This is a genomic window from Aliiglaciecola lipolytica (assembly GCF_018860635.1).
Lineage (GTDB): Bacteria > Pseudomonadota > Gammaproteobacteria > Enterobacterales > Alteromonadaceae > Aliiglaciecola > Aliiglaciecola lipolytica_A.
The window spans coordinates 57,672-115,342 of the sequence record NZ_JAHKPT010000007.1 but is presented as its reverse complement, the minus strand read 5'-3'; the positions used below and the strand labels follow the sequence as shown (position 1 = coordinate 115,342).

The following is a 57,671-nucleotide window of genomic DNA, read 5'->3' as shown; positions in this document are numbered from 1 at the left end:
CCCACCTACAGGAGGGGAATTTGTAGCATGGCCTTTAGGCCATGAGCACCGAACAACAACCGCGGGGCTAAAGCCACCGCCTACACGAATCACCGAATAAAATGCATCACCGCTTTTTTGTAGCATGGCCTTTAGGCCATGGATGCTGATGCTAGCGTTGTAAGGAATAAATCTCCCACCTACAGGGTGCAATTAATCTGTAGCATGGCCTTTAGGCCATGGATGATGTTGCTAGCATTGTAGGGGATAAATCCCCCACCTACAGGGTTTGATTAATCTGTAGCATGGCCCTTAGGCCATGAATGCTGTTGCTAGCGTTGCAGGGGATAAATCCCCCACCTACAGGGTGCAATTAATCTGTAGCATGGCCTTTAGGCCATGAAAAATATCAAAAAAGCGCAGGATAAACCTCCCCGCTAGATTTGCGGAGGATTTTGTGGATTGTTTTGTTCAACAACTACAGCTGTGACAGTTGATTCTTGCTCAAATTCGGTTTTCCAGCGCTGCTGCGAAACATGACTTTTTATCAGCTCGATACATTCATTTACCACGGCTAATACCTCATCATCTAACGCTTCATCTTCACTTGAAAATCGACCAATCCCATGCTTTACAAAATCGTCGATTTTTTCTGGGGTCATGTCTTTGAGCAGATTAACGATTGATTGGGTGACAATGTCTGTCACCGCGGACTCTAAGGTGCGCTCAATGGTTGAACCTAACACTGGAACCAGTTTTAAGGTTGAAATATGCGGATTGCCTCTAACTGCTTTACCTACACTTTTGTTCACATGTTGTCTTACGGACTGGCCATGTTCGTTATGTTCAATAGACTCACCAATATGACTCAATACTGATGCTGTCCATCTGGATATCACCGGCAGTCGAGATGCGATTACATTTTGAGTAATATCTTCTACTAGGGGAGAACCTGCAGCGATATCTTTTTGCGCATCCGATAATACTTTGACAACAATGCGATCAGACAGCTCTTCTACAAAAACTTCATAATAAAATGCGATAAAGCGAAACAAAGCTGTGCGCCTAAGGTCAATAATTTCATATTTATGCAGGCGATGAAGAATTGAAAATATCCGTAAAAAACGGAATATTCGAGCAGCACCAAGTGGGATACAGCCAACCAAATCGTAAAAGTGAATAAATGGGAAAAAATACCATCTCAAGTAGGTCTTTTTTACCACTGCAACTATCCAGCGTAAGCAAAATTCACTAAGGAATACCGCGACAAAGGCTAAATCTATCAACAGGAAGTTATTGTGCACAGGGGCATAGCCAGTGACTAAGGATTCCGATACATAAGCTAATGATTGTTTGACGATTTCGGTGCTGTATAAGGAGTCAAAAATAATCCAGATAAGATTAATGAATAATAATCCTAGCATAAATAAATCGAGCAAAAGCCAAGGACCCTCATGGCTTTTGCTTAGATTTTTGCGATTAAACCCCAGCATCGATCATTCCTTTACCTTAGTTAACTTTGACTTGTTAGGTACGAGTAACGTCAACATAGACTTTTATCTTCTGTCCAGGCTGCAAATATTTACGCAGTTTATCTTGATTCCAACGTTTTAAATCCACCAGATTCACTTTAAATTTATTCGCAATTCGAGCTAATGAATCACCTTTTTTAACGGTGTAGGTTAACGTGCGCATTACCGCATCTTTACGTTGAGATTCAGACGCTTGTTTAACCCAAATAACCAAGTTTTTACCTGGCATTAAGGGATCGGTGGGAGCCATACCGTTCCATTTGGCCAAACTACGCATGTCGACCTTATATTCGCGGCTTAAATCCCAAAAGGTATCACCACTTTTTACTTTGTGATTTAAAGAGTAACTTCCGCGAGGTTTAGATTGAGTAGTTGCCAGCCGCTGCTCTTGTGAAAGGGAATATGAATCCAGAGATTTTAGTGAAACCGGCACCAAAATATAATCTCCGACCCGGATCAGGTTGCCTTGCATATCATTCACACCTTGGATCACGCCAACGGTGGTATGATATTGTTTGGCTAATTTTAATAAACTGTCACCACTTTTGATTTTATGCCGAACCCAGTTAAGACGTTCATTTTCTTCTATTTTATTTAGCGCAATCTCAAAATTGTCAACGCTTTCAACAGGCAATAATAATCTGTGAGGGCCATCAGGATCCGTTGCCCAACGATTGAAGCCAGCATTCAGGGAATGAAGTTCTTTGAGGGTTAATCCCGCAAGGTCTGCCGCTAACGCAAGATCGATTTGTGACTCCACGTCTACCACTTCAACAAAAGGTTTATTTGGAATGGCTGTCCACGCAATATTGTCATCATCTGCATCTTTTAAAATGCTGCTAAGAGCTAATAATTTAGGCACATATGCTCGGGTTTCGCGAGGTAAATCTAACGACCAGAAGTCAGTAGGTTTTCCGGCTTTTTTATTCCGTCTAATCGCACTTCTGACTCTACCTTCACCTGAATTGTATGCTGCCAACGCATGTAGCCAGTCGCCATCAAACATATTATTTAAGTAGGTCAGATAGGCAATTGCGCCCTCAGTTGATGCAACTACATCGCGTCTTCCGTCATACCACCAAGTTTGTTTCATGCCAAAACGTTTTCCAGTACCTGGAATAAACTGCCACATGCCTGCAGCTCGTCCGTGGGAATAGGCAAAAGGATCAAATGCGCTTTCTACTATGGGCAAAAAAGCTAACTCAAGGGGAAGTTGGTTCTTTTCAATTTGCTCAACAATGTAGTGCATGAAAGGCTTGGCTCGAGTTGCGACTCGCTGCATATATTCAGGGTGCTTCAGATACCAATTTTTTTGTGCCTTTAAACGATCATTATCTGGGATCGGGAAAGTTAACTGTTGTTTAATTCTAAGCCAAAGGTTTTCAGGGCTCTGAGTTGACTCGTTGATATCAGCAATTTCATCATCAGGTAATTCAACGTAATTGTCTGGCTCAACTGTAATTTCTACTATTTCTGTAGGGTGAGTAACAGGAATAGTGCCCTGAGATGCGGAGGTGCAATCAAAAAGCTCATCAGCTAAAGCGTGTTTCTGTTCACAGCTGTTATTGATTTGTTCGGCAATCAGTTGTTCTTGATGAGTTTCGCTTTGGGCATGGGAGTCCGCCATATATGTTTGGCAACCCGTTAATACCATTAGCAACGAAAAAGAGGTGATTTTCATTGCGGTGTTGAAAAAACCTGTTTGACCCTTATCATTGGCTCCACTAAAAATTGTCTTTCCACTGCCTGATTGCAGCGAAAACGTCTGTTTCGTTGGATAACTTCTTGCCAACAAATTGTTCTGCATTATGTTTTATTTCATCCTGTTGCGCACGTAAAAACGGATTTATCGCTTTTTGTTGTTCGATATTTGAAGGCAGAGTAGGTAGCCCCTGACTTCTTTGATGTTTTGCCCAATCTGAATAGGCGTGTAGAGCTTGGTTTTCAGGTTCTACATTTAGCGCAAAATTCACATTAGCTAAAGTATATTCGTGGGTACAATAGACCTTAGTTTGTGCTGGGAGTTTCATTAATTTCTCTAAAGATTCATGCATTTGTTGTGGAGTGCCTTCGAAAAGTCTGCCGCAACCCGCTGAAAATAAGGTATCTCCACAAAACAGCATATTTTGACCATAAAACGCGATATGGTCCAAGGTGTGCCCTGGTACCTCTAAAACCGCCAATTCAAGATCCAAGGAATCGAGCACTACTGAATCGCCTTCCTTCAATCTTTTGGTCAAGCCTTGAATATTACCATAGTCTGGTCCCAACACGGGAATCTCTGGTGCGTGTTTTAAAAGGGCCAAAATGCCACCGGTATGATCATTGTGATGGTGGGTCACCAATATCCCTTTTAGGGTTAAATTTGTCGATTGAATATAATCTAAAACTGGTGATGCATCTCCAGGATCAACCACCCAGCAATTCACGCCATTGTGTACACACCAAATATAATTATCTGTGAACGCCGGGATAGGAAATACCGATAGGATTGACTGAGTTTGTTTTGTTTGAGACATAATTACCTTGCTTGTGTCACTTCGCTAGTGTTGTACTATATGTAGTTGTTGGTAGCTGCGCAATTGTTTGGACAATATGAAGCCTGCTTTAATCTCTAAAAAACCGATTTATCCCACTTCCTGGCAAGCTTTGCCTGTTGGGGAGCCCATGAAAGAACATGTGGAAACCAGCTTAGAAGCATGTAGCAGGCGTTTTTTTGGCTATCATTTAGTTAAGGTGGGCTGTTTGAGCAGCCAAATCGATTTATCAGAATGTGCAATCAAACATATTGTTAATGTGGTGAATCGAAAATGCGTAGAGCAACATCAACCTATAAAAGGTAACCAAGTTATCGCAGATAGCCATGAGCTGCCTTTTAGCGAAAACAGCGTCGACGCTTTTTTGCTAGCCCATGAACTGGACTTTTCCAGAGATCCCCATCAAATTTTAAGAGAAATTGATCGAACATTAATTCCCAATGGCCACGTGGTGATAGTGGGCTTCAATCCATTTAGTTTGGCTGGAATTTTGCGTTATCTTCCGTTTAAATCAAATAAGATTTTACGGGAAGCTCGCTTTTTTAGCAGTATGCGAATAAATGACTGGCTGCATTTGCTTGGTTTTGAAACCATTGAGCAACATCAGCTGGTATTTTCGAGTTTGATGTTTAAGCGTAAATCACGGCTTTTTTCAGGAATAGAATCGTTCTGTCGTAAATATTTGCCAATATTTTCGAGTATTTACGTGATAGTCGCCAAAAAGCGTGTGATTCCACTTTCCTTAATTAAACCAAAATGGAAACCCTCACCAAAGTTCTCAACGGTAGGTGCTAGCGTTCGCACCTCAATGCAAAAAAATAGTCGTTAACTGCAATAGGTGAAGTACTGTTGTTAAGTCTGTTTTAGGCAAATAAAAAGGCGTTCATAATATGAACGCCTAATAGTGGATCAGTTATAAGGTTAGTGAAGCTATTATTTAACTTTCATACCAGGTTGTGCTCCTTCATGGGGTTCCATGATCCACAGATCTTTTCCACCCGGTCCAGCCGCTAAAACCATTCCCTCTGACAAACCAAAACGCATTTTGCGGGGGGCTAAATTTGCCACCATTACGGTTAACTTACCTTCAAGGTCTTCTGGTTGATAGGCTGATTTAATGCCGGCAAACACCTGTTTAGTTTCTCCGCCTAGATCCAATTGCAGACGCAGTAATTTATCTGCACCTTCAACGTGTTCAGCTTTGGCTATTTTAGCTATACGTAGGTCGACTTTTGCAAAGTCATCAAAGCTAATCGTTTCACCAATTGGATCTTTGCTAAGTGGGCCATCGGTGGCCGATTCCGCCGCGGGAGCTGCGACCTTCTTAGGCTCAAGGTTTTCTTTTGAGTCTTCTATAATCGCGTTAACCTTGTCCATATCAACACGTTGCATCAAGGCTTTAAACTTGTTTATTTTATGTTTACCCAAGTCACGTTGCGCACTGTCCCAATCAAGTTCATCGTTTAGGAAGGCTTCAGCTTGCTCAGCCAGTTTTGGTAATACAGGTTTAAGATAAACAACCAATATACGGAACAAGTTGATTCCCAATGAACAAACATCGTGAGTATATTGCTCTTTACCTTCTTCTTTGATGGTCACCCAAGGAGCTTGCGCATCAATGAATTGATTGGCTTTATCTGCCAAAGCCATGATTTCACGGATAGCTCTGTTGTATTGGCGCTTTTCATACATGTTGGCAATGTCATCAGAGGCTTGTTTAAATTGTGCAAGCAATTCAGGCTCAATGACGTTATCCGATAATGTAGCGTCAAAACGTTTGGTGATGAATCCGGCGCAACGACTGGCAATATTCACTACTTTACCGACTAAGTCAGAATTTACTTTCTGCGCAAAATCTTCCAAATTTAAATCGATATCAGTGACGCCGTCACTTAATTTAGAGGCGTAGTAATAACGTAAATACTCTGGATTCAAATGATCTAAATAGGTGCGTCCTTTAATAAAGGTACCCGTGGATTTAGACATTTTTGCGCCATTTACCGTGACAAAACCGTGGACGTTAACACCCGTTGGTTTGCGTAGACCTGCACCTTCAAGCATGGCGGGCCAGAACAAACAATGGAAATATGTAATGTCTTTGCCGATGAAATGATATAGCTCAGCATCTGAGTCTGCATTCCAGAAACTATCAAAATCAATATCATGTTGATTACAATAATTTTTGAAGCTCGCCATGTAACCTACTGGAGCATCAACCCAAACATAGAAAAACTTGTTCGGTGCGCCAGGTATCTCAAAACCGAAATAAGGCGCGTCTCGACTGATATCCCACTGTTGCAATCCTTCGTCAAACCACTCTTTGAGTTTATTGGCGATTTCTTCTTGCAGCGCACCACTGACGAGCCACTCTTTGAGCATATCTTCAAATTTTGGCAAATCGAAAAAATAATGTTCTGAATCTTTCAAGATAGGAGTTGCACCGGATACTACAGAGCGCGGATTGATAACTTCCGTGGGGCTGTAGGTCGCACTGCATACGTCGCAGCTATCGCCATTTTGATTTTCGGCTTTACACGAAGGGCAAGTACCTTTGATGAAACGATCTGGCAAGAACATTTTCTTTTCCGGATCATACAATTGGCTGATAGTACGTTTGCTGATGTAGCCGGCAGAATTCAAGCGATTATAGATTTCTTCACATAATTCTTTGTTTTCTTCAGAGTGGGTCACATAGTAATTATCGTATTCGATATGAAAATCAAGCAGATCTTGGTGATGTTCTGCTCGAGTTTGCGCGACCATTTGTTCAGGGGTAATCCCTAACTCCTGAGCTTTTAACATTACCGGCGTACCGTGTGCATCATCCGCACAAACACTGTAGCATTGGTTGCCTCGCATTCGTTGATAACGTGTCCATATATCAGTTTGAATGTGTTCCAGTAAATGGCCTAGATGGATAGAACCATTGGCATAAGGTAAGGCACTGGTGACGAGTATTTTACGTGGCTGATTTGGCATGTTTGATTACGAGTCTTGATTAGTTGAAAAAAGGACGCAAATGGTAACGAAAATGCAGCGTTATTGCATTAGTAAAACAGCATAAAATCACATAAATTGCATCAAAAGGAGTCACCTTTGTCGAATACCCTGTTTAATCAACCCCAGATAACGCAAATTTGTCAGCTTATTGGCCAAATGTTGAGCTTGTCTGAATCGCAAATAACGGATTGTTTGTCTCAGCAAGGACAAAAATTGCAATTTTGTTTCCCATTTGCCTGTGAACAGGATTTTTCACTCATTATCGGCGCTATCGACGAACTTGGGTTAGATTCCAATCACGTGCGATTAAGCTGCGATATTGCGGCCAAAAAAACCAAAGTCAAACGCCTACAAAAGATTAAAAATATTATTGCAGTGGCCTCTGGTAAAGGTGGCGTTGGTAAGTCTACAACGGCAGTGAACCTGGCCTTTGCGTTACAAGCGCAAGGTGCAACGGTTGGCATATTAGATGCCGATATTTATGGTCCATCTGTGCCGATTATGTTGGGTAATCCTGAGCAAAGACCGCAAAGCGAAGATAATAAACATATGATCCCAATCAACTGTAACGGGGTGGTGGCCAATTCGATTGGTTATCTAGTGCCCAGTGATGATGCGACTGTTTGGCGTGGTCCTATGGCAAGTAAAGCGTTACAGCAAATCCTTAACGAAACCCTATGGCCTGAACTGGATTATTTGATTGTTGATATGCCTCCAGGCACCGGCGATATTCAGTTGACTATGGCGCAAATGGTGCCTTTAACTGCTGCAATAGTGGTTACGACACCACAGGACATAGCCTTGGCTGACGCCAAAAAAGGTATCGCGATGTTTAACAAAGTGAGTATTCCTGTTTTAGGTATTATTGAGAATATGAGCTATTACCAATGCCGTAAATGCGGCAATAAAGAGTTTGTGTTCGCCAGTGGTGGCGGGCAAAAATTAGCTGAACAGCAAAGCTTGGAATTACTTGGTCAGTTACCATTAGATATTCAAATCCGAGAGCATGCTGACAACGGTTTACCGTTAATACTTGAACAACCTAATGGTGATTTGGCACAGGCGTATTTGCATGCCGCTAAAAAAATGTCACAACAATTAGCCTACAGCCAAATTTTAAAAAGTGATGATTCAATCCCAATTGTTGAAAAACATTGAACAACCGCACCTAGGCGATCATAATGTGCGCGAATTGAGCTTTAAATTAAAAGCCGCGGATCAAGCGGTACACTTACAGAGAAAATTTCATGCGGTTATGTGATAAAGATATTTTTCAATACATAAAAGAAGGCAAAATTTCGATTTCTCCTGAACCTGATTATTCTGAAATCAGTGGTGTAACCGTGGATATCCGATTAGGTAATAAATTTCGGGTTTTTGAAGATCACACAGCACCTTTTATTGATCTCAGTGGTCCTAAAGCTGAAGTTCAAGAAGCCATGAACACAGTTATGAGCGATGAAATTATTGTCCCTGATGATAAGTCCTTTTTCCTGCACCCGGGTGAATTGGCATTAGCGGTGACGTATGAATCTGTGACGCTACCGGCCAATATTGTTGGCTGGTTAGATGGACGTTCTTCCCTTGCACGCTTGGGATTGATGGTTCACGTTACCGCACATCGCATAGATCCGGGCTGGTCAGGCAATATCGTATTGGAGTTTTTCAATAGCGGTAAACTACCATTGGCGTTAAAACCAAAAATGAAAATTGGTGCCATCAGTTTTGAAGTGTTGTCTGATTTTGCAGAAAAACCCTACAGCAGTAGAGCTGATGCGAAATATCGTAATCAAGATGGAGCTATTGCTAGTCGCATTAGTGCAGACGACAAGTCTTAGAGGTTGGGGTTACTAAACTCAGTAGAGTGGATTTTCAGTCGTCGTTCTGAGTTGGCTAGGCGTTAACCCCGTCCAACGTTTGACTGAACGCCGGAAATTAGGAATATCACTAAACTGCATCAAGTGAGCCGTTTCTTCGTTACTGAGTTGTTGAACTTGGAGTAGGTAGATTGCTTCTTGTTTGCCTACTTCATCATGAATTTGCTGAAAGGTGTAACCATGCTGTTTGAGCTTGCGTTTAAACGTTGCAGGACTCATACAAAATTTCTCGGCTGCTTTTTGTAAGCCACAATCAGAATGTTTTGATATTGTGGTACGCACCGCTTCTATAAATCCTTTGCTTGGCATCGAAACCATCTTGCACTGACGCAAAGCATGGCGTTTTAAGCTATCGCTGCGATTTATACACAAGCTCGCCAGCCATTTTTTATCGAAGCTAATACTCATCGCGGGTTGAGAAAAGTTCAGTCTATGGCCTAAATGAACCTCGTACTCTTGAATATATTTAGGCCGTGGAAATGGAAAGTTAAACTGAAATGGGATGCGCTGACCGAGAATTAATTTAACGGCTGAAACCAGTGCCGTGCAATACAGCTCTGCGATAAATTGAAAGCGCTCTCCACATCCAATCGCATCGGTAATCAATACGTAGTGACGTTGCTGCGAAGCATAGTGTTTAGTGTCTAAAAAAGGGCAAATCTGACTTCTAAGTACGGCCAACACAGTGAATGCATCAGCTAAATTACGACTGTGCATCAATGCATTGGAAATCGCCCCATAATTGCCCGGAAACATACGTTTGCCTAATAAAAAACCACAATCGTGTCCTGGAGTTAATGATTGCGCATTGCCCATAAGTTGCAGCAATTGTAGCGCACTGAGCTTTCTATCTGACACTAAATCTTGATTAAATATGCCTGTGCCACGCAACAGCTTGTGTTTATTAACGTCTCTGGAACGACTGAAGTCCAAAATGCTAGCTGCCAATTGGTGGGCAGGTATAACTTTATCATCAACATAAAAAAAGCGGTTTTCATCCATGTGCCTGTCCACCCTGATTCAGCCCGCTTTGTTTCGGTGTACTCCTTTGATCTTGCTTGAACCTTTCCAACCGTTGGTTAAGGCGCCGCAGTAGGCTTTCTGTCACGTCGCCTAAAATTGCCGACTCTGCAACAAAACTGAGTTGGTGGTAAACTGACTCCCCTGACTGACATGGCTTAAACGCGATACTCGCTATGGCTTTTTTGATTTGGCCGGCTATTTTTTCTGCACTCTGCAAATTAGTGTTAGGCAACAATAATATAAATCGGTCACCTGCATAGCGACAGGCTAGGTCAGTAGCACGCAAGTTCATTAAGATTAAATCTGCTAGCTCACGCAGAAGTTGATCACCTTGAATATGGCCAAATTGGCGATTAAATACATCGAAGTTGTCGATATCTAGCATCACAACTGAAAACTCAGGATTGTGATTGTTTTGCAATTGTGAGTCGATTTGCGTGCGCATATAGTCTGCGCTATACAGCGCTGTAATGAAATCCACTTGGTGATGTTGACGTAACGCTGATTCGCGTTTTTGCAATTGTTTATTGAGGACTAACTGTTCTTTATGCCATTGGAATAACGCGTAACTCATAATAAACATGCCAATTCCAGCTGGAACCGATTCCACCATACTTAATATGCTTGCGGCATTGTGATAGGACATAAACTCGTCTATTAAGTCCAAGTTGGCAGAAAATAGAAAACAGCTCAGTCCTAATACCAATGCCGAAGTGACTCTACCTGGCGGGCGACTGACTAACAGGAAAAAAATCCATAACAAGGAAAGCAGCGCGACACTGCCTTCGCCAATAATATCTAGCCATGAAATATCGGCAATGGGTTTGGCTTGCCCTAAACCAATGCTCAAGGTTAACGAAAGTGTCAATGATGCACATGTGACAGAGAACAATCGTTGATGGCGGGCTAGTAAAGAAAAGTTCATGGTAATACTCGGTTGATGCTGTTGGTTTTTATGCTGACATAGTTTTAAACCAGCATAGGGGTCATATTGGCTCAGTAAAATGACAAATTAATGAAGGTGGTTAGCTTTGTTTTAAGTTAATTTCAAAACAGACCGTTTAAAACCTGAGGTCGCTGGGAGGTCAAATAAGCTCATGGAGCTTAAAAGTGCTAGGTAAATTGGTGGTTTTAGCAAGCAACCGCAGAAACTATTTGGTTGCCTGTCATAAAAATGTCATTGCTGCTCATTAGGTTGTCGCGCCAACACATTTAAACCTTAGTTTGCAACCAGAGAACTTACAATGAAAATGATAAAAACCACTTTAGCCTTGGCGTGCTTCGTGGCACTTTCCTGTCAATCTGCTTTAGCTGATGAAGGCGGAATTCAAGGTTTACTCACTGACAAAAGCCAGACTAGCTATATTCAAGGGGCTGAAGTCAATATCAAAGAATTGGGACAAAGCACCGTTTCCAAGCGAGACGGAAGTTTTCGTTTCGCAAATTTGCCTGAAGGTAACTACACCTTAGTTGTGAAATACCTAGGTACTCCAACAATTGAAGTGCCAGTGATTATCAGTGGTGGAAAAATTCTTCAGCAAGATATTAGCTTGGCTGCGCCAGCTAAAGAGTTAGAAAACGTGATTGTCTATGGACAGCGAGCAGGGCAGGCAAGCGCGATCAATTTGCAGCGCGTCGCTGACAGCATTAAGTCGATTGTATCGGCAGATGCGATTGGCCAATTCCCAGACCAGAACGCCGCTGAAGCATTGCAACGTTTACCAGGTTTATCCATTGAACGTGATCAAGGGGAGGGACGTTTTGTCGGTATTCGAGGTATTGATCCCAATCTTAATAATGTGACCATCAATGGTGTCAATGTGCCTTCTCCTGAAGGTGGTGTGCGCTCTGTTGCGTTGGATGTGATCCCCTCTGAGCTTATTCAAGGATTAGAGGTGTCAAAATCAGTTACCTCTGATATGGATGCAGACGCTATCGGTGGGTCAATTGAAGTGAAAAGCTTAAGCGCTTTTGACCGCCAAGGCACGAGCGCCAGTATTAATGTACAGGCCAGTCAAAACCAGTTGCGAGACGAAACAAGTCCAAAAATATCAGGCAGTGTGACCAATGTATTTGATGACGTATTTGGTGTTGCTGCGGCACTGTCATATGCAAAGCGTGATTTTGGCTCTGACAACATTGAATCCAACGGTGATGATGAGATAGAACAACGTTACTACAGCATTTCAAGGGAGCGCATCGGTGCTGCTGTCAACTTGGATTTCCGTCCTGATTTCAACAATCGTTACTATTTACGCACTCTTTATAGCCGTTTCGCTGATGACGAATACCGGATGGCGAATACCTTTACGTTCGATGGAGAAGACTCCGAGATAGAACGAGGGAGCAAAGACCGTGAAGAAACCCAAACGATTTTATCTATTTCAGCCGGTGCAGAACATCATTTAGATGATTGGTTGGTTGAATATCAACTGGGTTATTCAAAAGCAGATGAGGATGATCCGCAAGCGTTGTATTACACCTTCGTGGGTGAAAATATGGCAATCGATTCGGATATGCAAGGACAGATCCCGCAAATAACTCAAGATGCTGCGGCGATGGATTTGGCTAATTATGAGCTAGATGAAGTGAGTTTGGAAAAGAGCCTGGCTGAAGACACTGAAACTATGCTCAAAGCGGATTTCACCCGCATGTTTGACTTGCAAGAGGGGTCATTTGAATTGAAGTTTGGCGCAAAATATCGTGCTCGTGAAAAAACCACAGAAGCTGATATTTTCATCTATGACGGTGATTTTGATGGCATAGATCCCACTATGTTCGCAGCCGCGCAGCCTGATTGGGGATTAGGCAGTTTTGGACCAGGTTTAGACCGTGCAGGGCTACGTAACTACTTCAACCAAAATGGTGCGGGCTTCGAATTAGCGGAACTTGATTCAGAAGTTGAGTCCAATGGGGCGTCATATGTGAGTAACGAAGATATTTTTGCGGCTTATATTATGGGTCGTTATGAATGGCAAAAATTGACCCTAGTGGCTGGGGTCAGATACGAGGATACGGATTTCAATACATCAGGTATGCGCGTAGAGTTAATCGAAAATGAGCAAACTGACGTTGAAGAAGTCGTTAATACACCTTGGAATAGTGAAAGAAGTTACGATCATCTTTTGCCAAGTTTGAATATGCGTTATGAATTCACCGAAAAACTAATTGCTCGAGCGGCTTTTACACAAACCATTTCTCGGCCTAAATTTGAAGATGCAGCTGCGTACCAAATCATTGAATCTAAAACAGAAGAAGATGAAGGCGTGTTCATTACTGAGCGTGAAGCTGAAGTTGGTAATCCAGAACTTAATCCGTTTGAATCGGATAACTTTGATTTAACCTTAGAGTATTACCCTGGTGATATTGGGGTGCTGTCAGCAGGGTATTTTTATAAAAATATCGATAATTTTGTGATCGTTGCCGACGTTGCTGATTTACCTGAATGGGATGGGTTTGACGAAGTCATGCAACCCATTAATGGTGAGTCTGCTAAGGTCAGCGGTGTCGAACTTTCTTGGGTAAAAGCCTTCGATAATGGCCTCTTGCTATCCGCCAATGGGACGTTCTCAAGCTCCGAAGCAATAACCTTATTAGACGGTGAACGCTTTGAAACATCATTGCCTAATCAGTCTGACAAAATTGGTAATTTCACCGTAGGTTATGAAAGCAACTTGGTTAGTTTGCGTTTAACCATGACATACAAAAGTGAAAACTTAGAAGAAATTGACGGTGATCTGATTCGCATGGAAGACAATCATCAGCAATTAGACTTCACTAGTAAGTACTTTATTGAGCAAAATATGTATCTGTATTTTAACGCGATAAATATTACTGACGAAGGTTTCTACAACTATTTTGACCAACGCAGTGTTAATGCACAATACGAAGAGTACGGTCGTACCTTTGAACTTGGATTTAGTTGGATGTTATAGCCTTAAGGTAGCGAACATTTGTTAAATGTTCGCTACTGAGCTTTTATACCGTCGTATCACGACCTAAGTTAAACGAGCCTTAGTATTTTGTGCTGGTTTATCTCATCTCGTAGTTTGGAATAACAATGTTTATTAGATATGTAATATTAGTCGTTTTAAGTGTCACCTCGATTGCGGCCTTCAGTAAGCAGGTTCACGATCAAAACTTTTATAAGAAACACCATGTGCAAGCCTTAGCAACGCCAAAAGATAGCTTTAGCTTTTTGGTGTTAGGTGATTGGGGCCGCAATGGGCATTATCAGCAGCAACCTGTGGCTGATATGATGGATGTGGTCATGCAGCAAATCGACGGCGAATTTATTGCCACCACCGGTGATAACTTTTACTCAAATGGTGTGGCTTCGGTTGATGATCCATATTGGCAAACCTCATTTGAACAGATATACCATGGACCTAATTTATTTGAAGATTGGTATCCTACGTTAGGCAATCATGATTACCGTGGAAATTGGCAAGCGCAAATTGATTACTCAAAACGCAGTCGACGTTGGGAGTTTCCATCTGCGTATTATGCTAAAACCTTTAAGGTAGGTAAAAACACTGAAATGTTAGTGTTATTTATTGATACCAATCCACTTAATCCGGAATACAAAAATCGCGCTAAATATGCCGAAACACAAAAACCAGATGGTGCAAAACAATTACGTTGGATTGAACAACAATTAGCTAACTCAACAGCCAAATGGAATATTGTGATTGGTCATCATCCTCTATATTCCAGCGGTAAACGATTTGGCAAAACAGAAGGGATTCAGCAGGTTTTAGAACCTATATTTGAAAAATATAAAGTAGATGCTTATTTCGCTGGTCACGAACATGATTTACAACATAATCGCCCAGCGGGAAAACTGGTTGAACATTTTGTATCTGGCGCGGGTTCTGAACTGCGCCCGGTTCAACAGCGAGTGTTCACACAGTACGCAAAAAGCGAAGCCGGATTTTTAACTGTTTCGGTTGGAGACAGTAACATGCTAATTCAATTCATCAGTGCCGCTGGCGAGCGTCTCTATCACTACAGCATGGATAAGGAATAAAGATGAAATCAATTTACCTGTGGATTGCCGCGTGTTGCATTCTAAGTGCCTGTCAAACGACGTCACAATCAAGTGCCTCGATAAATCAGATTACCCCTTTATTTAGCGATTCAGTTAATAATCTTGCGGGTAAATCTGCGCTGCCCATTATGCATGATGAAAAGCGATATTGGTTATTGACCAGTGAGACTAAAGGCATTCTATTACTTGATGACCAAGGTCAGTTGCTTAGTACTTTTTCCGGTAACATGGAAATGCTTGACTGGCGTGACAATATCCAGATAGACAATAAAGAATACGGATTAATTACCACTACAGATAATAACTTGCAACAAATCCTAGTGTTAGGTTTGGACTGGCAAACTCAGCAACTATCATTGATGTCTAGGTTATCGCAACCCGAAGGACAAGTAGAAGCTCTTTGCTGGTATCAAATGCCGCAAGGGCATTTGTCAGTTTTCATAGCTGATGCCAAAGGAGTAGTGGAACAACGAATAGTGGTTGATGCCAAAAATCAAACCTTGGTTGATGTGCCTGTCCATGAATTTATCGGCACGCTACAAACCAAAAGTTGTGCAGCTGATGACGAAGCCGGTATTGTATATTTGGCTGAAGAGAATATTGGTCTTTGGCGCTACCCAGCAGATCCTGAAGCTGAATTGGTTCGTGAACTTGTGATTGCGGTGAGTCCTTTTGGGCCAATGGAAGGGGAAGTAAGCCATGTTGATGTATTAGATAATGGCGATGTTTTGGTTAGCGCTCCGGATCAACAAGGAGTCTGGCATGTCGAGGCTGGGAATAACGCAAATGCTCATTTTATTCCGTTAACCGGTGCCGATAAGCCAGAAACAAGCAATGGTGTATTGCAATCATCGAACTTGGTATTAGGGATTTTTGATGATCAAAGTTCAGCGTATTCTCGAGCACAACTGAATATCTCAACTACAAACAGAGAAATCCAAGCATCTGAATTTGGCAGCGTTACTCCATTTGCACAAACAGAACCTATGCAGGTATTTGGTGATGCCGCTGATGATCCGGCAATTTGGATAAACTCCGCCGCGCCAGAACAAAGTCGCATACTAGGTACCAATAAAAAGCAGGGCATGATGTTATATGACTTGCAAGGTAATTTACTCCAGGAACTCAATGTAGGCAGAGTGAATAATGTGGATATTCGGTATGGTTTTAAATTAGGTAACCGAACTTTCGATTTAGCCGCGGCCAGTAATCGCACCACTAACAGCATTAGCTTGTTTGCATTGCAACAAGATAGCGGTGAAATGTCATTTTTGTCTGATATTAAAACGGATTTAGCGGATGTTTATGGCCTGTGTATGTATCAGCAAGAAGACCAATACCATGTTTTTATAAATGACACCGATGGACGTTTTCAGCAGTATTTATTAAAGCCAAACAACGATGAGGTTGGAGCCAAATTAATCAGGGAATTTCGAGTACCAAGTCAACCTGAAGGCTGTGTTGCCGATGATACTAATCAGCAACTCTACTATGGTGAAGAATCCACTGGGGTTTGGCAGATTAGCGCACGTCCAACTAAAGCAGGAGCTAGGTTAATCGCTACCACCTCTAGTAACTTTGTTGCTGATGTTGAGGGAATGGGCATTTACAACATGGGTGGGAAACGTTATTTAGTCGCATCTAGTCAAGGAAACAACAGCTTCGGCGTATTTGCACTGGATCAGAATAATCGTTATTTAGGCAGTTTTCGGATTGATATGGATTTAACTGCTGGAATAGACGGTGTCTCTGAAACTGACGGTTTAGAAATTACATCATTAAGCTTAGGAGCGAATTTACCCGACGGGTTATTGGTCGTGCAGGATGGTCGAAATAGACTGCCCAATGCTCCACAGAATTTTAAGCTGGTGGACGGAGTGTTAATTAAGCAGCTTATAAAGCAGTGGCTAAAGAACTAATGACTTAGTCTTTTGCAAAATATTAAGATCAAAGACCCCGTTTTCGAACGGGGTTTTTTGAACGTTTTTTAAACACCACTTACAAATAGCTCTCATTCCAGCAACAAAAATCCAAAAAAAACGCTCAAACACCTACCAGTTGGCCACTCAAACGATATTTGCCGTTGCAAAGTGTCGAAAAATAAGTAAACTGCGCAGCTCGGTCGGTGTGTAGCGCAGCTTGGTAGCGCACTGTCATGGGGTGTCAGGGGTCGGAGGTTCAAATCCTCTCACACCGACCAATTAATCTGCTCCCCTTATCCTGCTTGACTCTCAGGCATTTTCCATCTAAAAATATCCTTACTTTATTGAACTGAAAGACACCGTTGGGTCACCTTTTGGGTCACCTTTTAGTTCAAAATCATTCCAAATACTATGTTACCGAGTTTAGCCCCCGCGTTTGGTGTTCGGTGTCCATGGCCTAAAGACCATGCTACAAAAAAGCGGTGATGCATTTTATTTGGTCATTCGTGTAGGCGGTGGCTTTAGTCCCGCGGTTGTTGTTCGGTGTCCATGGTCTAAAGGCCATGCTACAGGTGGCGGTTTAGATACCTTCTATGGCCTAAAGGCCATGCTACAAAAAAGCGGTGATGCATTTTATTCGGTCATTCGTGTAGGCGGTGGCTTTAGTCCCGCGGTTGTTGTTCGGTGTCCATGGCCTAAAGGCCATGCTACAGGTGGCGGTTAGATACCTTCTATGGCCTAAAGGCCATGCTACAAAAAAGCGGTGATGCATTTTATTTGGTCATTCTTGTAGGTGGTGGCTTTAGCCCCGCGTTTGTTGTTCGGTGTCCATGGCCTAAAGACCATGCTACAGGTGGCGGTTTAGATACCTTCTATGGCCTAAAGGCCATGCTACAAAAAAGCGGTGATGCATTTTATTCGGTCATTCTTGTAGGTGGAGGCTTTAGCCCCGCGGTTTTTATTGTCTTTTAAATGCTATAAAAAGTGTTTTTATAAATTTTTGTTGTTTGCTGTTCGGCACCTCTATATTACTAAAATCAATTACCAATCCACTGAATCAAACTTCTTGTTATTAGATGTTGTTGGGGAAACAATTTAAGGGGAGGGATTGATTAAACTTATTTGTTGATAATATCACCTTTTATTTTCCTGTCTTATCAATTGCTTACTTTTTAAATTATTCTAGGATTATTATTAAAAGTGTTTTTTACTCGTTTTATGAGGTTTTCAGTTTCCACAAAATATTTCATTTTGAACTCGTAACTGATTGATAAATATCAAATTGCAGGGGGTATTATTAGGCTAAAACAAATGTTTGTAGGTTATAATGTTATATGTTAATGTCATTCTGTGGTTGGGTCATTATTGAGCATTTTGACGAAGCTGTGTAAACGCTAGTGCTTCATAAATAGAAGCGCAGTTAAAATTAATTTAATTATAATAAAAATACTTGCACCGGGAATCTATTATGAGAATAACGTTCAAAGTTACAGCCTTATCTATGGCCATTGCGTCCGTAATGAGCTCATCAGTTGTTTCACAAGCAAACGCACAAGAAGTTACAAACGATGAGAGCGGTCTTGAAGTCATCATGGTTACTTCACGAAAAGCTGTCGAATCTATTCAAGATGTGCCTTTGGCAATCAGTGCGTTTAGTGCCGAAGACATTGCCAAACGAAGCATCGAAGAACTAGAAGATGTCGCCATGTCTACACCTGGTTTGTCTTTTGAAGATTATTCCAATGGCGGTTACGGTACTCCCATTATTCGTGGTGCAAGCCAATTTTCCGTAGACCAACTTGAACAAAACGTTTCCACCTTTGTTGACGGCGTGTATATCCCTAGAAATTATGCACTTGATTTAGGTGCAATGGACATGGAACGTATCGAAGTCGTAAAAGGACCCCAAGGCGCATTATATGGTGCAAACTCATTCATGGGGGCTATTAATTACATTACTTCTAAAGCTGATTTAGGCGGCCTGACTGGTGAAGTCGGTTTGGTGGTAGGTGATGGCGGTCGTCGTGATATTACCGGTAACATTAGCGTGCCAATCATTGAAGACAAGCTAGCCGTTAAATTCAATTTCACCAACAGTGACTATGATGGTGATTGGACAAATTCACATCCAGCAGCACAAGCCGGTGTCAGTCCAGGTACTGATGATAGCTTGGGTGGTTGGGATAAAAAGACCTACAGCATTTCTTTAGTGGCAAAACCTACCGAAACTGTTGATATTGAAATGGCCTATCATTCTTTTGACTCTTTTACTGAGGGTAAAGCACAATCTCGTTTAGAAATTGGTGATTACAATTGTGGTGGTAGTTTATTTGGTGGTCCAGTTCGAGGTTATTGTGGCGAGTTGCCTGATACACCCCTTGAATTTGGTACTGATACCGAAACCGGTTTTTTGATTGACCCTAGAACCTATGCTTTAGACTCCGAAACTGAAATTTTTAGAGCTTCGATTTCAGCCGAGCTGACCAATAACTTTAGCGTTTCATATCAATTTGCCAATATTCAAGGTGAAACCATGAGTGCGGGTATTTCTGATAGATCGCCCCTTACCGGCACCGATTTGACACCTTTTGGTATTCCAGCATTCCTGAATGCATTTACCGTTTTACCTGTAGGTGGCTTTGACTATGATTCTCATGAGTTGAGAGCTGAATACACTGCTGACAATGGTGTGTATGCTATGTTCGGTGTGTATTCTTCCGATGGTGAAGATAGAGACACAGGACAAACAGGTTATTATGCTCCTCTTTATACTGATAATTTAGACCCAATTACCGAAGATTCTTTGGATCCGGACAGCCGCAACAATAATATCACCATTACTGAAGCAACCGCATTATTTGGACGAGTTGCCGTACCATTGATGGATGATAAATTAGTGTTAGCAGTAGAAGGTCGTTATACCGACGAAACTAAAAAGCAGAACATCACATATATCGATGAGTCTACAGCTGATGATTATGAAGACAGTTATTTTACACCTCGTTTCACAGCAGATTATAGTATTAACAAGAACCAACTCGTTTACTTTTCAGCTGCACAAGGTGTTAAATCTGGTGGCTTGAACCCTGAAATTAGCGGTGGCCTAGAAGACTCCGAAAAAGTGTATCAAGCAGATGAAAACACCACTTACGAAATTGGTTCAAAAAATACTATTTTAGATGGCGATCTTCGAATCAACGCTGCCGTTTATTATATTGATTGGACTGAACTACAAGTGAGTCAGGCGGCAATTAATGGCGGCTTTTTCACAACCTCTATTGTCGGTAATTTAGGCTCTGCAACATCCAAAGGTTTAGAAATGGATGTTACATATGCACTAACTGACGCCATTACGGTTAATGCCGGATTAGCACTTAATAATGCTAAATACGATGATGGAACTATCTCTCAGCGTTTAGCACGAGCTGCAATTTGTGATGACATCGTGTGTGCGGCCAATGGTGATATAGGAGGAAATTCATTACCAAGAAGTTCTGATACACAATGGAATATCGGTGCCCAGTATGATGGTGAGTTTAACGACAATCTAGAATATTTCGTACGTGCTGACCTTACTGGTCAATCTGAGCAATACATGTCAGAAGCGAATATTGCCACTTTGCCTTCTAGAACATTACTTAATCTACGTGGTGGTGTGACCGGTGAGAATTGGTCTGCAGAGTTGTGGGTTAAAAATGCAACAGATGAAGAATATGTATCAAACGCATTCTACATTCCTAGCGCATATTTCGTGTCTATCGTCCCAACTTGGGGTAACCAACGTCGAATCGGTGTTTCTGCAGAATACCGTTTTTAATCTCTGACGATAAATAGCGAAACTCGCTGTATAGTTATCGCAAGCCGGTCATCAAAAGCCGGTTTGTTGATAACTAGAGTGACCATTTAAAAAATCTGTTGGAGATGGTTTTTGTATGCAGAATGTTATTAAAAAATTAGCTTATGTAGTTGCTTTCCTGTTGCTAATTTTGCTCGTATTATTTGGCCTGAATTACACTTATATCAGCCGTGTTAATAGCTTAGAAGGTGTTGATACTATCCATGATACTGATTGGTTCAGTCCTGTGGTAACGATGGCAGCTAAAGCTAATCCAGATCCTCTTAGCATTTCACCTTTGGCTCTAAGTGAACAACAAACTCGCTTTACCGAATCCTTAAGTTACGCCGAAAAAATGGGCAGTAGCGCGTTTTTGGTGTGGCATAACGGTGAGTTAGTTGCGCAAAAGTTTTGGCAAGGTGAAAGTGAAGATAGTTATATGCAAACCTTTTCAATCCACAAGTCAATTGTGGCATTGGCGGTGGGCATTGCAGTAGAGCGGGGCGATATTGAATCGGTTCAAGATCCTGTTTCAAAATACATTGGACAATGGATTGATATGCCATATGGCCAAATTACCATTGAACATCTATTAACCATGGACTCAGGCTTGGCATTGCCGCCATTATCAATCGACAATAGCATTTTCGCCCACAGTACTAAATTAATGTACAGTGAAGATATTTCTGCCGTAGCTCGCTCGTTAGAACAAATTAGAGCGCCGGGTACAATGTTTGAATATAACAACTCTAATCCGCAATTATTAATTGATGTGATTGAAGCTGCCACTGGAGAAAAGTATGCATCTTACCTTGAGCAGCACCTCTGGTCGAAAGTAGCCAATAGTTCTGCCGATCTTTGGCTAGATCGAGAAAATGGTAGCGTCCATGGCTTTTGTTGTTTAATTGCCAAACCTGTGGATTTACTTGCTGTTGGTTTGTTGTTACTCAACCAAGGTATGGTTAACGATCAGCAAGTTATCTCAAAAGAATGGATCAACAAAACTACCCAAGCTTCTAATAGTAATCCTAATTATGGCTATTTAACTTGGTTAGGCAGTCCGTTCAAACCTATGCGTACTTATCGTCCTACTGATAAGTTTGGCGTCATCCACTCAGCTCCTTATTTAACCGATGACCTAGTCTTTTTTGATGGATTTGGTGGGCAACGGGTTTATATCGTGCCGTCAAAACAGTTAGTAATTGTTCGAGTAGGCGCAGTCCGATTTGACTTTGATGATGCCTTTATACCCAATTCAGTCATCAAAGCGATTACTCAAGTAGAGTAGAGGAAGCAGGATTTCCTAACATAGAAAAAAGCAATAAAAACGCCCTTGTTGTACGTCAATAACAAGGAAGTAAATGTTTAAATTCTTTAGGGCATTACCCAAGTGTAGGTCTTAGAATAAATATCAACCGATAGTGATTGTAAAAGATATGAATAAAAATAATAAATTTTATCAGCAGGGTGAGTTATGAATAATAAAAGTAAACTCGGTGGTTTTTTAGAACAACTAGGCTTGTGTTGTTCAGTGTTGTTTTACGTATTATTTGCTTGGCATCAGTGGTGGTCAGGCGTATCTCCGCGACTCATTCGTGGCAGTGCTGAACGGGATGCGATTCATCATGCTCACCTTAGCATTGGTGCTACTTTGTTCGTATTGGTCCTAGTGCTGTTTTTAATTTGGCTTTTACGACCTGGCGCATCGATCACAACGCGTTTGAAAAATGCCTTTTCTTCGGTTTCAACAACGGCCATTTCGCTGTTCTTCATTTTTATGTTTTTTGCCATGTTGTATGGTTTAGGCCAAGCGTGGGCTAAAGATGAAGTGACTAAAGTGTTAGGCGTGTTTCCCTTACCGCATTTTTTAGATTGGTCATGGAGTACCTCAGGTTACATGCATTCTGCATTTAGTAATGTGGCATCCGCGTTATTTTCTGGCATTGTATTTGTGTATTTGTTCACTCATTTACGTAAACATGTCAAACCTGGTGTGGCAGTTGCCATCCTTATCATAGTGCACTTATTGGTTAATTTACCTAAGCCACCTTCTATCCATCCTATTGCCGCTTTTGGTACCTATGTGCTTGTACCCATGTATTACCTTATTGCGTTGGCATTGTTTTGTTGGGCTAAGCATAAACGCTTGGTTTATATCCCGGTATTGAGCATCTTCATTTTGTTCTTTATGTACCTACCTTACTTTGCGTTTAAAGTGCTGCCACCTTGGCATGTTGCTAAAGCAACTGAGACAGTGTTAGTCGAATCAAAAGAAGTGCTAATACCTGCTCGTCCTCGTACCGAGATTTTCCCTACAACAGAAAGTTTAACCGCAGCTAAGAGTTCAGCGTCATGGTGTACTCAATGTCATAACGCCGTTGAAAGTAAAGAGCATTTATTAGGGCCAAATCTGGTTGGAGTGTTTAACCGTCAAGCTGGTACCGTGCAGGGATATGGTCGTTATTCAAAAGCCATGGTCAGTGCTGGGGAAGGCGGATTATTTTGGTCCAGAGCCAACTTATCTGAATTCTTATCTCACGGTAAAGACTTTGTCCCTGATAATTTAATGAATCAGCAAACGGATTTATCGGACCCAGTAAAACGAAACCAAGTAATTGATTATCTTGAATATATATCATCTAAATAGATGACAGGAGAAAGTATATGGGCAAGACAATAGGTAAGATTTTCATTGGCTTTTTAGCATTGGTGATGTTGGTTGGCGGTGTTTTATATTTAAAAGACCCTCTTTTTTGGAAGCGTTATTACCTGATTGCTACTGGTAACGGGGTTTTACCTCAATCCGGTTGGGCTGGCTCAGAATATATGGTTGCTGGTGATGCACAACAGTTATTTGATGTGGTCAATGAAGGAGAGGGCAGTATTCCCGCTGAAGCCCTTGCTCAAGTGAGCGAATATGCTGCTGAGCGCCGCAGCACTTCTTTGCTAATTTGGCATAAAGGTAAATTACGTTTTCGTGAGCACTATCAGGGACTGGATGAAAACTCATTAATCGTTGGCAAAAGTATGGCAAAAATGGTCGCCTCTTTAGTGGTTTCAAGAGCGATTAAAGATGGTTTTATTGCTGGTTTAGATGAACCTGCATCAACCTATATAACTGAGTGGCAAGGCACAGAAAAAGCCACCATCAGCATCCGTAATTTACTGCATATGGCGGCTGGATTTGAAAAGTACTACACCTTGGATATGAGCCCATTTAGCAATTTTACGCGTTCCTATATTTCAGGATATTCAGATGATGTGATAATCAATGATTATGAAGTGGTTGCTGAACCCGGTACCAAGTATGACTATAGCCAAGCGGTGTCTGATTTAATTGCGATAATAATCAAGCGGGCAACGGGGAAACCCTATGGCCAATACTTGTCTGAGTCACTGATTAAACCTATTCACGCGCAAGGTGGAGAGGTGATGCTCAACCGCCCTCAAGGTGTCGCTCACAGTGGCTGTTGTTTGTTATTGCCTTCAGAGTCTTGGTTGCGAATGGGGATACTACTTTTAAACGGTGGGGAAATAGATGGCCAATCGTTGTTTTCAGAAAACTGGATGGAAGACTATTTAGAGCCGTCACCTGCTAATCCTGCCATGGGATTACATATTTGGTTGGGGAAACCCTACTTTCCTAAACGTTCATGGGCACAAGTAGGCGCTGCCACAGGTTTTGGTGTTATCCACAGCGAACCCTATTTGGCTGATGACCTCTTTATGTTTGACGGCAGCGGCAATCAAGTGATGTATATCATTCCATCCATGGACTTGGTTATTTTACGTACCGGTGGGTTTAGTTGGGCACCGGGTAAAGAATGGGATAACAGTTATATTCCCAATACAATTATACGAAGCATACTGGAGCAGTAAACAGTGTCTAATCAAAGTTATATTTTAGTCGTACTAGTTGTATATAAATTAGTCTTGTTGGGTATCGGTTTTTGGGCACAGCGACGTGTTAAGAACAGTGATGATTTTTTCTTAGGTGGACGGGGATTAGGCCCTTTTGTTGCCGCCGTGAGTTACTCAGCTAGTTCTTCTTCAGCTTGGAAACTGCTTGGCTTTAGTGGCGTAGTAATGGTGCTAGGCATATCTGGTATTTGGCTAGCCTTGGGAAGTATTTTAGGGATGTTCATATCCTGGTATTGGTTCGCTCCTAGGCTTTATCGCACTAGTCTTGAACAAAAAGATTTAACTGTAACCGACTTCTTAAGTTTTGGCAGTAACGGCCTGATTAAAAAGCTAATCGTGGTGACCGCATCGATAATCATACTCGTTTCTTTTACTTTGTATGTTGCAGCTCAATTCCAAGGTGCGGGTAATATGTTTTCTGCGACTTTTGATATGCCAATGACCGAAAGCGTATTAATTGGTGCATTGATTATCTTTATTTACACTGTGCTGGGCGGTTTTTGGGCGGTAAGTATGACCGATGCACTGCAAGGCTCGATTATGGCAATCGCCACATTAGCGCTGCCAATTGCCGCGGTTGTCGCACTAGGTGGCCCTATCGATTTTGTCACCACCTTAATTGAGGTTGCTACGCCAGAACAACTCAGTTTAACTGGAGGGAATGTTGCCTTATTAGCCGCAGGTGTCATTATTGGTAATCTCAGCGTTTCAGTATCCTCTATGGGGCAACCCCATATGTTATTGCGCTTTATGGCATTGCGCGATGAAAAATCAATTAAGACAGGGCGACGTATTGCCGCAGCCTGGTTTCTTATCGTCGATTTGGGAGTGGTGATCGTTGGACTTGCAGGACTTGCATTACAAATGCAATTAGATAATCCAGAAAACCTGTTTTTTGTACTAACAACCGAATTGTTCCATCCTATAGTTGCAGGTGTTATTACCGCCGCAGTGCTGTCTGCCATCATGTCTACTGCTGACAGTCAGTTATTAGTTAGTGCATCTGTGGTAGCTCATGATTTGGGGTTAGAAAAACGCTCTCGCTTTTCTTCATTGACCATTTCACGATTAAGTATTTTGTTGGTCGTTGTTTTTTCAGTGTTAGTGACTTTGTATATGCCTGAGGCGATATTTAGCAGAGCCATTTTTGCATGGGTAGCGCTAGGCGCGTCTTTTGGACCAATAATTATTGTGCGTTTATGTAATCGAGATATTAATCCTAAAGCAACATTATTGGCGATGATAACGGGGTTTGTATTCGCGGTTACCTTTTACATGTTACCCAGTACACCAGGGGATTTCTTGGAAAGGGTAGTGCCGTTTAGCATTGCGACTATCATCGCGTTTGTTGGCTCTAAGCCTCGTACTAGAATTGCCTAAAGGTTTAGCGGCGTTGAAAAGAGCTTTAACATTAGAATCATTAAATCGTTTAAAAATTATGAGGGGCTATTAGTAAACACCCATAATTTTAATAATGAAAAAGTTATTAGTGGGGTCAAAAAACCTATGCCAATTAACGCATAATAAGCAGACAAATTTAATGAATCAGTTGTTATTAATACCCAAAGGGAATTGAGAGCATAACCAAGGAAACTCACACTGATAAAACGTAGAATGGTGTGCTTTTGACTGTGCTGTTGATTACCTGAAAAAGTCCAATATTGATGTCCAATATATGAGACAGTTAGGGCAACCCAGTATGCAATGAAGTTTGACAATTGAGGTGACATTAATTGCAGCGCGATACATAGTGTGAATATCCCACTATGTATTAAGGTTGCAATTAATCCAACGCTAAAAAATTTAACAAGTAGTTGGGTAAGTTGTTTAGCGATCAATTTTTGTCACTTGGATTCCAACCGTTTCGTTTACGATATATAGAGGCCGTCTTTTAATTTCTATAAATATGCGTGACAAGTACTCTCCGATCACACCCAAACATAACAACGTTAAACCACTCATGAATAGTAAAACTACCATTAAAGAAGCATATCCAGGGGTATCAGTACCATAAGTTATATTTTTAATAATTAGGTATATTCCTTAAAAAAAAGCGCTCAATGCCACACACGCACCAAAGTAGGACCAAATTTTGAGTGGCAATGAAGTAAACGAAATTATCCCGTCTAAAGCGAGCTTATAAAGTTTCCAATAATGCAGTTTCGTAGAGCCTGCAACTCTTGGGGCTCTGGAATATTCAACAACGGCTTCTCTAAATCCTAGAGACGCAAATAAGCCTTTCATAAATCTTGATCGTTCTCTAAACTTGCAAAGTGCATCGACAACTACTCTGTCTAATAAACGAAAGTCACCAACGTTTTGCGGAATGTGTATATCGGACATAGTATCAATCAGTTTATAAAAAATTAGGGAAGTCCAACGTTTAAGCCAAGAATCTGAACTTCTGTCAATGCGTTTAGCCAAAACAACTTGAAATCCTTCCTGCCATTTCACAATCATTTCTAAAATAACTTCTGGGGGGTCTTGCAAATCACAATCTATTGGAATGACAGCATCTCCAGTCGCATAATCGAGCCCCGCTGTAAGCGCTATTTCCTTGCCATAATTACGAGACAAATCTATTATTTTAATATGATGATTAGTTTTCGAATGTTGCTTTAAACATTCAAATGTTCCGTCGGAACTACCATCATTTATACAAATGATTTCATAATCCACATTTACATTTTCAAGACAGCGGTGTACTTCTTTGAAAAAAATATCTATAACTTCGATCTCGTTGTACATTGGTGCCAGTAATGAAACCATTGGTGAGGCTGGAGATATCTTATTCATATAATTCGTCCTAATCTTCACTGATTATTGAGATATCAACGGTTTAATAGTACATAACCTTTGCCTGAGTTCGAACGGTATCTGGAAGACGATTAATTCGTTATCCCTTCATTAGATTTTGACACGCTAAACTGCTCTTTAATTCATGTTAAATAAGTCGATGATAATTAATGTTTTCCAGATACGAACTTAAATGCCCGTAAATACATAACACTGTTTTCATTAAAGGCTGGGATGTTTGAACAAGCCCATTAAACTTACTTTTGATAAACTATTGCTTAATCGAAAAGAAAGCCTTCGGTAGTTCATGCTAATACAACTCCATTTATTGGATTAGATCTCATGTTAAGTTGCTAGATCTAGAAGCCTATTTTTTCGTTAAACCCTGTTAAAAACTACGCAGCGTTCTATAATCATAAGTGATCATTCAACTAATTGTTTTTTTTCTTTTACTTTTTTCAAGCTCTAGAATTAACAATAATAACAATACCCTTCAAATCAGAAATGTGGTTAAACTGTCATTTCGGTTAGATAGCAGGGCAATAATGAGCCTTTTGTCGATACGAAAAACCTCATTGAAAGAATTGTGCTTATTTTTACATTTCAATATGCTACTTAGAGTAACTATATAAGTATGAGCGATGCTATGTCGGGAGAAAATAAGAGGTCAATTTATACCTACTAGCGAAAATACAAAGAACACAAGAAGGACATTGTTTAGCGTTCAAATAAAATCTGAGCTATTAATAAATTAGGGATAGTTGAGTATGTCGTTAGTGACGGTTTATACAAGGTTATGTGAACTAAGATGGATTTTCTTGGCTTGTGTTCTAATTAACCTACTCGTGTTTTCATTCTCTTTCGCCCAGTTTCCAATAGGAAATCACGACTGGGGTCGTATGAGTGGCATTTCTCCTTTTGATCAATTACGGTTTGGCAGATGGTTTGTTACTGCAATATTATCGTTAAATTTTTTCAAGCAAATTCCCGTTTTAATTCTGTTAATTTCTATTTTATTTCAAGTTTCTAGTGGCCTTTTAGCAGCATATTTATTAGAAATAAATAGCAAAACTCGATTCAGTCGCAGTCGCTACCTAGTAGCTGGGTTATTGGTGAGTATAATTCCTTTTGTTAGTGCCCATCATTATTACACATTCATGAGCCACGTTTTCCCTGCTGCATAACTTCTTGTTATTGCTTCCATGCTGGTTGGTTCGTTAAGAGTGTCTTTTGTCTCGATAGCTTCAGGGGCTATTTTGTTCATGTTGTCGATGGCGACTTATCAAGCTTCAATCAACACATATGCAGTATTATTCTGTGGGGTAGTGATCGTCAGATTAGTCAATTTTTATGAAGAAAAAAACTAAGGGAAAATCTCATAGCTATTGCTTCTTTATCTTCAATTTTCGTTTTCGGTGCGATTTTTTATAAGGTTTCTTTAGTCTTGTGCGATCAGCTCGAGTGGTTAGAAACAGGTGCTTATCAGTTGGAGAGTTTGCAAATTGCCGATATACCTGAACGATTAGAAGAAGTAGTTGAGTCTTCCATTCGACAACTTGTCATTTCTCAGCCTTATTTTCCGTTCTATCTGAAATTATTGGCATTAACCATATCCATTGTCGGTGGGATAACCTTGCTCATCAAGCTAGGTATAAGGCAGAGATTAAACATCTTTCTAGTCCGTTCATTTATTTTAGGAGTTATATGTTTTCTGATGTTATTTGCAACAAAGACCCAATTTCTTCTCTCAGCGGACGAGGGTTTTTATTATTATAGGTTTGCTTCTTTTGGAATCTCATACTTCTATTTGTTTTTCTTCATGATGCTCCCTATTGACTGCAGTCCGAAGTGCAGAATTCCTATTTTAATCGCTTGCGCAGTATTGTTTTATAGCTTTTGGGTTTATGATTTAAGCCAGCAGAAAGATATGGTTAAACAAAACCACTATGACTTCAGTTTTGTGAATAGAATCATTGCTCGTCTTGAGCAAAGTGAAGACTTTTCATACGAACGAAGCTATAAGCTAATTCAGGTTGGTGATCTACAAAATCTTAAAAAATTTCATGGTGATTATGATGGTGATGACATGAGAGGCTACTGGTCACCTTTTCATCAATATTCTACAAATGCTACTTGGAATGCCGCGTCAATGTACGTGAAGCTAGAGCCACTATTAAAAATAAATCAGAATTACTCTTTTTATCATTTGGAATCCTATAATACAGAAAATGCAAAGAAAGACGTGGAGATGGCGATGGAATACATTATTAAGTCGCATTCATGGCCACACTCTGATGCGGTAAAAATTATTGGTGAGAATGTTATTGTTGTGATTCTCGAAAAGACCAAAAAAGAACAGACTTATATTGAAAACTGGCAGCAAAGTAAGCTCTAACCGCACAAGAGCATTGATCTGTAGAACAGCTTTATTTAATTAGACGCTCTTGCTGATTCAGCAATGTGCAATCATTACTTTAATGCATTTTTGCGTTTACTATAGAGCTAATTTTTTCGAAATGGAGAAGAGTGCTCGAAAGTTACTTAGGATCGAATACTAAGGTATTTAGATTCCCCTTTTTTGACCATTCATCCGTAAACCTGATCTTCTGATCACAGAGAGTCCAAATTTCCTTCCTTTAATTCAATGGTCCTTGATGTGGATCAGTTAATTGGCGCAGATTTAAACTATGCTTAGGTTTAGATTAGATAGTATTTGTACTATAACTCTATGAAGGCTAATCAATAAATTTTAAATCGAGGAATGTTTATGAAACACATTTTAGTTGTTGTTGAAAGGGAAGAAAGCGTCAAGCCAATGTTGGATAAAGCATTAAAATTTGCACCTGAAAGTATCACTGTGCTTTATATCGTAAGCAATGTGCTAGATTCTAATGCAGAAGCGTTAACTACCCTAATAAACAACGAAGTGAAAGATGCTTGCAAATCGACGATCCTCCTTGAAATAGTTAAGTCGGCATCTGAGCGAGAAGAAGTACTTTTCAAAACCCTAAGCAGCAATAAATTCGATACTACATTCCTGCACAGACCCCAATTAGGTCGTGAATTATTGGACTTTTCACTGATCAAAGCCGCGCTTAAAGGTCCAATTAAATCAAGCGTCCTACTATGTGGTGATAATCGCTGGCGCGGACAACTTAAATTGTTAGGAACCGTTGATATTTTCACCAGAACCCCCGCTCAAAAAGAATTGAATGATAAAGTGCTTACTACTTCTGCTCAACTTGCAAACCAGTTATCTGCAGATGTGTCGCTTTTAGGCGTGATTCCAATCCCACGGATTAAACAGGAATTTGATATTACTGAACCGGGTGAAGTTATGCTTAAGAAAGGTAAATTATCAAAAGCCAAACTAGAAAAAATTGCCGAGGAAATGGATGTTTTCACAGAATATTCAGTGAAAATTGAGGCCGGTTCGCCACATGTGTTGATACCCTCAGTTGCCAGCAAAATGAAAGCAAATCTGGTGGTGTTAGGCAACGTAGGACGTAAGGGGATTAAAGGTTTATTAATCGGTAATACAGCAGAGAAAATTCTAACTCGATTGACTGTTGATGTGCTCATCGTTCGACAGTAAATATGACTCAGATATTTAGCGGTTCACTTAAAAATTTGGCAGATCACTTTGACCGCTTGATCAATGGCAGATTATGGCTAAAAGTTCTGATTGCTCTGTTCTTGGGAGTGATTTTTGGCGTGCTCCTAGGACCAGATTTAGATTTAATCGCACCCAATACAGTGAAAACCATTACTGCTTGGCTAGCGTTACCGGGCCAAGTGTTTTTGGCCGTTATTCAAATGATCGTTGTGCCTCTCGTGGTTGCATCGATTGTGCGTGGGTTAGCGGCTAATAATAATCCCGCGGCGATTAAAAAGAATGGTCTTATTGCCCTTATCTTTATTGTGATTTCCACCGCCGTGGCGGCGACAGTTGGCATCACTTTGGCACTAAATATTCAACCCGGACAGTTTGTTGACGCAAGAATGTTAGTGGACGTTGGTTCAACAGCCGCTAACTCTAACGTGCAAGGTTTTCCTGCTATGTCTGAGTTACCCGAAAAAGTGTCTGCGTTGATTCCTAAAAATCCGCTAGCATCTATGGCCTCTGGGGAAATGTTGCAGGTAATTTTATTTGCCGCTTTGTTAGGGGCTGCCATGCTGTCGATCCCTGCACAACAATCAAAACCTCTGTTTGATTTAATGGGGGCATTGCAAGAAGTGAGCTTACGGATTGTATCTTGGGCGATGTTATTAGCGCCTATTGCGGTCTTTGGTTTAATTACTCGATTAGTGGCTAATTTAGGAATTGATGTGTTGGCCGGCATGGCGGTGTATGTAGCTACTGTGGTACTGGGCCTGATAATTGTAGCTGTAATGTATTTCATGGTAGCTAAGTTAACGATGACACAGTCGTTTCGTGAATTTTTTAGTAACGTCAAAGAATTATTATTGCTGGCTTTTTCAACCAGTAGTTCGGCTGCCGTGATGCCAATTAGTTTACAAGTTACTGAAGATAAGCTGCATGTTAATCCAGAAATAGCTCGTTTCCTCATTCCATTAGGCGCAACAATCAATATGACTGGGACTGCTATGTATCAAGGCGTCGCGACCGTGTTTTTGGCGCAGGTTTTCCAAGTCGATTTGAGCCTTTCCAGTTATCTTTACATAGTAACAATGTCAGTTGCAGCATCAATTGGATCACCAGCAACCCCAGGTGCCGGAATCATCATCTTAAGTATGGTACTTGAAGGTGTTGGCATACCCGCAGCAGGAATAGCATTGATACTTGGGGTCGACCGTATCTTAGATATGTGTAGAACCTCAGTAAATGTACTTGGTGATGTCGTGGCTTGCACAACTGTTCAATATTTTACCGGCGCTGAAAAAGCGTTAGTTAATGAAGCCAAATAACGTCAATGAAAGCAAAAATAAACTGATTATTTGCAGAGTTTTTTAAATCAGTGACTATGCTTTAAATAGTCTTTAATTGCTTGAAAAGCTTAGCGAAAGGATAGGTGTTTAGTGGAATCAGTAGTGTTGGCAGGGACAATTTTTGGCGGCTTAGGTCTGTTTTTGTTAGCCATTGGCATGATGACTGATGGGTTAAAACTTGCGGCGGGAACGTCATTAAGAAAGCTGCTTTCACATTGGAGCAGTACACCCTTACGGGGGATCTACTCTGGCTGTTTTATGACTGCAGTAGTGCAATCCTCTAGTGCTGTAACAGTAGCATCTTTAGGATTCGTTAATGCCGGTCTTATTACCATGCGACAGGCGTTAGGGATTATATACGGCGCTAATATCGGTACAACGATGACTGGCTGGTTAGTCGCGCTAATTGGTTTTAATCTTAATATTAATGCATTTGCATTACCTATGATTGGTTTTGGAATGTTATTGAAGCTGATTAAACAGCAAGGAAAGGCCGCCTCATTTGGTATTGCATTAGTTGGCTTTGGATTGTTTTTTATTGGTATCGATACGCTAAAAGGTGCGTTTGAAGGCATTGTTCTGACTTTAGACATTAGTAAAATTTCAGCTGAGGGTATTAGCGGTATTTTGCTCTTTTTGTTGGTCGGCATAGTGATGACCGTTTTGACCCAGAGCTCAAGTGCATCAATTGCACTGACTATCACCGCAGCATCAAGCGGAATGGTAGGGATTTATGCCGCCGGAGCAATGGTTATTGGCGCTAATATTGGCACTACATCTACTGCGTTGTTGGCTGCGATTGGCGCTACATCGAATGCTAAAAGGGTGGCGGCTGCACAGGTCATTTTTAATGGCGCAACGGCGATCGTAGCGCTGTTACTGTTACCTGTTTTGTTCTATTTAATCGAGGTTATCACCAATAGTTTAGAACTTAGCGCTGATCCGGCCATTTCATTAGCGCTATTTCATAGTGTGTTTAATATACTCGGCGTATTGTTGGTATATCCCTTTAACGATCGCTTAGCCAAGTTTTTAGAAGCACGTTTTCTTAGCTGGGAAGAAAAAGCTTCCCATCCTCAGTATCTAGATAAAACCATTGCACAAACACCAGTATTAGCAGTGAATGCACTACTATTGGAGAATCTCTCAGTTGCCGACAAAATCGCTGTCCTTTATGGTAAATCAATCACGCCAAACTCCGCTCATAGTCACGAATTAATCCATGAACTTAACGTTATAAAATCCCTTTCATCGGAAGTGTCGCGTTTTATTGTGAATATTCAGACTGAAGCGTTAGGCCAGGATACTATCGAAGATCTCGCCACTTTAATGCGTATCGATCAATATTTTTTGAGTTGCGCAGTATCCATTGAACGATTAGCTCAGCAAATGCAAACGCGGGACTATTCAGCCAGTAAATCAACGGATCAACATTTCATACAGTACGCTGAGCGGGTACAGACGTTAATTAATATTAGCCGTTCAGGTGAATCACAAAATGCTGAATCATTGGCAACACATTTCAATCAACTTCAAATTGAACATGACAAGTTTAAGGCTGAGCTAATCGTTGAGGGCACGCGGGCGCACATTTCTGTCGCGCAAATGTCTGAATCAATCGATTGTTTGGCTGAAATATTACGATTTGTCCAACAGTGGTTTAAAGCTTTGACTCGAATTCACGGGTTACAACTTAAACTAGCAAGCTCTGCTGCGCCTGCGACATCTGAGGTGGATGACCTAGCTGCACAATAATAACGGAGAGAATCATGGCTAAACTGACTTTTTATGGTGCTATCGAAGGCGTAACAGGATCTATGTATTTGCTACAAACCGGCAATAGCAAGGTTTTACTGGATTGCGGTTTATTTCAGGGTAGACGCGAAGAGGAAGAGGCTAACTTAAAACCTTTACCTTTTGATGTCAGTCAGTTGGATGCAGTGGTGCTTTCCCATGCCCATTTAGACCATTCTGGTCGTTTGCCATTGCTCGTTTCTCAAGGTTTAAGCTGTCCAATTTATATGACTTCGGCAACTAAAGAGTTGATCGAAGTGTTGCTCAAAGATGCGGCATCATTACAGCAGCGCGATGTTGAATGGGAAAACAAACGTCGACGCCGTGCCGGTAAAGAGGAAATTGAGCCACTCTATAATTTGCAAGATGTGGAAACCACTTTAGACGTCTGTATTGGCATTAGTTACCACCAAAAACGAGATGTAGCAGAGAATGTGACTGTTCATTTTCTAGATGCCGGTCACATTCTCGGATCTGCTATTGTCGAAGTATTTATAGACGAGCAGGGAGGTCCTAAAAAATTAGTATTTTCCGGTGATCTTGGAAACTCACAAGCTGCTTTGTTAAACGATCCCGAATTAGTTGATTCGGCTGATATTTTGTTGCTGGAATCCACTTATGGTGACCGAGACCATCGCTCTATGGAAGAGACGTTGCAAGAGTTTGAAGACGTGATTGAAGAGGCTTCTGAAAATGGTGGCAATATTTTAATTCCCTCGTTTGCTGTTGGCAGGACTCAAGAAATTATATTTCGACTCGGCGAGTTGTATCAAAAAGGCAAGTTAAGGCAACAAGCGGTATTTTTAGACAGTCCAATGGCTATTGCGGTAACGGAAATTTATCACCGTTATCAGAACATTTTCAATGAACAAGATCGTTCAGCTATGGGAGGGGAAAACAATCAACAAAGTTTACATAAATTTCTGCCTGTGCTGCGCTACTCAAGCAGCACTGAAGAGTCTATGGCGTTGAATCAAATTGACAGAGGTGCGATTTTTATTGCTGGCAGTGGCATGTGTAATGGCGGCAGAATACGTCACCACCTTAAACATAACTTATGGCGTAATCAGTCCCATGTAATCTTTGTTGGGTTTCAAGCGATTGGCACGCCAGGCCGGGCGTTGGTTGATGGTGCTAAAACCTATAAAATAGCGGGAGAAAATATTGCCGTCAAAGCACAAATTCATACTATGGGAGGCTTTTCAGCCCATGCGAGTCAAACTCAGTTAATCCAATGGGCGCAAGGGTTCACCACTAAAAAACCACAACTATTTCTAGTTCATGGTGAGGATAAAGCGAAACAAACATTGCAAGCGGCGTTCAAAAAAGTCGGTTGGCAGGCAACGATTCCGACACTAAATCAAACAATACAATTTTGAGTAAATCGTTTTTAGCAGTAAACTGAATTATCTTGGATTAATTCAGCCCCACGAAAATAAAGGGTAACGTAAAGTAGCTATTATGAAAAAACAATTACCTTGGTGGGGAGAGTTTACATTCGCACTTTCAGAGACAAAATGTTGGCGAATTAGAGAACGTTTAATTGCCATAAAGCGTGGTCAAGGTGAGTGGACAATATGGAACCACGAAACGACCGCTGAAATTGATTTACCTATTTCTACAGATAAATCAATTTCAAATGAAAGCTTTGAGGATGTCGAGTTTTCGCGTTATTTGCTGGAAAATACCAGCGAAACGCTGTTAATTGAACCCTCACTGGCCGATAGGGCAATGGTGGTAAGGCCGAGCCGACCGCTGGTGGTTTTACCAGAAGAACAGATCAACGTTTTTGTCAGTACGCCATTGTGGATGACTATCTTAATACCAAACCATCCGTTACCAATGGCTGATATTCCCTTTTGGCGACCATCTGATTCCTGGTTTGGGCCTTCTACAATGGAAGGGGACCTGTGTTATTCAAAATATACAGATGCAAAAATGGATATTAAACGCTTGGAAAAACGTTCTCATCGTGCGACAACCATGGTGACAATTAAAAATGCCCAAGAAAAACCTTTAACTATTGATAAATTAAATTTGCCAGTTCCAGCACTTAAATTATATGTTAATCAGGACGGCGAGTTTTGGACAGACCAAGTTTCTATTATGCAGCGTTTAGAGCATACCAAATCAGTTTCACATGTTCGTCATTCCCCTCCAGATAAGATCCAGTTAATGGAATTGGTGTCTGAATCCCGTGAGTTGAGTAAAAAGTCGTCTTTTTTGTCTTCTATTGCAAGCTTAATTAATTAGCTTAAACCCGAGAATTGAATCCGATGAAAGAACTAAGTGAAAGCACGATTTTTTCAGATATGTTGCCCGCATTTGACGTGGTAAAAGCCATAATTATATTAGTCTTGGGGTATTTATTAGCCAAGTCTTTGAGTAATTTAGTTGCTCGTTTTAACGTCGCAAACATGACAAAACACGGTCAAGTGCTATTACGCCGTGGTATTTTTTACGGTGTCATGGTGTTAATGTTTATTTCTGCTTTGAGAGAGCTCGGCTTTGATCTCAGTGTGGTGTTAGGGGCAGCCGGTATTTTGAGTGTGGCGATTGGTTTTGCTTCTCAAACATCTGCGTCTAACCTGATTAGCGGACTCTTTTTGATGATGGAGCGGCCGTTTTCTATTGGTGATGTTATTCGCGTGGATGAAACAACCGGAGAGGTCATATCGATTGATTTGCTTTCCGTCAAAATCCGCACCTACGATAACCTGTTTGTTCGAGTGCCAAATGAGTCCATGATCAAAGCTCAAGTGACCACGTTAACCCGATTTCCAATTCGTCGAGCTGATCTCAAAGTGGGTATTGCGTACAAAGAAGACATTGAACAGGTGAAAATAATATTGGCCGAGCTAGCGGACAAAAATCCGCTATGCTTGAGTGAGCCTGCTCCACTATTTATTCTGCTAGGTTTTGGTTCTTCCTCAATTGATATTCAATTTTCAGTTTGGACTAAAAGAGAAAACTTCTTGCTGTTAAAAAACCAAATGTATCAACAAATCAAGCAAGTATTCGATGCAAACGGCATAGAAATTCCATTCCCTCATTTGAGTTTGTATTCGGGGGAAGCGAGCAAGCCGATTCCGGTTTCCTTATCACAAAATGAGGGGGAGGGTGAGCGTTCAGCGCCGCAAAGCCCGTCCAAATCAGACAGCAAATAAGGTTAATTTCGTTTTTAAATAGCGGGTCTTGTTAGGTCTAAGTCATTTTGCAAAGGCGGTTAGTCTAAGTTTTTCTTAAACCGTAATGACGCAATTAGCAGCCCCAATAAGGTAAAAAGTAATAACCAATAAACATCAAAGGTCATGTCAGTAAATTCCACATCTTTGAGGATAACCCCACGAATTAGTCGCATAAAATGCGTGGCGGGTAACGCTTCGGCAATGTATTGCGCCGTTTCTGGCATGCCTTCATAAGGAAACATGAACCCTGATAGCAATATGGAAGGCAGTAAGATGAATATGGTCATTTGCATTGATTGCAATTGATTGACGGCAATGGTTGAGATGACCAGCCCAAGCACTAGACTTGCTGCAATAAACAAAAGAGTGACACCAAATAAAGGCAGTAATCCGCCGTTTACTGGCACGTCAAAAACATAATATCCTAAGCCTAAAATGATCACCACTTGCACCAAACCGATAAAAATGTAGGGAATAATTTTACCTAGCATTAATTCGATGGGTTTAATTGGCGTGGTGATTAACATTTCCATATTGCCATGCTCACTCTCTCTAACAATGGCTGCAGAGGTGAACATAATCATGGTCATGGTGAGGATAATCCCTAGCAAGCCTGGCACTATATTGACCGCTGTCCGTTGTTCAGGGTTATAAAACAAGGTTACTTCAAAGGTTGGCGTTGAACGATTGACCGGCCGGCGCAGCAATTCAACCAAGGGCATGGAACGTAAACTTTTGATTGAACTGGCAATCATGGTGTCTGAACCGTCTACCACCCATTGCGCGACTGGGCGGCTCGTTTCCTCATCACTTGAGGCGGGTAACCCAAAACCAATACTAGCACTACGGGCTAAACGCTGACTAACGTCATGAGGAATAAATAAAATAGCCCGTACCTCTGTGCGTTCCATGGCCTTTTGCGCACTGTCAATGTCATCGTACTGCTCGGTAAATTCGACCACTTGAGTTGCTGAAACGGTTTGTACTAAAGCTCTGCTCAAGGCTGTCTGACTATGGTCAACTAGCGCCACTGGAATATGTCTAACATTGGTATTAATGGCGTAACCAAATAACAACAACTGCACCAATGGAATCATTATCACCATCCCAAAGGTCATTTTGTCGCGTTTTAATTGCGTCAACTCTTTAAAGAAAATAGCTTGGATGCGATACAGGCTAGTAATCATTGTCTGCCACCACCCGTGCAGGTAATAAATACATCTTCCAAACTTGGGCGTACCAAGTTGAGTTTGTCATTCGCAATTCCCGTGTGTTGCTGTAAATAACCGCGGGCATCATTTACTGAATCACTTACCAATACACGCAGTCTCGCGCCTAATTGAGCGGCGGTGATAACATTGGGGAGTGCTATGATTTGTTGTTTTAATTGACGGATACCTGCTGCTTCTATTTCTACCACATGCGCTGCCATGTCGTTCATTAACGCTTCAGGGCTACCATCTGCGCGCTTCAGACCATTTTCTAATATGGCCAGTTTATGGCAGCGTTCTGCTTCATCCATATAATGGGTTGAAACTAAAATACTGGTGCCTTGTTCACACAAATCAAACAACTGCTCCCAAAATTCACGACGGTTCTGAGGATCAACTGCAGACGTTGGCTCATCTAAAAAGAGTAATTGCGGTTTATGTAATGTTGCAGCCGCCAACGCTAGGCGTTGACGCTGTCCACCACTTAAATTTCCTGCTAACTGTTGTTGCTTTTGATCCAAACCATAAACAGATAACAATTCACTAATCCGTTGTTTTTGCGGCAAACCAGAAATGCCGTATATTTTGGCAATAAACTGCAGATTTTCTTTAACGGTTAGATTGTTATATAAAGAAAACTTTTGCGTCATGTAGCCCATTTTTAAGCGCAGTTTTTCGGCATTATGTGGCAGCTCCAAGCCCAATACTCTTACTTCTCCTGAGGTCGGTTTTAATAATCCTGTTAGCATTCTAATTGCGGTGGTTTTGCCACAACCATTTGGCCCTAAAAAACCGTAAATAGTGCTTTTTTCCACATTAAGATCGAGCTGATCAATCGCTTTTAAATCGCCAAAATGACGACTTAATTGTTTCGCCTGTATAACCCACTCAGGAGACGCTTTCATCGTCATGGAAGTTCAACTTGTACTGCAATACCATTGGGAAGATCTGCGTATTCAACGGGTAATTGTACTTCTGCTAAATACATCAAACGTGCTCGTTCTTCTTGATTTAATGCATAATAGGGCGTGAATGCCGCTTCTATCGAAATCCAGCGCACTGTGCCATTGATCGTCTCTGATAGGCCATCCACGTGAATTGGTAAAGTATCGCCAGCTTTTATTTTTACGCGATAGGGTTCTGGCACATAAATGCGCGCATAGGGCGCTTCACCCGCCAGCACAATAGCAACGGGACTGCCCATGGTGACTCTCTCACCTAAATTCCAAGGCAGGTTATCGAGTCGACCATCCCGAGTGGCAACAATGGTTAAATCTTCTAGTTTTTTGATTTCACTGGCCAGTGCGGCTTGCATTATGGCCAAGTTAGCTTTGCCCATTTCTAAATCTTCTGGACGTGTACCATTGGTAAGCAAAAGTAAGGCTTCTTCTGCTTCGTGCACAGCCGCAACATTTGCATCCCTAGTGGCGCGGGCCTGATCGACGTTTGCCTGACTGACTAACTTTTGGGAAATCAGGTTTTTAGCTCTAAGGTAAGCTGATTCACTTTCGGTTAATGCCGCTTGTGCACCTTCTAATTTTGCACTGGCAGAGGCAACTTCTTCTGGGCGTGCTCCATTTCTAAGTTTGTCTAAATTTGCTTGAGCTTCTGCTACAGACGCCTCTGCTTTAGCCACTGAGGCTCGTTGTTGACGATCATCTAATTGCACCAGTACATCGCCTTTTTTTACCAAAGTTCCTTGAGCAATAGGTAATCGAGTGACCACCTCATTAACAGTGGCTGTGTGAGCAATCCTGTTTCGCTCTAAGGTACCTAACGCAAGACCAGTTTTATGGTCTTGGCATCCACCGAGAAAAATTGAAAACAATAATATTGTGGTGACTAATATCGAGTTTAGCAGTGACTTTTTGTTTGCCACTGTGATTAACGGAAGTTGCAAAGTGTGCATTTGTTATCCCTGCAAGCGGTTAAGCTCATCATTAAAATGAGTGTATCGTTGAAATTTATGACGAGTACTCCAACAACTCGTGTGTGGACATTTGGCTTTTAAAAAAATATTTTGCCAATTCAGTTAGATTACACCTTAACTAATCGGCAATCTAGCAAACGCGCACTCTGGTGTATTTCAATATTCGCCAAATCCTTGATATGGTAGATAAAACTGTCCTAGCTAGTGCTAACTAAAAAACTTTAGGGAGAAATATTTTGGCGTTGCTCGATTACTCGATTGTGGGGATGTATTTGCTAGGCTTGTTGTTGATGGGGTTATTTTTCCGTCAACAGAAAAGTAGAGATGATTACTTTTTAGGCGGACGAAGCATTCCATGGCCGGCTTTGTCGTTATCGGTTATGGCAACGCAACTTTCAGCGGTTAGCTTTATCTCAGCTCCGGCTTTTGTCGGCTTGCGAGAAGGAGGTGGCTTAATTTGGTTGTCTTATGAATTGGCGCTGCCCGCTGCGGTCGCGTTAATGCTATGGCGATTGTTACCCTCATTACATAAGTCGGGTGTTGTGAGTGTATACGAATACCTTGAAAGACGCTTTTCTCGTTCCACCCGATTGCTCATCAGTTTGGTTTTCCAACTAAGTCGCTCAGTGGCAACGGCCATTATGATCTACGCAATTTCACTTATTTTGCAAGGCACAATGGGGATGGAGCAGTGGCATAGTATTGTGCTAATTGGTGTGATTACCTTAGTTTATTCGTCCATGGGGGGGATGAAGGCTGTTGTTTATGGTGATGCGCTGCAAATGATATTGATTTTTGGTGGTGCAATTACTTGTCTTTGGGTCGCTGTCGATCACGTTGGTGGGATGACGCAAGCGTTGGCTATTATAGAGCCTGAGCGATTAGTCGCAGTAAAACCAGATCAATTTGGTCTAGCGGGTAACGACTTTGGTTTGTTGCCTATGCTGTTCGGTGGTTTAGTGCTTTATGCATCTTACTATGGTTGTGATCAATCTGAAGCACAACGTTCGTTGTCAGCGCATAATTTGGGCGATCTGCGTAAAATGATGTTAACAGTGGCGGTTTGTCGTTTTCCAATTACCCTAGTGTATTGCGCTGCTGGCTTGGTTATTGGTGCTCTGGTTATGACAACACCTTCTTTGCAAGCGCAAATTCCAGCAGACAATCCGGATTGGATGATGCCAATTTTTATTATTAACTATTTGCCTAGTGGCATTATCGGATTGTTAGTCGTGGCTATTATGGCTGCTGCCATGTCTTCCCTCAGTTCTGCTGTAAATAGCTTAGCCGCGGTATCTGTCGAAGACTTGTGTCGTTTGTTTAAACATCAACCAAGCAATGAAAGCTATGTTCAATACGCCCGCTTAGCTGGGATCGGTTGGGGGTTAGTGACCCTATTTCTGTCGTTCATTGCCGGCGATATTGCACCGACAATTATTGAAGCCATAAATAAAATTGGTTCGGTATTTTATGGCCCAGTTTTAGCCATTTTCTTACTTGGTATTTACAGTAAAAAAATAGCCTCTTATGCAGCTAATACGGGGCTAGCCGCAGGGGTATTGGTGAACATGGGGTTATGGCTATTTGAAAGTCCTATATTTTGGTTTTGGTGGAATTTAACCGGTTTTTTGACCACCATCTTGGTCGGCTATTTGATGACTTTTATCACTAAGCCAACTGAGTCTCATCAGCCCAGTGTAAGATTACTATCATTGTCTAATGTTTTGATGTTAATAGGTTTAAGCGCTGGTTTAACCTTATTTTGTTTGTTTTTACCCTATCTTTTAGCAGCCTAGCATCCTAGCTGACTGATTAAACGGTTATTCAGCTATGCTTATCATGCAAGGGGGCGTTTTTACGTCTAAGCTGGAAAGAGTAAACAAACATTTTGTTAATTTGGCTTTAGTATTTACAAATAATTAAGGAATCGTTGGTATGGCAAGCCTAACGCTCAATATTAATAATCAACAACATCAGCTAGATATAGATCCAACTACCCCCTTATTGTGGGTATTACGTGATAATTTGCAGCTTGTTGGTACTAAATATGGTTGTGGGATTGCTATGTGCGGTGCTTGTACTGTGCATTTAAATGGCAATGCAGTGAAATCATGTCAGTTGCCCGTCTCTGCTGTGGGGGATAATTTGATTACCACAATTGAGGGTTTATCTGAACATGCAGATCATCCGGTACAAAAAGCATGGATTGAACACGATGTTGCCCAATGTGGTTATTGTCAGCCAGGACAAATTATGTCGGCAACAGCATTACTCAATAGTAACCCAAATCCCGATGATGCAGCGATTGAAGCAGGTATGAAGGGCAATGTGTGCCGATGCGCCACTTACTATCGTATTAAAGCGGCAATTAAAACTGCGGCCAAAGCGCAAAGGGAATCGTGATGAGTGAACAAAGCAAAACACAGACTGCGGAATTAGGCAAAGGCTCAGAACGCCGCACATTTTTGAAGGCCAGCTTGGCGGTGGGAGGCGGTTTGATGCTGAATTTTAGTTGGTTCGGCGCAAGCTTTGCCAGCGAAACAACCTCCCAAGGTGAAGGCAATCATGAATTTGAATTAAATGCCTATTTAACCATCAATACCGATGGTAGCGTTACCGCTTCAGTACCTAATCCCGAGTTTGGACAAAATCTGATGACCTCGATGCCGATGATTTTAGCCGACGAGTTGGACGTGGATTGGCGTTCAGTGTCAGCGGTTCAAGCGCCGTATAATGAATCTAGATATGAAAAACAATTTTCCGGGGGGAGTCAATCCATACGAGGGGCTTGGCAGAGTTTACGAATGGCAGGAGCCAGTGCTCGGGAAATGTTAAAACAAGCCGCGGCAAATCATTGGCAAGTGCCGGTTAATTCCATAAATACGGATAAAGGTCGCTTAATACATCAATCCAGTGGGCGAGAGCTAACTTATGCTGAAGTGGCATCGAGTGCGGCACAACTTGCAGTGCCGAAAAATGTTGAACTCAAAAAAAACAAGGACTTCTCACTGATAGGCGGGTCTCAAAAAAATCTCGTAGGTGAACAAATTGTTTCAGGTAAGCCTCTGTTCGGTATCGATTATTGCGCTGACAATATGCTGATTGCGATGATTGTGCATCCACCTGCTTTTGGCCAAGAACTCGAATCCTTTGATGAATCAAGTATTGTTAACATGCCAGGAATTGTAAACGTCTTTGCAATAACCTCGTTACCTGCAGATTACGTCAAAAATTATTTTGATGGCACGGCGTTTCCAAAGCTCGTAGCCATTGTCGGTCGAAGCACATGGCAGGTTATGAATGCCAAAAAAGCATTACAAACCCAATGGCGAAACTTATCTGACAAAACTGAAAAGGTAGATAATTTCGGCAATATCATGGATATAAAAGTGCCAGGTGGCCTTGAAAGTACTTCTTTACATGAAAAAGCGGTGAACGCGAGTTTCACTAAGAATATGCAGATTTTGCGTCAAGATGGCGATCCGGATGCTGCATTTTCCTCAGCCTTTAAGGTGATTGAAAGGGAATACTTTGCTCCTTATTTAGCTCATAACACCTTAGAACCGATGAATTTTTTTGCACATGTGACAGATCAAAAGGTCAAAGTCGCAGGCCCATTGCAAGGGCCCGTTTTTATCAAGAAGACCTTACAGCAAAGGTTGCAAGTTCCAGCTGAAAAAATTGAAATAGAAATGACAAGAATGGGCGGCGGCTTTGGACGGCGTGCATATTGTCATTATGTGGTTGAAGCGGCGTTAATTTCCAAACAAGTCAAAGCGCCTATAAAGTTAATCTATGCACGTGAAGATGACATGACAATGGGCATTTACCGTCCCACGTATACGATTAAGTTACGTGCTGCTTTGGACGAAAGTGAGCAACTGGTCGCTTATCACGTACAAGGTTCTGGTGTGCCTGAGCACTGTGTTCATCCCAACCGTTTTCCTGCAGGTGCAGTGCCTAATTATTTAGCGCAAGGTACAGCCGTTGATTCGAATATAACAGTAGGTGCATTCAGAGCGCCAGGCTCTAATTTTATGGCCAGTGCGGAACAATCTTTTCTAGATGAAGTCGCTGAAGCAGCTAATACAGATCCCATTGATTTCCGTTTGGCCTTGTTGGAAAAAGCAAAATCTAACCCTGTGGGAGAAAATAACGATTACGATCCAGTTCGTTACGCAGGTGTGTTGAATTTAGTTAGAGCAAAGTCAGGGTGGGACACATTAAGCAACAATATTAACAAAGGGGTAGCAGCATATTTTTGCCACAACTCCTATGCCGCACACGTTATTACGATGGCGCAATCCACTGACAAGGCGAGGGTAGAGAGTATCACCAGCGCGATTGATTGTGGCATTGTTGTCAATCTAGATAGCGCAAAGAATATGGTTGAGGGCGCAGTAATCGATGGGATCGGAAATGCCATGTATGGTGAAATGACCTTTACCGATGGTAAACCCGATAAACAAAACTTTGACCGCTATCGGATCATTCGTATGGATGAAACACCGGCTAAAATTGACGTGCACTTTGTCGATAGTTTGATTGATCCCACAGGGCTTGGAGAACCGCCATTTCCACCTATTTTTCCAGCACTGGCAAATGCACTTTATCAGTCGCTAGGTAAACGACTGTATCGCCAGCCTTTCATTGATTATATTTAAATTCTAAGAGCGAAAGTATCTGGACTATTCAAATGTTGGCGAGTTACATCTGTTTGGCATAAATACAAATAGAGCATTATTTACCGGTGTATGTGTAAAAAACACCTAAATACACTTCACCTGCATTTAACATAAACCGGAATACAAGGGCTGTGAGGAGAGTAAAGCTCATATTAAAAATGGCACGTTAATTGGATTTAGCATCCTTAAAGTATACAAACTTAAATACCTTGTTTTGAAGATGAATTCAAGGTGACGTTGTGAAAATACCGATAAGGATTGCTTATGAACACAAAAACCATTTCCTCTAAATTAACCACCAGTGCAGCGCTGTTACTGACGTTTTGTAGTCTCCTGTCAGCAGGGTGTGCAACGGTTCAGTCAACACCATTTGTGGCGGCCGAAGCATACGGTGAATTAGGTTTCAGCGACAAAAAACTCAGTGACGATCAATATCAAATCATCTTTAGTGGCAACGCAAAGACTGATAGCGTTACCGCCAAAGACTACGCTTTGCTGCATGCAGCGAACCTGACCATGGCTAAGGGTTTTGTCTGGTTTGAAATCATTCAAAGCGATACTGATGTTGAAACCAAAGAAGTAAAGACAGTGGTGCCCGATATGACAGCAAACCCAACAGCGACCTCTAGCTGTGGGGTTTTAGGCTGTACGATTACAAACGCATCTAATTATCAGGGAGGCACTATAATCTCAGAACGGGTAGCTGATAAAATCAGTGCCACCCTCGTCATCAAAATGGGCAATGAAAAACCGAGCAATCCAAACAAGGTGTTCGACGCACAGCAACTAGCGACTAACTTAGCCACCCTGAACTAAGCAAGCGTGTTAGTAAGATTTGTAGGGTAAGAACTTTCCTGACAGAACGATATTAACTCTATCTCCTGCAGGATTGTTTTCCCGTTGTATATCCATTGAAAAGTCTATGGCGCTCATAATTCCGTCACCAAATTCCTCGTGTATCAATGACTTAATTGTAGTGCCATAAACATTTACTAGCTCATAAAAACGATAAATTAATGGGTCAGTTGGCACGGTTTCAGGCAAAGAACCTTTGTATGGCACTACTTGTAGCCAAGCGACGGCATTCTCATCTAGATCAAACAGACTGCCTATTATTTGCGCTTGTTCAGCTGTGAATGTCATTTGCCCTAAACAACCTGCTGTTGTCCATTCTTTAGATTTACCTATTGCATCGGCTACTTGTTGCCAAGATATGCCGTTTTTCACTTTGTTTACTAATATTGCGGTTGTGACTTCTTCGCGACTTTTCATTGTAATGCCCTCAATTATTTAACAGATAGAATAAATAGATGTTTAATATTGCAAGTAGCGCACTTAACCATTGCCAAAAAAGCAGCGGACTACGTTCCAATAGCGGCGCTTTATTTTGTTGTAAAAACTGTGGGTTAGGGTGCCGTAAATCGTGGATAAACTCAGACAGCGCGTCGTAGCGTTTGTATGGGTCTACTTGCAATGCCTTACGTAAGCTTGCATCTACCCAGCTAGGTATATGTCTATGAGCATCTAAAACCGATTGATAATTTAACTTACGCTGTTGAGCAAAAGTACGTGTTTTGGCGACGTGAGTCTCATATGGATAGCGGCCACTTAGCATGTAATAGGTTAATACCGCTAATGAAAATAAATCAGAGCGTTGGGTTCCCACCTCACCTAAAAAATATTCTGGGGCCATATACAGTGCGGTGCCAGGAAAAGCGAGTTTGAGTTGTTTGTGGTCAAGCTCTTCAATGCCTGCCACCATGGTAGAGCCAAAATCGATGATTTTAACTGTACCATTTTGATCAATCATAATATTTTCAGGACGTATATCTTGGTGTAGCATCTCTAAGCGATGGAAAGCTTGTAAGCCCCGTCCTACCTGTTCAATTATATCTCTGACCGTGACCAAATCAGGGGTAGGGTTGTCGGTTAACCATTGTTGTAGAGATTGACCTTCAACAAATTCTGATAGTGTATATAGATAGTTTTTTGGGCGGTCAATGCTAGGGGCTTTTAACACGTGTACATTGTGAATACGACGAGATATCCACTCTTCCAAACAAAAACGTTCCAAATAGCCATCATCATCCTGTAAATCAACAGAAGGGGTTTTCAAAACAAGGGGCTGCCCAGTATCGATATCATTAACGAGATAAACGTGACTGCGGGCGGAATAATGTAATTGCCGAACAACATTAAACCCATCAAATTGGCAACCTGGATGCAATGGCGGAGGAAGTGGCATTTGTTCCACTAAATTGCTGACTGGACTGCTTGTTTCATTGCTAAGTTCTTGTATTTGCAGCAACTGCACGGTGATATTGTCGTTACTACCGTTTTCTAGTGCAGTATTGACTAAACGTTCAGCTAACCCATCGTTTACTAACCCATGGCTTGCTAATTGCGCTAATACAACGCTGGCATCAATAAAGTCATGGAAACCATCAGTGCACAGCAGCAAAATATCACCGGCTATCAAGCCAATCTGTTGATGATCAATTTCGATGCTATCGGCCATGCCTAAGGCGCGGCTGAGATAGCGCTGTCCTTCAGCGGCAATTTGCTGGTGGTCATTAGTGAGTTGTTCTATTGCACCTTGACGGCATAGGTAAATCCGTGAATCTCCCACATGGAACAGGTGCGCGTAAGTGCCTTTAATTACCACTGCAGCAAAAGTACACACATAACCTTTGTCGGGATCGTATCGGTATTCACTTTGTTTACTATGGGCAAACAACCACGCATTTATGGAAGTGATAACACGCTTAGCAGAGGTTTCTACTGACCACGCATCCGAGGTCGAATAGTAATCGTGAAGAAAACTATTCACCGCTGCCTGGCTGGCGATATGGCTTACTTGACTGCTACTTATACCATCAGCCAAAGCCGCAGCAAATCCATTTAATTGGGCTTGCATTGGCGTGGGTGAAGCAAAGCCACAAAAATCCTGATTGTTAACTTTTCGGCCAGCACTTGAGTACTGGCCGGTAACAATTTTAGTTGCTTGCATTTGGCGCAACAGTGCCAGACGCAATAGTTTCTGGAGAAACTTGAGCTACTTTTCGTTTCGAGCCAGTGCGAACATGAGTGGTATATAGTGTTAATCCAGTGAAGGCTAAACCACCGACAAGATTTCCTAATGCGGTTGGAATTTCATTCCAAATAAAGTAATCAACAACTGAAAATTCACCACCTAAAATCAGGCTGAATGGGAACAAAAACATGTTCACTACTGAATGCTCGAATCCCATAAAGAAGAACAAAAAGATAGGCATCCACATGGCGATTACCTTACCGCTTACATGGGTCGAAATCATTGCGCCCACTACGCCTAGAGATACCATCCAGTTACACAACATACCGCGAATAAATATAGTGAACCAACCCGCAGTACCATATTCAGCATAGCCTAGCGTTCTAGCTTCACCAATTGACGCTACTTTTTTACCGATGGCCCCTGGGTCAACATTAAAACCGTAGGTAAAAATAAATGCCATCATAAATGCAACGGTTAAAGCACCACCAAAGTTACCTAAAAATACCAATCCCCAATTACGTAATATGCCTTTTATGGTGACGCCAGGACGTTTATCGAGCCATGCTAATGGACATAAAACAAACACGCCAGTTAACAAATCAAACCCCATTAGATACAGCATGCAGAAGCCTACTGGGAATAAAATCGCGCCTAAAAGAAACATACCTGTTTGCACTGCAATAGTTATTGCAAATACCGCTGCTAATGCGAGTATTGCGCCAGCCATATAACCGCGAATAAGCGTATCGCGAGTGGACATAAATATTTTTGATTCGCCTGCATCGACCATTTTAGTGACGAATTCTGCTGGAAGTAAATAAGCCATAAGTACCCTCGTAAAATTAGTGTTCAAATTTAATTGTTGTTTCTCATGCCAATACATCTGGCTTGTCGTTTTCTACAGGCAAAAAAAAACGTTCAAATTCCTATACAGTGCATAGGAAGTTGAACGCCTTTGTTCGAATATTGTGACCGTAGACTCTTCGTTGAGTTACATTTTACTAAAAGCAAAAAATACGCCAAGAAATAAATCTATGTAAATCAATATTTTAGTTTTCTGAGACCCTGAGGCTTGAGTGTTATTGGTGCAATCACTCCCTGTTTTAAATCAAAGATTCACAAAAGACTATTAATCAAGGTGAGTAAAAAGCAAACACAATCTAGGTCGTATATTGCGCCATTTAATTACTTTTAGGTAACAGCAAACTGCTGAAAATGAAGCTTCCTAACTAATCCAATAACCATTTCATGGTGGGTAAATCTTCTCCATTTCGACACTTTTCGATGGCAGAGGGTAAGCGAGTTGCTGCATTGTACATGTAACCACTGAGTTGTTTGTTTGCGACAAATGGGCGCAAAAGTTGCTCGGCAGTTTCGAGGCTGATGCAAGCATCGGTTAATCTATCTACATCTCGATACATGTAGGCTAGAATCAAATGGGAAAATGCCCAGGTAGAATATTGGGAAGGTTCGGGTTTAGCTTCTGCCAAGCGCTTTTGCTCTGCAACTATATCAATTTGTTGGGAAATCGCTTGTTCAAAGTCACCCATTTCCGCCAACAATTGTGATTTTGCTTCGCGCATTTGCATGGCAAGACGGGTAATAGAAGCATCACCTTCTTGCAAGGTTTTCAGCTTTTCTGTGGTTGCTGTGGCTTTATCCAAAAATTCTACCGACTGCTTTTGGTCATGTAAATTTGCTGCTGCTCCATAGGCGATGTAATTTGTCCAAGACAATAAATAGAGCAACATAGGGTCGTTGGGCTGATTAGCTTCCAGTGCGCTTAGCCGACGGTCCGCTTCACGAAAATATTGAATTGCTTCAACATTATTCCTGTCAATAAAATCGGCCATGGCCAACCAATAGAAGCTGTAGGCTTGGTCTTGCTTTGCAATTGCACGTTTTTGCATCGCCTTAGGCCATTCTTGGGTATCTTCCCTTAATCGATTGGCATTTTCCCGTAAGTATTGAGAATCACCAGCCTGATCTGCCCTTTCTAAATCGGTATATAACAAATTTCGTTGGGCCAGATACCAAAGTTCACTTCTTTTGGGATGGGGGACTGATTCAAGTATTTTTCGGCCTTGGGCAATAGTCTTCTGTGCAGCTACTAAATCACTATCATCGTGAACTAAAATCATCCCTTGTGCTGCCATCAACTCTACTTTCGTGGCTTTTACATCGGGTAAGTTGGGCGCCGACGACAGCAGTTCATCCAACATCACTTGGGCTGTAGATAAGTTAACGCGAGAAATAGTCACATCACCCAAGTTAGGTTCGGCAGGCACGCCAAAAATACGCGCTAAACGAATATATCCTTGCGCCGTTTCAAGTTTGAGCTCAGCTGATGCATTTGCCTGTTTACTCAGGTTAGCCAGATATTGTTGTCCTCTATGGGCCAAATCAGCACGAATGCTGGTGTTTCCAGCCACGCGTTTTAAATTATCGTACAAATCAAAAATTTGGTACTTTGCCAATGCTCTAACGTCATCGAATCGAGCTTGCGCCTGCACTAAATTTTGTTCGGCACGTTGATATTGATATATTGAGGTTCCCAACGCTGATAAAATTGCCACCAGTGCCAGTCCTGCAATCATTGACGCTTTAGTATGACGCTTAATAAACTTGCTAAATTTATAGGTGTTCGAAGTGGAGTAGGCGGTTACTGGGAATTGCTGTAAGTAGTTTTCTAGTTCGACTATTAACGCATTTACTGTTTGAAAACGGTGCTGTGGTAGTGCGGCTGTTGCTTGATTAATGATTGCTTGCAGTTCTTTTGGGATGCTGCGTTGTTTAAAAATAGCTTCCAGCAATTTACCTAAAGAATAGATATCAACTAAGGTGTTATTACCGTCACCTGTTGCACGTTCAGGAGCGGCAAAGCCTGGGGTAAAACTCATACTTGCTAACGAACTTGAAGCGTCAACATTGTCACTTCGAGTCGATGTAGGTTTGGCGATACCAAAATCAATTAATTTTACTTCACCAGCTTTATCAACCAGTACGTTAGAGGGAGTAATATCTCGATGAATGATCAGGTTTTGGTGCGCATAACGAACTGCTTCACAAGCTTTTATCAATAGTTGAATGCGTCTCGAATCGCTTAAGTTTTGTTGTTCGCACCACTTGGTTAGCGGCAACCCGTCAATATATTCCATCATAAAATACGGCATTTTTTGCGGTGTTTGTCCACCGTCGTAAAGTCTGGCTATATTGGGATGGTTGAGTTGCGCTAGGGTTTGTCTTTCCCGTTCAAATCGTTCGATCAGTTTCTCAGGTAACGCCTTAGTGCGTATCACTTTAATGGCGACATCATGTTCAAAGTCACCGCTGTCACGTTTTCCTTTGTAAACTGCTCCCATACCACCTTGGCCAATTAATTTGATTATTTTGTAAGCACCAATTTTTTCGGGCATATCAATCGTATCGGAATCCACATCGACCTTTCCGGTATGCATTACATTTTCGGAAATCTCATCTTTTTCTAACAGCTGCAAGACCCGATTTCGCAATTTAGTATTTTTCCCTGTTTGCTCTGTTAGCCAATCACTGCGTTGTTCTTTAGGGATATCTAAAGAAGCTTCAAATAGTTGCATGGCTTGTAATTCAAATTGTGTTGATTCAGTGGTCATGGTTTTATCCCAGATAACGATCATTCGGGTTGCAATGGTTTTCAGTTTAAATCGTATATACAATTTAAATATTCGACATATATTACTGATTTTATTATTCTAAACTGAGCATCTATGAAATATATGCTATTTGGGTTTAGTTGCAATTGCTATTTAAGCAACCGTCTTTCGGAATAAACATGTCATCTTCTAGCTCTCATTCTAGCTCTAATACTGGCTCTGTTGAGCAAATGCTAGCTGCCTGGCGAGAGGGAGATATCAGCGCGCGCAACAGGCTTTTTGATGTGTTATACAACGAATTAACCCGCCTTTCTGCCTTTTGCCTAGAACGTGAAGGTGGTGTTTCTTTATCTGCCGGCGATCTGGTGCATGAAGCTGCTATTCGTCTAGTTAATCTCGAACAAATAAAATGGCAAGATAAAGCCCACTTTTTAGCATTTTCTGCGCAAATTATGCGTCGCGTTTTAGTCGACCATGCCCGTAAAAAATACGCAGATAAACGCTCTCACCAAAAAGTGACTTTACTCACTAACCATTCTGCAGACCATGATCGTGATGATACTTTTAGTTTGTGCTTGCTCGATGATGCCCTCAACAAATTGGCCAATATCGACAAGTCACGGGCGCAAATAGTTGAAATGCGTTATTTTGGCGGCGTGTCCATTGATGAAATCGCCGCCGTAATAGGCACATCCCCTTCAACAATCAAGCGTAACTGGCGTGCATCTCGTGCTTGGTTGTTGAACGAGCTTGATATGCAAGATCAGATACCCGATGCCGAAACGTAATTTCATCGGCTTAGCTGACTATAAGCTTACGCCTGGTGAAGAACAGCGCAATTCCTGATGCAAATAACAACAAGGACTCAGGTTCTGGGATCTGACTAGGATCGCCGTCATCTACAGGCAGTTTAGCTAATCCCATAAAATCACCTGAACTAGAATAAGCATCCACTCCATCGGCAAAATTCATGTTGAATGACGCTGTGTGTAAGAAATCTGCATCGTAGGCCTCTAATCCGTCTCCGTAATCTGAATTAACAATTACATTGGTAAAAGCAAAAATATCGTAAACCTCGTAATCTGATGCAATCTCCACTGACCCCAACGCACTGGTAAATAGATCGTAGAAACTACTTTCTGCCTCAGCGTCAATAGAATCATAGGCTGAACTATACTCGTACAAAACGGGCGAAGAATCGTTAAAACCAGGCACAAAGTTATTCCACGATACTTCACCTGCATTATAGACCGCAATGCCTACATCATAAAAAATACCAGGTGATGTATCTACGCCTGGAATCAATGGTGCGCCCGCATACACCTCTAAGAAGCCTTCGATATCAAAGCCCACATCCCAGCTACTTCCTGCTCCATTTTTAATGGTCACTCTTTCACCAAAACTACCAAAAGTTTGCAGTCCATCTAAAGTTGACCCATATTCAGAGGAGTACATCTTTACGGTACCTTCACTTAGGTTAACAGTGGATTCTGAATATCCCGAAACACCTTGGCTAAGGGTGGCTTCAGTTTCACTATTTACCCTAATCCCATCTATTATTTCCCCTGCGCTTACTCTAAGGGCAGGTCTAACAAAGTAAGACGGATCATCGATTATGACAGCAGATATTGCCGGTTGAATAGCACAGACACTAAACAGTACTGCACTGCTTGTTCTTATAATGTGTTTTCTAAGTTCCATTTTCTTTCCTAATGTAAATAAATTTGCCTACTTAGTTTCCTTGCAGTACTCCAGTGTTAAACAACACAAACCTGCAAACTTCGTTTTAGTAACAGATATATTAGCGATCGAAAAAACCGCTATTTTAAGTAGGCGTAATTTTGAGAATTTAAGGTCAAAATATGTGCATTTTTTTAATAAAGAGATGTTAAAGAAAAATTTAAAACGGAATAAATGGATTTTATTGATATCAAATAGCCCCATAATAAAATTGTTTTGTAGCCTATAAGCAACACTCGTAGTCGTTTTAAAATAACCATTTTTCACTGGTTAAATGAGAACGCTACAACACTTCATATTTATCCTAAAAATTTTTCGATTTGTTCGGTTAACGAGAACGTAGTTTAGAACCAGCAGTAGTAAGGCTTGCCAACTTATGGGGATTGTTTTTGAAGTATACATTTGCTCAAAATGTGATCTTTTTGGTCGTTATTAGGTTGCAATAAGTGATAAATCGCCTAATATTTAATCGTTGGCAGTTTTAGGTTTTACCGCTTTAGATATAGGATTTTGCATTTCCTTCCTGAATTTATCTCGTAGTTAATAGCGAGCATTAAGAAAAAATACCCAAGGGTATTGTGATCAATATTTTTTAAATAGCAGTCTAGCAAATCTGTTCAAGTCGAGAGCATATGGAGCCTCGTGTGAATTGGGTGAGCTCATTGATCGTGGCATTTAATTAAAGTACGTGTCGATGCTCCTCAGATAAAGCTCTTATTTTTAAACAGGTTAATTGTTCAATGGATGAGACAATGTTTATGAGTGTACAGAAATGGCTGACTTTGCATCTGTAGCCGCGGTCGGAAGTAGTTTGGTACGGTTTTTAAGCCACTGCTTTGATCAACAGCAACCCATACCCGGTGGATCGAGTTCTACTGACACCACTGTTGTGCTTGCTCGAACCGAAGATTTAAATCTAGAAGATAACCCGCTTATCACACCACCTTGTCTCGCGCTGTTCTTATATCGAGTTGATTTCAATAGTACCAGTAGGGCTGCATATTCAGGGAAAGCAATGGCTAAAGGCAGGGCCTACTTGCCTCTTGAGTTTCACTTTTTGATGATTCCATGGGGAATTACAGCGGATCAAGAATATCGAATTCTTGGCAGAACCATGCAGTGTTTAGAAGATAATCCTTTGCTAACTGGGCCCATGCTTGACCCCGTCACGAATTGGGCGCCCAACGATAGTATACAAATTAGTTTAGAGGATTTGTCTACCGAAGACTTAATGCGAATTTTTGATTCACTTCCTGTGGACTATAAACTATGTGTGCCATATATGGCCAAAATGCTAGTTATGCACGGCCGCCGACAAGAGCCGCTTCGAGAAGTTGGACTTGCGACTCAAAAGCTCACCAGTGAAGTGGTGCAGCCATGACAATCGCATTATTTAATTCAGCAATTGCTGTCAATAAACGGCTGTTACTCGGTATTTTGCCGGTCGATGCGCTAACCCGCGATGATTTACCCTTTGCGGTGAATATCGATGTGGAGCAACCCTCAGATATTCAATTATTAAGGCATCCATCTGGACGATTTTCATTGGCCTACCGCGCTGATTTGAGCAGCGCAATTCAAATTCGAATTTTTGATGCATATCGTCGCTATGTGCCCCGCAGATTATCAATATCAGTGTTAACCCTGCAACAAATTTTGGGCATAGAGTCGGCGCAGCCAGAAGATTATTTGCAGTCACGGCAGCGACGACCGGTAATGTACCCTGGCGCTGGATATCCAATCAATGGTCGTACTACTGGTTTACGGGGCAAAGTCATGTTTAATGATTCGCCCCTGCGTTGGAGTATTATTGAGTTGCGTTCGCCGTTAGATTCAAACACGGTTTTAGCGCGAGCTAGGGGAGATGATCGCGGAGAGTTTTTAATACTTATTCCGCCCAATGCGGTGCCTGATGAAAGCCTTAATCAAAGGGTTTCATTTGAATTAATGGTTTACGCCAGAGTTACCCCTATTGCGCAGCTGCCTGCCAACAACCTAGACCCTTATTGGGATTTGCCTATTGAAGTCGTCACCGATCCACAAGCAAGTGATCCTGTTAGTTCGGGAGAAGTCATTCCTACTGACTACGTGGCGTCACAAAGTTCAGTGTCTATATCTTTTCAATTGAGTCAGATGTTGTCTAGTCATGACGTCAGCGACATTGTTTTCAATCCACCTTAAAGAACGCCTACATGTTCATTTAAGCGAAATTCTAAATTGTATAAACGAATTAATCATCGGATTAGCCGATAGTAAAGGAGCACAAGAGCCATGCCAGAATATCTAGCCCCAGGCGTCTTTGTAGAGGAAGTTAGCTTTCGATCAAAATCAATCGAAGGTGTACCAACCAGCACCACAGGTTTTGCCGGAATGGCGAAATGGGGGCCGGTTTGTTATCGAGAGCAAGGGATACAAGGACCAACAAGTTGCGAACCAAGACTGATAACTAGCTTTACTGAATTTGAACGAGTCTATGGCGCGTTAGAAAACATTCAAATAGATGACGGCGGTACAATTGCGCCACGATTGTCTTATCTTGCCCACAGTGCCAGAGCATTTTTTGAGAACGGCGGGAAGCGTTTGTACGTTTCTCGTGTTTTTGCAGCAAATACAGGGGCCGATTCAAGCGATTTTGATACTGCAGCAGATGCTTGGGGGATTGGCCGCGCGGCTGTTCCTATTAGCGGCAATTCTGATGCGATTTTACAGGCCAGATGGCCAGGTGAAATGGGCAATATGTTTGTCAAAGTATTGGTTACCCGAAGTAAAAATATCGCCTATGAAAATGATGATTTAGGTTTAGTACAAGTGCGAGGTGTACAAAATGGGGCGGTCGTCGAGGTAACCGCTGAGGCAGATTTACCCGCGCCTGTGGGTAATCAACCGCTGGATATAGATACTCTAAGGGTAGTCAGTATTGATTCTGACGGTCAACAAACTTTTATTTCTGCTGCTGATGGTAGCACTACGGCACTTGTCGATACTGACGTAGTGCAACTGATCCAATTACGTATTCAAGTGACCATTGGAAGTCAGATTAGTGAGTATGCTGAGCTTGCCACTGACCCGGCGCAAAAACGATACTTAGGGCGAATTTTTGATATTACAAATCCTGAAGATCCCAATTGCCCATTTTGGTTTAATTGGGAGCCTACCGCTGGTAATGAGATTGCAGCGGCCCAATTAGCCGCTGATCTTCGCGGTCCTGATGGCGCTGATGATATTTACGGCTATCGATTCGAAGGTGGTAATGATGGCGTGATGGTCAGTCCTGACGATTTAACCGGAAGTGCAGCGGATCCTGATGATGCTAGTCTTAAGGCAACCGGTTTAGAAGCGTTAGCCGAAGTGGAAGATATTGCCATTGTTGCCTTGCCTGACTCTGGGGATATGGGCTCACCTTTATTGAGTCGGGTTGCCGCGCAAAGTTTAGTGTCTCACGCAGAACGAGAGCGTTATCGAATTGCAGTTGTTGATGGACCCATCAATAGTTCGTTAAACGAAATACGTGATTTTCGTGCGCAATTTGACAGTAAATATGCCGCTTTATATTACCCGTGGATCAATATCTTTGATCCCAATGAACGTTTTTCACAAGGTACCCCCCCTAGACAGATTGCATTGCCTCCCTGCGGATTTATAACTGGCATTTATGCCCGCAATGATATTGAACGAGGAGTGCATAAAGCACCTGCTAATGAAGTGATTCGTGGTTTGACTCGGTTCGAGTTGAATATTAACAAACCCCGTAACGAAGTAATTAATCCTGAAGGCATCAACGCTTTACGTTATTTCGAAGGGCGTGGCTTCAGAGTGTGGGGCGCGCGCACCATGAGCTCTGACCCTGAGTGGAAGTACGTCAATGTACGTCGCTTATTTATCTTCATTGAAAACTCAATTGATCAAAGCAGTCAATGGGCTGTGTTTGAGCCAAATAACCGGATTCTTTGGGACAACATTCGGCGCATGGTGGAAGATTTTCTGCTGGTTTTATGGCGCGATGGCGCGCTACTAGGAGCAAAACCAGAAGAT

At 41.6% G+C, this 57,671-nt stretch carries 44 protein-coding genes and 1 tRNA gene (1 of these 45 only partly in view); 29 read left to right on the top strand and 16 right to left on the bottom strand.

The features are described 5' to 3' along the window. Window positions 1-416: 416 nt before the first annotated feature. Genes KO530_RS03645 through gloB form a run of 3 tightly spaced genes read right to left on the bottom strand, consistent with a single transcriptional unit; the run spans window position 417 to window position 4,030 of the window. Window positions 417-1,472 carry an ion transporter gene (locus KO530_RS03645; protein ID WP_216047037.1) on the bottom strand — a complete coding sequence of 352 codons (1,056 nt, stop codon included), beginning with the start codon at window positions 1,470-1,472 and terminating at the stop codon, window positions 417-419. A 34-nt stretch (window positions 1,473-1,506) separates the two neighbouring features. Continuing rightward, window positions 1,507-3,192 carry a LysM peptidoglycan-binding domain-containing protein gene (locus KO530_RS03640; protein ID WP_216047046.1) on the bottom strand — a complete coding sequence of 562 codons (1,686 nt, stop codon included), beginning with the start codon at window positions 3,190-3,192 and terminating at the stop codon, window positions 1,507-1,509. 43 nt (window positions 3,193-3,235) lie between these two features. Continuing rightward, on the bottom strand, window positions 3,236-4,030 hold the full coding sequence (gene gloB / locus KO530_RS03635; protein WP_216047036.1) for a hydroxyacylglutathione hydrolase: 795 nt from the start codon (window positions 4,028-4,030) through the stop codon (window positions 3,236-3,238). 76 nt (window positions 4,031-4,106) lie between these two features. On the opposite strand from gloB, the gene KO530_RS03630 reads away from it, so the two are divergent. After that, window positions 4,107-4,877, top strand: a complete 771-nt coding sequence (locus KO530_RS03630) for a class I SAM-dependent methyltransferase (RefSeq protein WP_216047035.1) — start codon at window positions 4,107-4,109, stop codon at window positions 4,875-4,877. Window positions 4,878-4,981: 104 nt separating this feature from the next. Here KO530_RS03630 and metG read toward each other — a convergent pair whose 3' ends face one another. Continuing rightward, the gene (metG, locus tag KO530_RS03625; protein ID WP_216047034.1) at window positions 4,982-7,027 is read right to left on the bottom strand and encodes a methionine--tRNA ligase; all 2,046 of its coding nucleotides are present in this window, start codon (window positions 7,025-7,027) and stop codon (window positions 4,982-4,984) included. 117 nt (window positions 7,028-7,144) lie between these two features. On the opposite strand from metG, the gene apbC reads away from it, so the two are divergent. After that, complete coding sequence (gene apbC, locus KO530_RS03620; protein ID WP_252728809.1) at window positions 7,145-8,206, top strand: iron-sulfur cluster carrier protein ApbC; 1,062 nt, start codon at window positions 7,145-7,147, stop codon at window positions 8,204-8,206. 89 nt (window positions 8,207-8,295) lie between these two features. Beyond that, window positions 8,296-8,886, top strand: a complete 591-nt coding sequence (gene dcd / locus KO530_RS03615) for a dCTP deaminase (protein WP_216047033.1) — start codon at window positions 8,296-8,298, stop codon at window positions 8,884-8,886. Window positions 8,887-8,904: 18 nt separating this feature from the next. Here the strand turns inward: dcd and KO530_RS03610 are convergent, their stop codons facing one another. Beyond that, on the bottom strand, window positions 8,905-9,927 hold the full coding sequence (locus KO530_RS03610; protein ID WP_216047032.1) for an AraC family transcriptional regulator: 1,023 nt from the start codon (window positions 9,925-9,927) through the stop codon (window positions 8,905-8,907). Continuing rightward, entirely contained in the window at window positions 9,920-10,873 is a 954-nt protein-coding gene (locus KO530_RS03605) for a GGDEF domain-containing protein (RefSeq protein WP_216047031.1), read from the bottom strand. Before KO530_RS03605 ends, KO530_RS03610 begins: the two co-directional genes overlap by 8 nt. Before the next feature lie 319 nt (window positions 10,874-11,192). Between KO530_RS03605 and KO530_RS03600 the strand changes: the two genes are divergently transcribed. The 11 genes from KO530_RS03600 to KO530_RS03550 all read left to right on the top strand — a co-directional run bounded on the left by KO530_RS03600 (window position 11,193) and on the right by KO530_RS03550 (window position 26,056). Then, window positions 11,193-13,883, top strand: coding sequence for a TonB-dependent receptor (locus KO530_RS03600; RefSeq protein ID WP_216047030.1), 2,691 nt, complete (start codon window positions 11,193-11,195; stop codon window positions 13,881-13,883). A gap of 125 nt (window positions 13,884-14,008) precedes the next feature. Continuing rightward, window positions 14,009-14,977: a purple acid phosphatase family protein gene (locus tag KO530_RS03595; RefSeq protein ID WP_216047029.1), complete on the top strand. Its 969-nt coding sequence runs from the start codon at window positions 14,009-14,011 to the stop codon at window positions 14,975-14,977. A gap of 2 nt (window positions 14,978-14,979) precedes the next feature. Further along, window positions 14,980-16,917: a phytase gene (locus KO530_RS03590; protein ID WP_216047028.1), complete on the top strand. Its 1,938-nt coding sequence runs from the start codon at window positions 14,980-14,982 to the stop codon at window positions 16,915-16,917. Window positions 16,918-17,121: 204 nt separating this feature from the next. Continuing rightward, a tRNA-Pro gene (locus tag KO530_RS03585) sits at window positions 17,122-17,198 on the top strand. A 188-nt stretch (window positions 17,199-17,386) separates the two neighbouring features. Beyond that, window positions 17,387-17,644, top strand: coding sequence for a hypothetical protein (locus tag KO530_RS03580; protein WP_216047027.1), 258 nt, complete (start codon window positions 17,387-17,389; stop codon window positions 17,642-17,644). 23 nt (window positions 17,645-17,667) lie between these two features. Next, complete coding sequence (locus KO530_RS03575; protein WP_216047026.1) at window positions 17,668-17,892, top strand: hypothetical protein; 225 nt, start codon at window positions 17,668-17,670, stop codon at window positions 17,890-17,892. 496 nt (window positions 17,893-18,388) lie between these two features. Further along, complete coding sequence (locus tag KO530_RS03570; protein WP_216047025.1) at window positions 18,389-20,737, top strand: TonB-dependent receptor; 2,349 nt, start codon at window positions 18,389-18,391, stop codon at window positions 20,735-20,737. A gap of 115 nt (window positions 20,738-20,852) precedes the next feature. Continuing rightward, entirely contained in the window at window positions 20,853-22,043 is a 1,191-nt protein-coding gene (locus KO530_RS03565) for a serine hydrolase domain-containing protein (protein WP_216047024.1), read from the top strand. A gap of 186 nt (window positions 22,044-22,229) precedes the next feature. Further along, window positions 22,230-23,402 (top strand): c-type cytochrome, encoded by a 1,173-nt coding sequence (locus tag KO530_RS03560; protein WP_216047023.1) that lies wholly within the window; start codon window positions 22,230-22,232, stop codon window positions 23,400-23,402. 17 nt (window positions 23,403-23,419) lie between these two features. Beyond that, a complete protein-coding gene (locus tag KO530_RS03555) occupies window positions 23,420-24,634 on the top strand; it encodes a serine hydrolase domain-containing protein (RefSeq protein WP_216047022.1) in 1,215 nt (404 codons plus the stop codon). Between the two features lie 3 nt (window positions 24,635-24,637). After that, window positions 24,638-26,056 (top strand): sodium/proline symporter, encoded by a 1,419-nt coding sequence (locus KO530_RS03550; protein WP_216047021.1) that lies wholly within the window; start codon window positions 24,638-24,640, stop codon window positions 26,054-26,056. 56 nt (window positions 26,057-26,112) lie between these two features. On the opposite strand, the gene KO530_RS22190 is transcribed toward KO530_RS03550, so the two are convergent. Together KO530_RS22190 and KO530_RS03540 are read right to left on the bottom strand one after the other, a co-directional pair. Beyond that, entirely contained in the window at window positions 26,113-26,514 is a 402-nt protein-coding gene (locus KO530_RS22190) for a GtrA family protein (RefSeq protein ID WP_216047020.1), read from the bottom strand. A 205-nt stretch (window positions 26,515-26,719) separates the two neighbouring features. Next, a complete protein-coding gene (locus KO530_RS03540) occupies window positions 26,720-27,472 on the bottom strand; it encodes a glycosyltransferase family 2 protein (protein WP_252728805.1) in 753 nt (250 codons plus the stop codon). Between the two features lie 1,444 nt (window positions 27,473-28,916). On the opposite strand from KO530_RS03540, the gene KO530_RS03535 reads away from it, so the two are divergent. The 7 genes from KO530_RS03535 to KO530_RS03505 all read left to right on the top strand — a co-directional run bounded on the left by KO530_RS03535 (window position 28,917) and on the right by KO530_RS03505 (window position 37,383). Beyond that, window positions 28,917-29,867, top strand: coding sequence for a hypothetical protein (locus KO530_RS03535; protein ID WP_216047019.1), 951 nt, complete (start codon window positions 28,917-28,919; stop codon window positions 29,865-29,867). Window positions 29,868-30,239: 372 nt separating this feature from the next. Further along, on the top strand, window positions 30,240-31,067 hold the full coding sequence (locus KO530_RS03530) for a universal stress protein (protein ID WP_216047018.1): 828 nt from the start codon (window positions 30,240-30,242) through the stop codon (window positions 31,065-31,067). A gap of 2 nt (window positions 31,068-31,069) precedes the next feature. Further along, a complete protein-coding gene (locus KO530_RS03525) occupies window positions 31,070-32,401 on the top strand; it encodes a dicarboxylate/amino acid:cation symporter (protein ID WP_216047017.1) in 1,332 nt (443 codons plus the stop codon). Between the two features lie 111 nt (window positions 32,402-32,512). Then, entirely contained in the window at window positions 32,513-34,177 is a 1,665-nt protein-coding gene (locus KO530_RS03520) for a Na/Pi cotransporter family protein (RefSeq protein WP_216047016.1), read from the top strand. Window positions 34,178-34,191: 14 nt separating this feature from the next. Further along, window positions 34,192-35,595, top strand: a complete 1,404-nt coding sequence (locus KO530_RS03515) for an MBL fold metallo-hydrolase RNA specificity domain-containing protein (protein WP_216047015.1) — start codon at window positions 34,192-34,194, stop codon at window positions 35,593-35,595. A gap of 82 nt (window positions 35,596-35,677) precedes the next feature. Further along, complete coding sequence (locus KO530_RS03510; protein ID WP_216047014.1) at window positions 35,678-36,469, top strand: DUF432 domain-containing protein; 792 nt, start codon at window positions 35,678-35,680, stop codon at window positions 36,467-36,469. A gap of 23 nt (window positions 36,470-36,492) precedes the next feature. After that, window positions 36,493-37,383 carry a mechanosensitive ion channel family protein gene (locus KO530_RS03505; protein WP_216047013.1) on the top strand — a complete coding sequence of 297 codons (891 nt, stop codon included), beginning with the start codon at window positions 36,493-36,495 and terminating at the stop codon, window positions 37,381-37,383. Between the two features lie 59 nt (window positions 37,384-37,442). Here the strand turns inward: KO530_RS03505 and KO530_RS03500 are convergent, their stop codons facing one another. The 3 genes from KO530_RS03500 to KO530_RS03490 are packed head-to-tail and all read right to left on the bottom strand — an operon-like array spanning window position 37,443 to window position 40,524. Next, window positions 37,443-38,591, bottom strand: coding sequence for an ABC transporter permease (locus tag KO530_RS03500; protein ID WP_216047012.1), 1,149 nt, complete (start codon window positions 38,589-38,591; stop codon window positions 37,443-37,445). After that, window positions 38,588-39,526, bottom strand: a complete 939-nt coding sequence (locus KO530_RS03495; RefSeq protein WP_436792292.1) for an ATP-binding cassette domain-containing protein — start codon at window positions 39,524-39,526, stop codon at window positions 38,588-38,590. The genes KO530_RS03500 and KO530_RS03495 overlap by 4 nt, the downstream gene beginning before the upstream one ends. Continuing rightward, window positions 39,523-40,524, bottom strand: a complete 1,002-nt coding sequence (locus KO530_RS03490; RefSeq protein ID WP_216047011.1) for an HlyD family secretion protein — start codon at window positions 40,522-40,524, stop codon at window positions 39,523-39,525. The genes KO530_RS03495 and KO530_RS03490 overlap by 4 nt, the downstream gene beginning before the upstream one ends. 257 nt (window positions 40,525-40,781) lie before the next feature. Here KO530_RS03490 and KO530_RS03485 point away from each other — a divergent pair, with 257 nt between their 5' ends. The 4 genes from KO530_RS03485 (at window position 40,782) to KO530_RS03470 (ending at window position 46,046) form a co-directional block, all read left to right on the top strand. Beyond that, window positions 40,782-42,341: a sodium:solute symporter family transporter gene (locus KO530_RS03485; RefSeq protein ID WP_216047010.1), complete on the top strand. Its 1,560-nt coding sequence runs from the start codon at window positions 40,782-40,784 to the stop codon at window positions 42,339-42,341. Window positions 42,342-42,480: 139 nt separating this feature from the next. Further along, complete coding sequence (locus tag KO530_RS03480) at window positions 42,481-42,948, top strand: (2Fe-2S)-binding protein (protein WP_216047009.1); 468 nt, start codon at window positions 42,481-42,483, stop codon at window positions 42,946-42,948. After that, window positions 42,948-45,209: a xanthine dehydrogenase family protein molybdopterin-binding subunit gene (locus KO530_RS03475; RefSeq protein WP_216047008.1), complete on the top strand. Its 2,262-nt coding sequence runs from the start codon at window positions 42,948-42,950 to the stop codon at window positions 45,207-45,209. Before KO530_RS03480 ends, KO530_RS03475 begins: the two co-directional genes overlap by 1 nt. 285 nt (window positions 45,210-45,494) lie before the next feature. Next, window positions 45,495-46,046 carry a CC0125/CC1285 family lipoprotein gene (locus KO530_RS03470; RefSeq protein WP_216047007.1) on the top strand — a complete coding sequence of 184 codons (552 nt, stop codon included), beginning with the start codon at window positions 45,495-45,497 and terminating at the stop codon, window positions 46,044-46,046. 9 nt (window positions 46,047-46,055) lie between these two features. Here KO530_RS03470 and cynS read toward each other — a convergent pair whose 3' ends face one another. From cynS to KO530_RS03450, 4 genes are all read right to left on the bottom strand, one after another. Continuing rightward, a complete protein-coding gene (cynS, locus tag KO530_RS03465; RefSeq protein ID WP_216047006.1) occupies window positions 46,056-46,502 on the bottom strand; it encodes a cyanase in 447 nt (148 codons plus the stop codon). A 10-nt stretch (window positions 46,503-46,512) separates the two neighbouring features. Then, window positions 46,513-48,240, bottom strand: a complete 1,728-nt coding sequence (locus KO530_RS03460) for a bifunctional protein-serine/threonine kinase/phosphatase (RefSeq protein WP_216047005.1) — start codon at window positions 48,238-48,240, stop codon at window positions 46,513-46,515. Beyond that, on the bottom strand, window positions 48,227-49,093 hold the full coding sequence (locus KO530_RS03455; protein ID WP_216047004.1) for a formate/nitrite transporter family protein: 867 nt from the start codon (window positions 49,091-49,093) through the stop codon (window positions 48,227-48,229). Before KO530_RS03455 ends, KO530_RS03460 begins: the two co-directional genes overlap by 14 nt. Before the next feature lie 403 nt (window positions 49,094-49,496). Then, window positions 49,497-51,899, bottom strand: a complete 2,403-nt coding sequence (locus tag KO530_RS03450) for a serine/threonine protein kinase (protein WP_216047003.1) — start codon at window positions 51,897-51,899, stop codon at window positions 49,497-49,499. A gap of 179 nt (window positions 51,900-52,078) precedes the next feature. On the opposite strand from KO530_RS03450, the gene KO530_RS03445 reads away from it, so the two are divergent. Then, a complete protein-coding gene (locus KO530_RS03445) occupies window positions 52,079-52,687 on the top strand; it encodes an ECF-type sigma factor (protein WP_216047002.1) in 609 nt (202 codons plus the stop codon). 10 nt (window positions 52,688-52,697) lie between these two features. On the opposite strand, the gene KO530_RS03440 is transcribed toward KO530_RS03445, so the two are convergent. Beyond that, the gene (locus KO530_RS03440; RefSeq protein ID WP_216047001.1) at window positions 52,698-53,600 is read right to left on the bottom strand and encodes a PEP-CTERM sorting domain-containing protein; all 903 of its coding nucleotides are present in this window, start codon (window positions 53,598-53,600) and stop codon (window positions 52,698-52,700) included. 811 nt (window positions 53,601-54,411) lie between these two features. On the opposite strand from KO530_RS03440, the gene KO530_RS03435 reads away from it, so the two are divergent. From KO530_RS03435 to KO530_RS03425, 3 genes are all read left to right on the top strand, one after another. Next, the gene (locus KO530_RS03435) at window positions 54,412-55,020 is read left to right on the top strand and encodes a DUF4255 domain-containing protein (RefSeq protein ID WP_216047000.1); all 609 of its coding nucleotides are present in this window, start codon (window positions 54,412-54,414) and stop codon (window positions 55,018-55,020) included. Beyond that, on the top strand, window positions 55,017-55,820 hold the full coding sequence (locus KO530_RS03430; protein ID WP_216046999.1) for a hypothetical protein: 804 nt from the start codon (window positions 55,017-55,019) through the stop codon (window positions 55,818-55,820). Before KO530_RS03435 ends, KO530_RS03430 begins: the two co-directional genes overlap by 4 nt. Before the next feature lie 90 nt (window positions 55,821-55,910). Further along, a protein-coding gene (locus tag KO530_RS03425; RefSeq protein WP_216046998.1) for a phage tail sheath family protein crosses the window boundary here: on the top strand, window positions 55,911-57,671 show its 5' portion. 147 nt of this gene lie beyond the right edge of the window; 1,761 of the gene's 1,908 nt are visible here — the first part of the coding sequence; its start codon is at window positions 55,911-55,913; its stop codon lies off the right edge, out of view.

Bases quoted from the DNA above. Each gene is read 5' to 3' on its own strand.
- KO530_RS03645 (WP_216047037.1), bottom strand. From the start codon at position 1,472: ATGCTGGGGTTTAATCGCAAAAATCTAAGCAAAAGCCATGAGGGTCCT.
- KO530_RS03640 (WP_216047046.1), bottom strand. From the start codon at position 3,192: ATGAAAATCACCTCTTTTTCGTTGCTAATGGTATTAACGGGTTGCCAA.
- gloB (WP_216047036.1), bottom strand. From the start codon at position 4,030: ATGTCTCAAACAAAACAAACTCAGTCAATCCTATCGGTATTTCCTATC.
- KO530_RS03630 (WP_216047035.1), top strand. From the start codon at position 4,107: ATGAAGCCTGCTTTAATCTCTAAAAAACCGATTTATCCCACTTCCTGG.
- metG (WP_216047034.1), bottom strand. From the start codon at position 7,027: ATGCCAAATCAGCCACGTAAAATACTCGTCACCAGTGCCTTACCTTAT.
- dcd (WP_216047033.1), top strand. From the start codon at position 8,296: ATGCGGTTATGTGATAAAGATATTTTTCAATACATAAAAGAAGGCAAA.
- KO530_RS03610 (WP_216047032.1), bottom strand. From the start codon at position 9,927: ATGGATGAAAACCGCTTTTTTTATGTTGATGATAAAGTTATACCTGCC.
- KO530_RS03605 (WP_216047031.1), bottom strand. From the start codon at position 10,873: ATGAACTTTTCTTTACTAGCCCGCCATCAACGATTGTTCTCTGTCACA.
- KO530_RS03600 (WP_216047030.1), top strand. From the start codon at position 11,193: ATGAAAATGATAAAAACCACTTTAGCCTTGGCGTGCTTCGTGGCACTT.
- KO530_RS03595 (WP_216047029.1), top strand. From the start codon at position 14,009: ATGTTTATTAGATATGTAATATTAGTCGTTTTAAGTGTCACCTCGATT.
- KO530_RS03590 (WP_216047028.1), top strand. From the start codon at position 14,980: ATGAAATCAATTTACCTGTGGATTGCCGCGTGTTGCATTCTAAGTGCC.
- KO530_RS03580 (WP_216047027.1), top strand. From the start codon at position 17,387: ATGCTACAAAAAAGCGGTGATGCATTTTATTTGGTCATTCGTGTAGGC.
- KO530_RS03575 (WP_216047026.1), top strand. From the start codon at position 17,668: ATGCTACAAAAAAGCGGTGATGCATTTTATTTGGTCATTCTTGTAGGT.
- KO530_RS03570 (WP_216047025.1), top strand. From the start codon at position 18,389: ATGAGAATAACGTTCAAAGTTACAGCCTTATCTATGGCCATTGCGTCC.
- KO530_RS03565 (WP_216047024.1), top strand. From the start codon at position 20,853: ATGCAGAATGTTATTAAAAAATTAGCTTATGTAGTTGCTTTCCTGTTG.
- KO530_RS03560 (WP_216047023.1), top strand. From the start codon at position 22,230: ATGAATAATAAAAGTAAACTCGGTGGTTTTTTAGAACAACTAGGCTTG.
- KO530_RS03555 (WP_216047022.1), top strand. From the start codon at position 23,420: ATGGGCAAGACAATAGGTAAGATTTTCATTGGCTTTTTAGCATTGGTG.
- KO530_RS03540 (WP_252728805.1), bottom strand. From the start codon at position 27,472: ATGAATAAGATATCTCCAGCCTCACCAATGGTTTCATTACTGGCACCA.
- KO530_RS03530 (WP_216047018.1), top strand. From the start codon at position 30,240: ATGAAACACATTTTAGTTGTTGTTGAAAGGGAAGAAAGCGTCAAGCCA.
- KO530_RS03525 (WP_216047017.1), top strand. From the start codon at position 31,070: ATGACTCAGATATTTAGCGGTTCACTTAAAAATTTGGCAGATCACTTT.
- KO530_RS03515 (WP_216047015.1), top strand. From the start codon at position 34,192: ATGGCTAAACTGACTTTTTATGGTGCTATCGAAGGCGTAACAGGATCT.
- KO530_RS03510 (WP_216047014.1), top strand. From the start codon at position 35,678: ATGAAAAAACAATTACCTTGGTGGGGAGAGTTTACATTCGCACTTTCA.
- KO530_RS03505 (WP_216047013.1), top strand. From the start codon at position 36,493: ATGAAAGAACTAAGTGAAAGCACGATTTTTTCAGATATGTTGCCCGCA.
- KO530_RS03500 (WP_216047012.1), bottom strand. From the start codon at position 38,591: ATGATTACTAGCCTGTATCGCATCCAAGCTATTTTCTTTAAAGAGTTG.
- KO530_RS03495 (WP_436792292.1), bottom strand. From the start codon at position 39,526: ATGACGATGAAAGCGTCTCCTGAGTGGGTTATACAGGCGAAACAATTA.
- KO530_RS03490 (WP_216047011.1), bottom strand. From the start codon at position 40,524: ATGCACACTTTGCAACTTCCGTTAATCACAGTGGCAAACAAAAAGTCA.
- KO530_RS03480 (WP_216047009.1), top strand. From the start codon at position 42,481: ATGGCAAGCCTAACGCTCAATATTAATAATCAACAACATCAGCTAGAT.
- KO530_RS03475 (WP_216047008.1), top strand. From the start codon at position 42,948: ATGAGTGAACAAAGCAAAACACAGACTGCGGAATTAGGCAAAGGCTCA.
- KO530_RS03470 (WP_216047007.1), top strand. From the start codon at position 45,495: ATGAACACAAAAACCATTTCCTCTAAATTAACCACCAGTGCAGCGCTG.
- cynS (WP_216047006.1), bottom strand. From the start codon at position 46,502: ATGAAAAGTCGCGAAGAAGTCACAACCGCAATATTAGTAAACAAAGTG.
- KO530_RS03460 (WP_216047005.1), bottom strand. From the start codon at position 48,240: ATGCAAGCAACTAAAATTGTTACCGGCCAGTACTCAAGTGCTGGCCGA.
- KO530_RS03455 (WP_216047004.1), bottom strand. From the start codon at position 49,093: ATGGCTTATTTACTTCCAGCAGAATTCGTCACTAAAATGGTCGATGCA.
- KO530_RS03450 (WP_216047003.1), bottom strand. From the start codon at position 51,899: ATGACCACTGAATCAACACAATTTGAATTACAAGCCATGCAACTATTT.
- KO530_RS03445 (WP_216047002.1), top strand. From the start codon at position 52,079: ATGTCATCTTCTAGCTCTCATTCTAGCTCTAATACTGGCTCTGTTGAG.
- KO530_RS03440 (WP_216047001.1), bottom strand. From the start codon at position 53,600: ATGGAACTTAGAAAACACATTATAAGAACAAGCAGTGCAGTACTGTTT.
- KO530_RS03435 (WP_216047000.1), top strand. From the start codon at position 54,412: ATGGCTGACTTTGCATCTGTAGCCGCGGTCGGAAGTAGTTTGGTACGG.
- KO530_RS03430 (WP_216046999.1), top strand. From the start codon at position 55,017: ATGACAATCGCATTATTTAATTCAGCAATTGCTGTCAATAAACGGCTG.